Origin of the sequence: Sphingomonas sp. AX6 (assembly GCF_902506605.1) — a bacterium.
Taxonomy (GTDB): Bacteria; Pseudomonadota; Alphaproteobacteria; order Sphingomonadales; family Sphingomonadaceae; genus Sphingomonas.
Map to the genome: position 1 here is coordinate 1,352,207 of NZ_LR733979.1, position 57,200 is coordinate 1,409,406.

The 57,200-nt window shown below is 64.2% G+C and carries 47 protein-coding genes, 2 tRNA genes and 1 pseudogene (2 of these 50 running past the window's edge); 23 read left to right on the forward strand and 27 right to left on the reverse strand.

Annotation, left to right across the window (positions count from 1 at the left end; genetic code table 11):
* Window positions 1–778, forward strand: partial view of a histidine kinase famiy protein gene (locus ENHY17A_RS06595; RefSeq protein WP_159711207.1) — the end only. It extends 830 nt beyond the left edge of the window; 778 of the gene's 1,608 nt are visible here — the last part of the coding sequence; its start codon lies off the left edge, out of view; the stop codon is at window positions 776–778.
* Window positions 779–817: 39 nt separating this feature from the next.
* Complete coding sequence (locus ENHY17A_RS06600) at window positions 818–3,496, forward strand: valine--tRNA ligase (RefSeq protein ID WP_159711209.1); 2,679 nt, start codon at window positions 818–820, stop codon at window positions 3,494–3,496.
* A 129-nt stretch (window positions 3,497–3,625) separates the two neighbouring features.
* Here the strand turns inward: ENHY17A_RS06600 and rplS are convergent, their stop codons facing one another.
* Together rplS and trmD are read right to left on the reverse strand one after the other, a co-directional pair.
* Window positions 3,626–4,027, reverse strand: coding sequence for a 50S ribosomal protein L19 (gene rplS / locus ENHY17A_RS06605; protein WP_159711211.1), 402 nt, complete (start codon window positions 4,025–4,027; stop codon window positions 3,626–3,628).
* Between the two features lies 1 nt (window position 4,028).
* Window positions 4,029–4,760, reverse strand: coding sequence for a tRNA (guanosine(37)-N1)-methyltransferase TrmD (gene trmD, locus ENHY17A_RS06610; RefSeq protein ID WP_159711213.1), 732 nt, complete (start codon window positions 4,758–4,760; stop codon window positions 4,029–4,031).
* Between the two features lie 93 nt (window positions 4,761–4,853).
* Here trmD and ENHY17A_RS06615 point away from each other — a divergent pair, with 93 nt between their 5' ends.
* The gene (locus ENHY17A_RS06615; protein WP_201296350.1) at window positions 4,854–5,771 is read left to right on the forward strand and encodes an NAD(P)/FAD-dependent oxidoreductase; all 918 of its coding nucleotides are present in this window, start codon (window positions 4,854–4,856) and stop codon (window positions 5,769–5,771) included.
* A 51-nt stretch (window positions 5,772–5,822) separates the two neighbouring features.
* On the opposite strand, the gene ENHY17A_RS06620 is transcribed toward ENHY17A_RS06615, so the two are convergent.
* Window positions 5,823–5,899: transfer RNA gene (locus tag ENHY17A_RS06620), tRNA-Arg, on the reverse strand.
* An 84-nt stretch (window positions 5,900–5,983) separates the two neighbouring features.
* Between ENHY17A_RS06620 and ENHY17A_RS06625 the strand changes: the two genes are divergently transcribed.
* Window positions 5,984–6,487 (forward strand): hypothetical protein, encoded by a 504-nt coding sequence (locus ENHY17A_RS06625; protein ID WP_159711215.1) that lies wholly within the window; start codon window positions 5,984–5,986, stop codon window positions 6,485–6,487.
* On the opposite strand, the gene ENHY17A_RS06630 is transcribed toward ENHY17A_RS06625, so the two are convergent.
* A complete protein-coding gene (locus ENHY17A_RS06630; protein ID WP_201296351.1) occupies window positions 6,488–8,782 on the reverse strand; it encodes a fused MFS/spermidine synthase in 2,295 nt (764 codons plus the stop codon).
* Between the two features lie 22 nt (window positions 8,783–8,804).
* Window positions 8,805–9,797, reverse strand: a complete 993-nt coding sequence (gene hemB / locus ENHY17A_RS06635) for a porphobilinogen synthase (protein ID WP_159711217.1) — start codon at window positions 9,795–9,797, stop codon at window positions 8,805–8,807.
* A gap of 77 nt (window positions 9,798–9,874) precedes the next feature.
* Between hemB and ENHY17A_RS06640 the strand changes: the two genes are divergently transcribed.
* The gene (locus ENHY17A_RS06640; protein WP_159711219.1) at window positions 9,875–10,759 is read left to right on the forward strand and encodes a diacylglycerol/lipid kinase family protein; all 885 of its coding nucleotides are present in this window, start codon (window positions 9,875–9,877) and stop codon (window positions 10,757–10,759) included.
* Between the two features lie 14 nt (window positions 10,760–10,773).
* Window positions 10,774–11,604, forward strand: a complete 831-nt coding sequence (locus ENHY17A_RS06645) for an SAM-dependent methyltransferase (protein ID WP_159711221.1) — start codon at window positions 10,774–10,776, stop codon at window positions 11,602–11,604.
* Here ENHY17A_RS06645 and ENHY17A_RS06650 read toward each other — a convergent pair.
* Window positions 11,601–12,698 (reverse strand): alpha/beta fold hydrolase, encoded by a 1,098-nt coding sequence (locus ENHY17A_RS06650; RefSeq protein WP_236547786.1) that lies wholly within the window; start codon window positions 12,696–12,698, stop codon window positions 11,601–11,603. The two genes, ENHY17A_RS06645 and ENHY17A_RS06650, sit on opposite strands and share 4 nt — an antisense overlap.
* A 193-nt stretch (window positions 12,699–12,891) precedes the next feature.
* Between ENHY17A_RS06650 and ENHY17A_RS06655 the strand changes: the two genes are divergently transcribed.
* On the forward strand, window positions 12,892–15,087 hold the full coding sequence (locus ENHY17A_RS06655; RefSeq protein ID WP_236548028.1) for a S9 family peptidase: 2,196 nt from the start codon (window positions 12,892–12,894) through the stop codon (window positions 15,085–15,087).
* A gap of 15 nt (window positions 15,088–15,102) precedes the next feature.
* Here the strand turns inward: ENHY17A_RS06655 and ENHY17A_RS06660 are convergent, their stop codons facing one another.
* Window positions 15,103–16,356 (reverse strand): Nramp family divalent metal transporter, encoded by a 1,254-nt coding sequence (locus ENHY17A_RS06660; RefSeq protein WP_159711225.1) that lies wholly within the window; start codon window positions 16,354–16,356, stop codon window positions 15,103–15,105.
* A 225-nt stretch (window positions 16,357–16,581) separates the two neighbouring features.
* On the opposite strand from ENHY17A_RS06660, the gene ENHY17A_RS06665 reads away from it, so the two are divergent.
* Window positions 16,582–17,358: an alpha/beta fold hydrolase gene (locus ENHY17A_RS06665; protein ID WP_159711227.1), complete on the forward strand. Its 777-nt coding sequence runs from the start codon at window positions 16,582–16,584 to the stop codon at window positions 17,356–17,358.
* Window positions 17,359–17,421: 63 nt separating this feature from the next.
* A complete protein-coding gene (locus ENHY17A_RS06670) occupies window positions 17,422–19,278 on the forward strand; it encodes a M2 family metallopeptidase (RefSeq protein ID WP_159711229.1) in 1,857 nt (618 codons plus the stop codon).
* Between the two features lie 187 nt (window positions 19,279–19,465).
* Here the strand turns inward: ENHY17A_RS06670 and ENHY17A_RS06675 are convergent, their stop codons facing one another.
* The 4 genes from ENHY17A_RS06675 to ENHY17A_RS06690 form a co-directional block, all read right to left on the reverse strand.
* Window positions 19,466–20,014 (reverse strand): hypothetical protein, encoded by a 549-nt coding sequence (locus ENHY17A_RS06675; protein ID WP_201296352.1) that lies wholly within the window; start codon window positions 20,012–20,014, stop codon window positions 19,466–19,468.
* A 68-nt stretch (window positions 20,015–20,082) separates the two neighbouring features.
* Window positions 20,083–21,519, reverse strand: coding sequence for an AMP nucleosidase (locus tag ENHY17A_RS06680; protein WP_159711231.1), 1,437 nt, complete (start codon window positions 21,517–21,519; stop codon window positions 20,083–20,085).
* Between the two features lie 247 nt (window positions 21,520–21,766).
* Entirely contained in the window at window positions 21,767–22,132 is a 366-nt protein-coding gene (locus tag ENHY17A_RS06685; RefSeq protein WP_201296353.1) for a hypothetical protein, read from the reverse strand.
* Between the two features lie 94 nt (window positions 22,133–22,226).
* On the reverse strand, window positions 22,227–22,709 hold the full coding sequence (locus ENHY17A_RS06690) for a peroxiredoxin (protein ID WP_159711233.1): 483 nt from the start codon (window positions 22,707–22,709) through the stop codon (window positions 22,227–22,229).
* 114 nt (window positions 22,710–22,823) lie between these two features.
* Here ENHY17A_RS06690 and ENHY17A_RS06695 point away from each other — a divergent pair, with 114 nt between their 5' ends.
* A complete protein-coding gene (locus ENHY17A_RS06695; protein WP_159711235.1) occupies window positions 22,824–23,381 on the forward strand; it encodes a YqgE/AlgH family protein in 558 nt (185 codons plus the stop codon).
* Between the two features lie 144 nt (window positions 23,382–23,525).
* Here ENHY17A_RS06695 and ENHY17A_RS06700 read toward each other — a convergent pair whose 3' ends face one another.
* Window positions 23,526–24,425, reverse strand: coding sequence for a pirin family protein (locus ENHY17A_RS06700; RefSeq protein ID WP_443018305.1), 900 nt, complete (start codon window positions 24,423–24,425; stop codon window positions 23,526–23,528).
* Between the two features lie 11 nt (window positions 24,426–24,436).
* Entirely contained in the window at window positions 24,437–24,727 is a 291-nt protein-coding gene (locus ENHY17A_RS06705; protein ID WP_159711239.1) for a BolA family protein, read from the reverse strand.
* A 35-nt stretch (window positions 24,728–24,762) separates the two neighbouring features.
* On the opposite strand from ENHY17A_RS06705, the gene ENHY17A_RS06710 reads away from it, so the two are divergent.
* Entirely contained in the window at window positions 24,763–25,377 is a 615-nt protein-coding gene (locus ENHY17A_RS06710) for a J domain-containing protein (protein ID WP_236547787.1), read from the forward strand.
* 133 nt (window positions 25,378–25,510) lie between these two features.
* On the opposite strand, the gene ENHY17A_RS06715 is transcribed toward ENHY17A_RS06710, so the two are convergent.
* The 7 genes from ENHY17A_RS06715 to ENHY17A_RS06745 form a co-directional block, all read right to left on the reverse strand.
* Entirely contained in the window at window positions 25,511–26,170 is a 660-nt protein-coding gene (locus ENHY17A_RS06715; protein WP_159711241.1) for a glutathione S-transferase family protein, read from the reverse strand.
* Window positions 26,167–26,625, reverse strand: coding sequence for an SRPBCC family protein (locus tag ENHY17A_RS06720; protein WP_159711243.1), 459 nt, complete (start codon window positions 26,623–26,625; stop codon window positions 26,167–26,169). The genes ENHY17A_RS06715 and ENHY17A_RS06720 overlap by 4 nt, the downstream gene beginning before the upstream one ends.
* The gene (locus ENHY17A_RS06725) at window positions 26,622–27,110 is read right to left on the reverse strand and encodes a VOC family protein (RefSeq protein WP_159711245.1); all 489 of its coding nucleotides are present in this window, start codon (window positions 27,108–27,110) and stop codon (window positions 26,622–26,624) included. Before ENHY17A_RS06725 ends, ENHY17A_RS06720 begins: the two co-directional genes overlap by 4 nt.
* A gap of 11 nt (window positions 27,111–27,121) precedes the next feature.
* The gene (locus ENHY17A_RS06730) at window positions 27,122–27,892 is read right to left on the reverse strand and encodes a VOC family protein (protein WP_159711247.1); all 771 of its coding nucleotides are present in this window, start codon (window positions 27,890–27,892) and stop codon (window positions 27,122–27,124) included.
* A 118-nt stretch (window positions 27,893–28,010) separates the two neighbouring features.
* Window positions 28,011–28,721, reverse strand: a complete 711-nt coding sequence (locus ENHY17A_RS14895) for a DUF1428 domain-containing protein (protein ID WP_159711249.1) — start codon at window positions 28,719–28,721, stop codon at window positions 28,011–28,013.
* Window positions 28,718–29,437 carry a glutathione S-transferase family protein gene (locus ENHY17A_RS06740; protein ID WP_159711251.1) on the reverse strand — a complete coding sequence of 240 codons (720 nt, stop codon included), beginning with the start codon at window positions 29,435–29,437 and terminating at the stop codon, window positions 28,718–28,720. The genes ENHY17A_RS14895 and ENHY17A_RS06740 overlap by 4 nt, the downstream gene beginning before the upstream one ends.
* Window positions 29,438–29,594: 157 nt before the next feature.
* The gene (locus ENHY17A_RS06745) at window positions 29,595–30,038 is read right to left on the reverse strand and encodes a VOC family protein (RefSeq protein WP_159711253.1); all 444 of its coding nucleotides are present in this window, start codon (window positions 30,036–30,038) and stop codon (window positions 29,595–29,597) included.
* Window positions 30,039–30,110: 72 nt separating this feature from the next.
* Here ENHY17A_RS06745 and ENHY17A_RS06750 point away from each other — a divergent pair, with 72 nt between their 5' ends.
* From ENHY17A_RS06750 to ENHY17A_RS06770, 5 genes are all read left to right on the forward strand, one after another.
* The gene (locus tag ENHY17A_RS06750) at window positions 30,111–30,824 is read left to right on the forward strand and encodes a winged helix-turn-helix transcriptional regulator (RefSeq protein WP_159711255.1); all 714 of its coding nucleotides are present in this window, start codon (window positions 30,111–30,113) and stop codon (window positions 30,822–30,824) included.
* Window positions 30,821–31,285 carry an SRPBCC domain-containing protein gene (locus ENHY17A_RS06755; protein WP_236547788.1) on the forward strand — a complete coding sequence of 155 codons (465 nt, stop codon included), beginning with the start codon at window positions 30,821–30,823 and terminating at the stop codon, window positions 31,283–31,285. Before ENHY17A_RS06750 ends, ENHY17A_RS06755 begins: the two co-directional genes overlap by 4 nt.
* A 76-nt stretch (window positions 31,286–31,361) precedes the next feature.
* Window positions 31,362–32,366, forward strand: coding sequence for a cobaltochelatase subunit CobS (gene cobS / locus ENHY17A_RS06760; RefSeq protein ID WP_159711257.1), 1,005 nt, complete (start codon window positions 31,362–31,364; stop codon window positions 32,364–32,366).
* Between the two features lie 31 nt (window positions 32,367–32,397).
* Window positions 32,398–34,230 (forward strand): cobaltochelatase subunit CobT, encoded by a 1,833-nt coding sequence (gene cobT / locus ENHY17A_RS06765; RefSeq protein ID WP_159711259.1) that lies wholly within the window; start codon window positions 32,398–32,400, stop codon window positions 34,228–34,230.
* Window positions 34,227–34,484: a ribbon-helix-helix domain-containing protein gene (locus ENHY17A_RS06770; protein WP_159711261.1), complete on the forward strand. Its 258-nt coding sequence runs from the start codon at window positions 34,227–34,229 to the stop codon at window positions 34,482–34,484. The genes cobT and ENHY17A_RS06770 overlap by 4 nt, the downstream gene beginning before the upstream one ends.
* A gap of 142 nt (window positions 34,485–34,626) precedes the next feature.
* Here the strand turns inward: ENHY17A_RS06770 and ENHY17A_RS06775 are convergent, their stop codons facing one another.
* Together ENHY17A_RS06775 and ENHY17A_RS06780 are read right to left on the reverse strand one after the other, a co-directional pair.
* Window positions 34,627–39,252 carry an NAD-glutamate dehydrogenase gene (locus tag ENHY17A_RS06775; protein ID WP_159711263.1) on the reverse strand — a complete coding sequence of 1,542 codons (4,626 nt, stop codon included), beginning with the start codon at window positions 39,250–39,252 and terminating at the stop codon, window positions 34,627–34,629.
* 112 nt (window positions 39,253–39,364) lie between these two features.
* A complete protein-coding gene (locus ENHY17A_RS06780; RefSeq protein WP_159711265.1) occupies window positions 39,365–40,648 on the reverse strand; it encodes a PAS domain-containing protein in 1,284 nt (427 codons plus the stop codon).
* A gap of 181 nt (window positions 40,649–40,829) precedes the next feature.
* On the opposite strand from ENHY17A_RS06780, the gene ENHY17A_RS06785 reads away from it, so the two are divergent.
* The 3 genes and pseudogenes from ENHY17A_RS06785 to ENHY17A_RS06795 all read left to right on the forward strand — a co-directional run bounded on the left by ENHY17A_RS06785 (window position 40,830) and on the right by ENHY17A_RS06795 (window position 42,485).
* Window positions 40,830–40,905, forward strand: a tRNA-Thr gene (locus ENHY17A_RS06785).
* A gap of 25 nt (window positions 40,906–40,930) precedes the next feature.
* Window positions 40,931–41,227: pseudogene (locus tag ENHY17A_RS06790) on the forward strand (acyl-CoA dehydrogenase family protein); the annotation flags it as partial.
* Window positions 41,228–41,261: 34 nt separating this feature from the next.
* Window positions 41,262–42,485, forward strand: a complete 1,224-nt coding sequence (locus ENHY17A_RS06795; protein WP_159711269.1) for an NAD(P)/FAD-dependent oxidoreductase — start codon at window positions 41,262–41,264, stop codon at window positions 42,483–42,485.
* Between the two features lie 227 nt (window positions 42,486–42,712).
* Here ENHY17A_RS06795 and ENHY17A_RS06800 read toward each other — a convergent pair whose 3' ends face one another.
* The 4 genes from ENHY17A_RS06800 to ENHY17A_RS06815 all read right to left on the reverse strand — a co-directional run bounded on the left by ENHY17A_RS06800 (window position 42,713) and on the right by ENHY17A_RS06815 (window position 53,303).
* The gene (locus ENHY17A_RS06800) at window positions 42,713–43,630 is read right to left on the reverse strand and encodes a DUF808 domain-containing protein (RefSeq protein WP_159711271.1); all 918 of its coding nucleotides are present in this window, start codon (window positions 43,628–43,630) and stop codon (window positions 42,713–42,715) included.
* 130 nt (window positions 43,631–43,760) lie between these two features.
* Window positions 43,761–45,839, reverse strand: a complete 2,079-nt coding sequence (locus ENHY17A_RS06805) for a prolyl oligopeptidase family serine peptidase (protein ID WP_268893990.1) — start codon at window positions 45,837–45,839, stop codon at window positions 43,761–43,763.
* A 263-nt stretch (window positions 45,840–46,102) separates the two neighbouring features.
* Window positions 46,103–47,176: a TIGR03032 family protein gene (locus ENHY17A_RS06810; protein WP_159711275.1), complete on the reverse strand. Its 1,074-nt coding sequence runs from the start codon at window positions 47,174–47,176 to the stop codon at window positions 46,103–46,105.
* A gap of 151 nt (window positions 47,177–47,327) precedes the next feature.
* Window positions 47,328–53,303, reverse strand: coding sequence for an autotransporter outer membrane beta-barrel domain-containing protein (locus tag ENHY17A_RS06815; RefSeq protein WP_236547790.1), 5,976 nt, complete (start codon window positions 53,301–53,303; stop codon window positions 47,328–47,330).
* 280 nt (window positions 53,304–53,583) lie between these two features.
* Between ENHY17A_RS06815 and ENHY17A_RS06820 the strand changes: the two genes are divergently transcribed.
* Complete coding sequence (locus ENHY17A_RS06820; RefSeq protein ID WP_159711279.1) at window positions 53,584–54,129, forward strand: LuxR C-terminal-related transcriptional regulator; 546 nt, start codon at window positions 53,584–53,586, stop codon at window positions 54,127–54,129.
* Between the two features lie 25 nt (window positions 54,130–54,154).
* Here ENHY17A_RS06820 and ENHY17A_RS06825 read toward each other — a convergent pair whose 3' ends face one another.
* Window positions 54,155–54,940 (reverse strand): Crp/Fnr family transcriptional regulator, encoded by a 786-nt coding sequence (locus ENHY17A_RS06825; RefSeq protein WP_159711281.1) that lies wholly within the window; start codon window positions 54,938–54,940, stop codon window positions 54,155–54,157.
* A gap of 328 nt (window positions 54,941–55,268) precedes the next feature.
* On the opposite strand from ENHY17A_RS06825, the gene ENHY17A_RS06830 reads away from it, so the two are divergent.
* The 3 genes from ENHY17A_RS06830 to ENHY17A_RS06840 form a co-directional block, all read left to right on the forward strand.
* On the forward strand, window positions 55,269–55,511 hold the full coding sequence (locus tag ENHY17A_RS06830; RefSeq protein WP_159711283.1) for a hypothetical protein: 243 nt from the start codon (window positions 55,269–55,271) through the stop codon (window positions 55,509–55,511).
* Window positions 55,512–55,692: 181 nt separating this feature from the next.
* The gene (locus ENHY17A_RS06835; RefSeq protein ID WP_159711285.1) at window positions 55,693–56,802 is read left to right on the forward strand and encodes a hypothetical protein; all 1,110 of its coding nucleotides are present in this window, start codon (window positions 55,693–55,695) and stop codon (window positions 56,800–56,802) included.
* Window positions 56,795–57,200: the start of a type I secretion system permease/ATPase gene (locus ENHY17A_RS06840; protein WP_159711287.1), read on the forward strand. It continues 1,385 nt past the right edge of the window; only the first 406 of its 1,791 coding nucleotides appear in the window; its start codon is at window positions 56,795–56,797; its stop codon lies beyond the right edge, outside the window. Before ENHY17A_RS06835 ends, ENHY17A_RS06840 begins: the two co-directional genes overlap by 8 nt.

Genomic DNA, 57,200 nt, shown 5'->3' on the forward strand with positions numbered 1-57,200 from the left:
TCAGGCCGAAATGGCGCTCCTCAACATCGTCACGAACGCGCGCGACGCGATGTCCGGGACGGGCGAAATAACAATCGCCACCGGCAATGTAGTGTCCACCGTCGAAGCGCCACTGGCAGCCGGACTGGATCCGGGAGAATATGTCTGCGTTTCGGTGTCGGACACGGGTCTGGGCATCGACGACCATGCAATGGCGCAGATCTTCGATCCCTTCTTTTCGACCAAGGAAGTCGGGAAGGGGACGGGACTGGGCCTTTCGATGGTGTATGGCTTCATGCGCCAGTCGGGCGGCGGTGTATCTGCCGAAAACCTGCCGGATCGCGGCGCGCGTTTTTCGCTATTGTTCCCCCGCGCGCGCGGTGTCGTGGACATCGACACGGTGCAAAGCCCGCAGACCAGGGGTGAGGGCGAGCGCCTGTTGATGGTCGAGGATCAGCCGCAGGTCGCGGAACTCGGAAAGACGATCCTGGAGGACCTGGGATATGACGTGACCCATGTCGACAGCGCGAAGAAGGCGCTCAAACTGCTCGAATCCGACAACAAGTTTGCGTTGCTGTTCACCGACATCGTCATGCCGGGCGAAATGAACGGCGTCGAACTGGCGACCAGCGTTCGCGGAGAATATCCCGATATCCAGATCCTGTTGACCACCGGCTATTCGGACCGTGCGCTCGATGCCGAAAGTCGGAATTTTCCGCTGGTCCGCAAACCCTGGCGCCGCGCCGAACTCGCCCAGCGCATCCGGACGCTGCTTGAGGGACCGAACGGGGTTAGCTGAACCCTTGCGCGGTGCGCTCGCGCGGCTAATGCGGGGGGCATGAGCGAGCTTCCAAAGACTTTCGACCCTGCGGCCATTGAGCAGCGCTGGTATCCCTATTGGGAGGAAAAGGGCCTGTTCCGCCCCGACCGTCCGGGTGCCGAGCCGTGGACGATCGTCAACCCGCCGCCCAACGTCACCGGCAGCCTGCACATTGGCCATGCACTCGACAATACGTTGCAGGACATCCTCGTCCGCCACGCAAGGTTGCAGGGCAAGGATGCGCTGTGGGTGGTCGGCACCGACCATGCTGGCATCGCGACGCAGATGGTGGTCGAACGCCAGATGGCGCTCAAACAGCAGAAGCGCACCGATTTCACCCGCAACGAGTTCGTTTCCAAGATCTGGGACTGGAAGGAAGAAAGCGGCGGAGAGATCACCGGCCAGCTTCGCCGTCTGGGCTGTTCGATGGACTGGGCCAACGAACGCTTCACCATGGACGACGGCTTTTCGAAAGCCGTACTCAAGGTGTTCGTGGAGCTTTACAATCAGGGGCTGCTCTACCGCGACAAACGACTGGTGAATTGGGATCCGGGCCTCGGCACCGCGATCAGTGACCTTGAGGTCGAGACGCGCGAGGTCAAGGGTTCGTTCTGGCAGCTTCGTTATCCGCTGGAGGATGGCAGCGGCTTCATTCACGTCGCGACGACGCGGCCGGAGACGATGCTCGCCGACATGGCGGTCGCGGTGAACCCGAGCGACGCGCGCTATACGGCGTTGGTCGGCAAGCAGGTGCGGCTGCCGATCACCGGGCGGCTGATCCCGATCGTGGCGGACGAGCATGCCGATCCCGAACTGGGGTCGGGCGCGGTGAAGATCACGCCGGGGCATGACTTCAACGATTTCGAAGTGGGCAAGCGTTCGGGCATCAAGGCCGCCGACATGCTGAACATGCTCGATGCCGAGGCGCGGGTTCAGCAGACCGCGGACGGGCTGATCCCGTTCGAGTTCATTGGCCTCGACCGTTTCGACGCCCGCGCGCTGGTGGTGGAGCGATTGAAAGACGGCGGTTTCCTCGTCCCGCACGCCGACAAGGAAGGGGTCGAACACGACGCCGAGCCGCGCACGATCCAGACCCCCTATGGCGACCGATCGAATGCGGTGATCGAGCCGTGGCTGACCGACCAATGGTATGTCGATGCCGCGACGCTGGCGAAGCCCGCGATCGAAGCGGTCCGATCCGGCGCCGTGCAGATCGTGCCGAAGTCGTGGGAAAAGACCTATTTTAACTGGATGGAGAATATCCAGCCCTGGTGCGTGTCGCGGCAACTCTGGTGGGGGCACCGGATCCCGGCATGGTTCGCCGAGGACGGCACGGTTTATGTGGCCGAGACCGCCGAGGAAGCTCAGGCACTGGCGGGCGAAAGCGTGGCGCTTCGTCAGGATGAGGACGTCCTCGACACCTGGTTCTCCTCCGCGCTGTGGCCGTTCGCGACGATGGGCTGGCCCGACGCCGACGTGAAGGCGCAGGGCCGCTATCCCAACGACGTGCTGATTTCCGGCTTCGACATCCTGTTCTTCTGGGACGCGCGGATGATGATGCAGGGGCTGCACTTCATGGGCGATGTGCCGTTCAAGACGCTGTATCTGCACGGGCTGGTCCGCGCCGCCGACGGTTCGAAAATGTCGAAGTCGAAGGGCAATACCGTCGATCCGCTCGGCCTGATCGACCATTATGGTGCCGACGCGCTGCGGTTCTTCATGGCGGCGATGGAAAGCCAGGGCCGCGACATCAAAATGGATGAAAAGCGGGTCGAGGGGTATCGCAATTTCGCGACCAAGCTGTGGAATGCCGCGCGCTTCTGCCAATCGAACGGCATCGGCGCATCGACAACGCTATCCCCGCCTGATGCAAAGCTTGCGGTCAATCGTTGGATCATCGCCGAGACGGTGTCGGCGGTGCAGGCAGTCGATCTGGCACTCGCCGAATACCGCTTCGACGGTGCGGCCAACGCGATCTATCAATTCGCGTGGAGCCGCTTCTGCGACTGGTATCTGGAACTCATCAAGCCGGTGTCCGTCGGCGATCAGCGCGGATCGATCGATGAGGAGTCGAAGGTCGTCGCGGGCTGGGTGCTCGACCAGATTCTGGTGCTGCTCCACCCGTTCATGCCCTTCATCACCGAAGAGCTGTGGCACGCGATGGGGGATCGGGATTATCCGATCATCACCGCGAAATGGCCGATGGTGGATGCAAAGTCGCTGGACGTTGCTGCGCAGAAGGAAATCGACTGGCTGATCCGGCTGGTGAGCGACATCCGATCCAGCCGTACCGAACTCAACGTGCCGCCGGGTGCGCGTCTGCCGCTGCATGTGCGCGACGCATCGGCGGAAACGCTGGCGCGGCTTGAGCGTCAGGGTGCGGCGCTTGCGCGGATGGCACGGGTCGATCTGAGCGATGGCGAAGCACCGGCAGGCGGCGCGGCGCAGGTGGTGGTGGACGAGGCGACGTTCGTCCTCCCGCTCGAAGGCGTCATCGACCTCGACGCCGAGCGCGCACGGCTGGCCAAGGCGATTGCAGCCGCGGAAAAGGAGCGCGATGCGCTGTCGGGTCGGCTGAATAACGCCAGTTTCGTCGAACGCGCCAAGCCCGAAGCGGTGGAAAAAGCGCGCGCCGACCATGCCGAGAAATCGGAAGAAGCCGCCCGGCTGCACGCCGCACTGGGACGATTGGGCTGAATCGCCATTTGCCGGGTGCGCTGGCCGCATCCGGCATCCTCGCCCAGGCCCAAACGAAAACGGGGCGCGGAAAGCCTTCGCTTTCTCACGCCCCGTCGGCAGTCCCCTCCAAGGGAGCCCGTTAATCGTTTACTCTGCGGTCGCCTTGTCGGCGGCCTTGTCCGACGGACGCGGATCGCGGCGTTCGGCGATACGCGCCGACTTGCCGGTGCGGCCACGCAGATAATAGAGCTTGGCGCGACGCACGACACCGCGGCGCACGACTTCGATCGAATCGAGGTTGGGCGAATAAAGCGGAAAAACGCGCTCGACACCTTCGCCGAACGACATTTTGCGAACCGTGAAGCTCGACCCCATGCCGCGGCTGGAGCGGGCGATGCAGACGCCTTCGAAATTCTGGACGCGGGTACGTTCGCCTTCGACGACGCGCACGCCGACGCGCAGCGTGTCACCGGCGCGGAATTCCGGGATCTGCTTCGATTCGTTGAATTTGGCGATCTGTTCTGCTTCGATCGTCTGGATGAGGTTCATCTCATTCGTTCCTGTTTCGTCGCCGCGCACCAGAGGGAGACTGGACCCGAGCGCCCTCATGGCGCTCCCAAAGATCCGGCCTCCTTAGCCGTGTATCGACCGCTGCCTGGGCTTTACGCCAAGCGTCGATCTTCGCATGATCCCCCGATCGCAGCACTTCGGGGATCGTGCGCCCTTCCCATTCATTAGGTCGGGTATATTGCGGATATTCGAGAAGGCCGCTTTCGAAGCTTTCCTCGACACCGCTGGAAGCCGCGCCCATTACGCCGGGAAGCAGGCGAATGCAAGCATCCAGCAGGACCAGCGCCCCCATCTCTCCACCCGACAGGACATAGTCGCCGATCGAAACCTGTTCGATCGCGCGCGCGTCGAACAGTCGCTCGTCGAACCCCTCGAACCGGCCGCACAGCACGACCACGCCCGGTCCCGTCGCCAGCGCGCGCACGCGCGGCTGAGTGAGGGGATTCCCGCGCGGAGTCATTGCCAGGATCGGGCGGTCATCGGCCACGCTGTCGATCGCAGCGGCCAATACGTCGGCGCGCAACACCATCCCTGCGCCACCACCCGCGGGCGTGTCGTCCACCGAACGATGCTTGTCCGTTGCGAAGTCCCGGATCTGTACCGCATCGAGCGAATATCTCCCCTCGCGCAGCCCCCGCCCGGCGAGCGATATGCCCAAGGGTCCGGGAAACATCTCGGGGTAGAGCGTCAGAACGGTCGCGGCAAAACTCATAGGCACACCCCATTGCTGTCGAAACCACGTATTGCAAGACACGGGAACATTCCGCCGCCCAAGCGTTGGGCATCCGAAACGAAAGGGTGGGGCATGGCACAGATCGACGACTGCATCATCATCGGCGCGGGGCCGGCCGGGCTGACCGCGGCGATCTATCTGGCGCGATATCACCTGTCGATCCGGCTATTCGACAACGGGTCGAGCCGCGCGGCCATGATTCCGCGAACGCATAATCACGCAGGCTATCCCGGTGGGGTGGAGGGCAAGGAGTTGCTGCGGCTGATGCGCGAACAGGCGCTGGAATTCGGTGCCATCCGTGAGGAAGCGGAGGTGACGCGACTGGTTGCCGACGACGAAGGCTTTTCGGTGTGCATCGGGCCAAGGGAATATCGCGCGCGTAGCGTCCTGCTGGCGACCGGAGTCGTCAATCACCGCCCCGATGGCATGGCCAATGACCTTCACGACGAAGCGCTGCAACGCGGGTTGCTGCGCTACTGCCCGGTTTGCGACGGGTATGAAGTCACCGACAAGCGCGTCGGGGTGATCGGGACGGGCGATCGCGGCCGTGCCGAGGCGCTGTTCCTGCGCGCCTATACCAGCGACCTGACGCTGATCGCCCCCGAGGCGGAACACGCGCTCGAAGATGACTGCATCGCTGCACTCGACGATGCGGGCGTGGTGCGTGTGGACGGGCCGTGCGGCGATTATGCCATCGACGGTGACCAACTCGTGGTTGCGACCGCGCGAGGAAGAATGGCGTTCGACAGCGTCTATCCCGCGCTCGGATCGCGAATCCGCTCGGACCTGGTGGTCGCGGCGGGTGCCCGCGCAAATGACGAGGGCTGTCTGGAAGTCGATTCGCACCAGCGCACCTCGATCCCCGGCCTGTTCGCGGCGGGGGACGTGGTGCTGGGGCTGGACCAGATATCGAATGCGATGGGGCAGGCCGGGGTGGCCGCGACGACGATCCGCAACGCGTTGAATGAAAGCCGTCCGATCAGGCGTTAAAGTCCAAAAAACAAAAACCCCGCCAAGCATTTGCTTTGGCGGGGTTTTCATTGGCGCGCCCGGAACGATTCGAACGTCCGACCCTCAGATTCGTAGTCTGATGCTCTATCCAGCTGAGCTACGGGCGCGCATTGGAGGGGGCGACATAGAAGCGGTTTCGGGGGATGGCAAGCCCGTTGCGTCCGCTTTTTCGCGCGCCTACACAGCCGGCCATGAACCGAGCCGGATTTTCGCTGCTGATCGCGGCGCTTTTAAGCGGATGCGCATCGATGCCGGATAGCGGACGGTTTCCATCGCTGCTTCCGCGCGCGATCGAATCGCGTAGCGATGCGATGGTGTTGCCCCCGGTCGCCGTGGCAACACCGGACCCGGCACTCGATGCGCGATTGGCTGAACTGGAGCGCAGATTGGTCGAAGCGACCGCCACATTCGATACGGGCTTTGCGCGGGCCGACCGGGTCGCGAATGCGGCGCGGGGCGTGCGGGCGGGGGGCGATGCGTGGCTCGATGCCCAGATTGCGCTGGCCGAACTTGATGTGCTGCGAACGGACACGCGGCTCGTGATCGCCGATCTGGAGCAATTGGCGGCCGATCGCGCGTTGGAACTGGCCCCCGATTATCCGGGGCTGGCGGCGCTCATCGAACAGGCGAAAACGCAGGAAACCCGCCAGAACGAGCGCATCGCCTCGATCGAGGCGCGGCTCGCCCCCGCCTGATCAATCCTCAACCGGCAGATCCTTGTTCAACGCGCGCACCAGCGGCACGATCGTCGCGAAATCGTCGGTCCAGGGCGTGAATCCCGAATAGGCGCGCAGCGTCCGCCAACGCAGGTCGGTTGCCGTCAACCGCGCGAGCGTCGCCCCATCCTTCGACATCACCACCCAGTCCGACGTGCTGCCGCCCAATATCCCGTTGTCGGTGGCATAGTCGGTCAGCAGCGCCGCGCTCCAGCCGCCCAGTCGCGCGGCTGCCTCGACCACCGGCTCCAGCGCGAGATAGCGGTTGGAGATGTGGACGACGAGCACCCCGTCGGGGGCGAGCGCACGCGCATAGGTGTCGAACGCCTCGCGCGTCATCAGATGCATCGGCACCGCGTCCGAGGAGAAGGCGTCGAGCACCAGCACATCCAGGCTCGCCGCGGGCTGGTCGGCAATCGTGATCCGCGCATCGCCGAGCGCGAGATCGACTCCCTGCGGCAGACATTGCTGGAGGAACGTGAATCGATTGCGCGCGATATCGAGCACCGCGGGGTCGATTTCGTAGAAGGTCCATTGCTGATTGGGTAGCGCGTAACAGGCGAGCGTTCCCGTCCCCAGTCCCACCACGCCGACTCGCGCGCCTTGCGGATAAAGCGCCGGCGCAGCCTGCATCACCTGGCCCACCGCGGAGCCGGGCAGATAATAGCTGGTCGGCGTCCGCTCCAGCTCAGGGGCGCCTTTCAACTGGACGCCGTGCAGCGTCGTGCCGTGCGCCAATGTCCGCATGTCGGCATATTCGCGAATGGTGTAGACGCCGAAATAGCTACGAGTGCGCGCATCGGTGGTCAGGCTGAGTTCGAGCGCGCGGTAGCCGCCGAACAGGAATAGCGACGCGACGAGCGCGAACACGTACAGCGGACGCTGGCCGATCACGAGCACGCCGATTACCGCCATGCCGAGGAACGCGTAGGCCTCTGCGCGCGCGCCGAGAATCTGGCCGGGATTGGCGATTCCCAGAACGATCAGAACGCCGATCGCCAGCACCGCTGCCACCCCGGCAATGTTGGCGCGGCGTTCAGACCCTTCCCAAAAGCGCTGGAATAACGGAAGCAAATAGGGTTGCGCGGCCAGAACGCCCGCCCCGACGATCAGGATCGGGAATTCATACGTCCAGTCGAAGATGACCGGCGCGATCACCGCAGCGAACACGCCGCCCAGCGCGCCGCCGACCGACATGGCGAGATAGAATCCGGTCAACCGGTCGGGGTCGGGACGCAGATCGTACATCCGCGCGTGCAGCGTGATCGCGACCACGAACAGCAGCAGCAGTGCCATCATCGCGCTCAAAAACGCTTCCGACTGTGCGCCCGCCATCAACGTGCCGCCGAACAGCAGGATGGTGACCGGCGCGAATTTCTGGATCAGGTTTGCGGCGGCTCTTTGAGTGGCGAAGGCAATCGTGAAACTCAAAAGATACAGGCCGAGCGGCAATACCCACAGCATCGGCACAGCGACGATGTCGGTGGTCAGGAAAGTGGTGGTCGCCAGCATCAGGCCCGACGGCACGGTTGCCAGTGCGATCCAGTGGAGCACGCGTCGCGTCGACGGTTTGGGGCTGGTCGGGTGATGCTCGGTCGGCGCAGCGACACTCGCTTTCGGAAGGCGGAAGGCACATGCCAGCACAGCCACGAACACCAGCGCATAACCGATGCTCCAAACGGTGCTCTGGTTGTGCAGTGCCAGCGTGGGTTCGACGATCAGCGGATAGGCGATGAGCCCGCCGAAACTGCCGATGTTCGACGCTGCATAGAGCGCATAGGGATCGCGTCCCCCCGATGCCGCGGCAAACCAGCGCTGAAGCAACGGCGCTTGCGCGGAGATCGCGAAGAAGAGCGGGCCGATCGATGCCGCCAGGAAGACGGGCACCCAGAATACCGCATCGAGCCCTGCGGGCTGGCGGATCGCGACCAACCCGATCGGCAGCCACAGCGCCGCAACCGCCAGCACACCCAGATGGATCATCGCCTGTCGCCGCAACGGCACGCGCCCCAGCCAATGGGCATAGGCATAACCGCCCAGCAGGAGCGCCTGATAGACGAGCATCGCCGAGTTCCACACCGCGGGCGCACCCCCGATACGGGGCAACGCCATCCGCGCGATCATCGGCTGGACCAGGAACAGCAGGAACGACCCCGACAGGATCGCGACGACGAACAGGATGCCGATGCCGCTTTTGGGCGCGGGATCGTCGGCATAGACGCCATCGACGGGCGGCTTGTCGGCGGGCAAGCCCGCTTCGCTGTCTGCGGTCATTTGGCGAATCCTTGGGAGGCTATCAGGCGGATAGAAGGCGCGCGGCGAGCGGGGCGTGATAGGTGAGTACACCCGAACATCCCGCGCGTTTGAACGCCATCAGCGTTTCGAGCACCAGTGCATCGCGGTCGCCCGCTCCGGCTGCGGCGGCGGCCTCGATCATTGCGTATTCGCCCGACACTTGATAGGCGAACACAGGGACTTCGAAGCGTTGTTTCACGTCACGTACGATGTCGAGATAGGGCAAACCGGGCTTCACCATCACGCTGTCCGCACCCTCGGCCAGATCGGCGGCGACTTCGCGCAGGGCTTCTTCACGGTTCGCCGGGTCCATCTGATAGGTCTTCTTGTCGCCCTTCAGCAGCCCTCGGCTGCCCACCGCATCGCGGAACGGACCGTAAAAGGCGCTCGCATATTTGGCGGCATAGGACATGATCTGGACATTGTGGTGCCCGCCGTCCTCCAGCGCGTCGCGGATCAGGCCGATGCGACCGTCCATCATGTCCGACGGTGCGACGATGTCCGCGCCCGCCGCCGCCTGCACCAGCGCCTGTTTGACCAATGCGTCGGCGGTGGCGTCGTTCAGGACATAGCCGGTGTCGTCGATCAGCCCGTCGTGCCCGTGGCTGGTATAGGGATCGAGCGCGACGTCGGTCAGCACCCCGACCTCCGGCACCGCATCCTTCAGCGCGCGGATCGCGCGGCACATCAGATTGTCGGGATTGTGCGCCTCTGCCCCATCATCGCTGCGCAGGTCGAGCGGCGTGTTTGGGAACAGCGCGATACAGGCGATGCCAAGCGCGCGCGCCTCTTTGGCACGTTCCACCAAGCGGTCGACCGACCAGCGCGATACGCCCGGCAGGCTGGCGATCGGTTGTTCCTCGCCAGCACCTTCGCAGACGAACAACGGCCAGATCAGGTCGGCGGGGGTCAGGACGGTTTCGGCATGAAGCCTGCGGCTCCACTCGGACGCGCGGGTGCGGCGCAGGCGGAGCGCGGGGTAACGGGCGGACATGGCGCGCTTTGTGCGGGATCGCCGGCAATCGCGCAAGTCATGCGACCTTAAGGCGCAGCGTGCGTTAAGCGGCGATCATGACAGAAATCCGCTCCGCCGCCCTGATCGTCAATGCGATGTCCCGCACCGGCGAAGCCATGTTCGAAGAAGCGGCAGAGGCGGTGAAGGGGCTGCCCTATCCGGTCGATGCCCATGCCGTCCATGACCCGCAGGAACTGGACGCGATGATGGCTGCGATCCTCGCCAAAAAACCCGATCTGGTCGTGCTGGGCGGTGGCGACGGCACGATCAGCGGGCTGGTCGATCATCTGGTCGGAAAGGGCGTGATGCTGGGCGTGCTGCCGCTGGGCACCGCAAACAGTTTTGCACGGACGCTGGGCATTCCGCTCGATGTCGAAGGCGCGGTCGACGTGCTGCGGACGGGCGAGCCGAAGCGGATCGACCTTGGCATGATTGATGGTGATTATTTCGCCAATTGCGCTGCGATCGGCCTGTCGCCGCAAATCGCGGAAACCGTGCCACATAAGCTGAAACGCTATTTCGGCCGCGCAGGCTACCTTGTCTGGGCAGCCGTGCAATATATGCGCTTCGAGCCGTTCACGCTGATCGTCAGCGACGGCAAACGCGAACGCCGCGTCCGTACGGTCGAGGTCCGCATTTCGAACGGGTCGTTCCACGGCGGCACCGAGTTGGTCGAGGAAGCAAGCCTCGATTCGGGCGAGATCGTCATTCAGGCGGTTACTGGCCGGGTTAAACGACGGCTGCTCCACAATTGGGGCGCGAACATCCTGCGCCTCGACTCGCGATTGAAGGGCACGGTGTCGTTCCGCGGCAAATCGCTGGAGGTGCGCACCGACCCGCCGATGCCGATTTCGATCGATGGAGAGGTGCTGGCAAAAACCCCGGTCACGGCAAAGGTGGCTGCGGGGGTAATTTACGTGATGGCACCGAGCGAACTATAGACTAACCGGACGGCATGTCAGTTCGCATCCGGATCGTCGCACTGCTGCTCACATTGCTTGTCGTCGGCAGCATCGGCGTCGGCGCGCGGTGCCTGTCGGCGACCAGCGCGCGTTGCACGCCATCGACGCTGTTCAGTGGTGGCCCTGCGCTCGACGTGCCCTATGCCGAGACGCGGACCGAAGCGGTTGAAAAGATGCTCGATATGGCGGCGGTCGGGCCGGGCGATCGAGTGATCGACCTGGGCACTGGCGACGGGCGGATGCTGCTTCAGGCGGCGGCACGCGGGGCGAGCGGGCTGGGTGTCGATATCGACGCCGTGCTGGTCGCCGACGCCAATGCCAGCGCGGATCGACAGGGCGTTGGCGACCGCGTGACGTTTCGCACGCAGGACTTGTTCGAAACGCCGATTGCCGATGCGGACGTGGTGACGATGTTCCTGCTGCCCGAGATCAACCTGAAGCTGCGTCCACGGCTGTTGAGCGAACTGCGTCCCGGTGCGCGGGTGGTCAGCCATGCCTTTACGATGGGGGACTGGAAGCCCGACCTGGCCGAGCGGGTCGGCGGATCGCGGCTGTATCTGTGGGTGATCCCGGCGGATGTTTCTGGCGTATGGCGACTGCGCGATGCGGATGGCCAGCGGGTGATGACGCTGGACCAGACATTCCAGACCTTCACCGGTGATTTGGGGCAGGGCGGTGCAGTGTTCGACGGACGGGTGGATGGCGAGTGGGTCGCCTTCACGGTTCGCGAGGGTGAGCGGTCGGTGCGCTATGAGGGGCGGGTTCAGGGGGATACAATCGTCGGTACGATCCCCTATCGCTGGGAAGCGACGCGCGGTTCCTAACGCGCGAACGGCAGCGCGTGATCGACGAGTGCGGTCAGCACGCGACCCGGTTCTTCGACCATCATCAGATGCGCGGAATGTTCGAGCCAGATCGTCTTCTTGTAAGGTGCGCGCAATCGCTTCATCCACGCATCGGCGATCGGCGCGGGCACGGTGTAATCGTGACGACCGAGCAGCAGGATCACCGGCACGCGAACGCGCGTTAAGCGAGTAAAGCTGACATCGGCCAGCCGCGGCCACAGCGTCGTCACCGTAAACGCCGAACCCGCACCCCAGGCTTTCAGATCGGCTTCGTCATATTCGGGTGATAGCCGCGGCGCGCGCGTGTAGAAATTTGCGTTGTCGCGATAGGCGGCGAGCGCGCCGTATTTGATCGACCATGCCCGCCAAGCATCGGCTTGGTCGATCGTAAATCGGTCGCCGTCGGGATACGGGCGAAGTGCCTCGATGGCGGCGACCGCTTTCGTATCGCCGCGCTTTTTTGCCTGGTCGAGCGTCCAGCCCATGCCGACCCGTTCATTCTCCCGAAAGTCGATCAACTGGCCCATGCCGATATAGGCGTGGAGCAAGTCGGGCCGCTTTTCGACGACCGCGAGGCCGAGCGCCGATCCCCAGCTATGCCCGACCAGGAAAATCTTGCGCTTGCCGTACCGCGCGCGGAGTTGATCGATCAGTTCGATCGCATCCTCGCGGTATCGGTCGATCGTCATGCCGTCGGCGATCGCGGCGGGATTACTCAGTCGATAGGTCTTGCCCGTCCCACGCTGGTCCCATTGGACGACGGTGAAATAATCTTCCCACCCGCGCTGGAATGTCCACGCGATCGGCATTTCGACGGCACCGGGGCCGCCATGGAGGAACAGCAACAAGGGATTGTCGCGATCCGCGCCGCGCACGTTGATCGCCTGTGGAATGCCGCCGATGGTCAGGACCAGGTCTTCCTGAACGCCACGCGGGGTCACGATCCGGCCAATATCGGCGACGATCGCGCGGCCCGGCGCATATGGGTTTGCCGCATCCTGTCCGTTTGCCGCCGCGGCAACCATCACTCCGGCGAGCATACACGCCAATCGCATCCACATCATACCGCTCATCCACCATGCCTCGCCATCGACGTATCGGACGGTTGCAGGGATCGCGAGCAGGAAAAGGCGGTGCCACCCTTTACCCCCGCGCATTCGCCCGCGATAACCCGCGCCATATCCCCGACCGGGCGAATGAAATGTGGAGAGTGACGGCATGTGGAATTGGGCGTGCGGGACCGCACTGGCGGCGGCGATGGTGGCGATGACGGCGCAGCCGATGACGGCCTATGCGCAGGCGACGCAAACCGCGCAGGCCAAGTCGGCTGACCTGACGATGGACCGGGTGTTCTCCGGTCCCGACCTTGCCGGATCGCCGCCGCGTGCGGCGCGCCTGTCCCCCGATGGCAGGTTGCTGACGCTGCTGCGCGGTCGCGCCGACGAGGGCAACCGCTTCGACCTGTGGGCGATGGATACGACCAGCGGCGAATGGCGGATGCTGGTCGATTCGAAGAAGATCGGCAGCGGCGCCGAACTGTCCGAGGCCGAAAAGATGCAGCGCGAGCGCGCGCGCATCGGCGGACTGACCGGCATCGTCACCTATGACTGGGCGGCGGACGGGCAGTCGATCCTGGTGCCGCTCGATGGCGACCTCTATCTTGCGACGCTCGACGGGCAGGTACGCCGGTTGACCGAAACCGAAGCGGGCGAGTTGAACCCCGTTATCTCTCCGGCTGGCAAGTTTGTCAGCTTCGTGCGCGACCAGAATCTCTACGTCCAGCCGCTGGCCGGTGGCGAGGCGCGGCGCGTGACAAAGGATGGCGCGGGCACCGTGTTCTGGGGCGAAGCGGAATTCGTCGCGCAGGAGGAAATGTCGCGATCGACCGGTTATTGGTGGTCGCCGAACGACCAGCGCGTTGCGGTCCAGCGCTTCGACGAAGCACCTGTCGGTGTGGTCACCCGCACCGCGATCGGCGCGGAGGACACGCGGGTATTCGAGCAACGCTATCCCAAGGCTGGGACGCCCAACGTGCTGGTCGAACTCCATGTGATGAACCCCGACGGGTCGAATTCGGTGAAGGTCGATCTGGGCGCGAACCCCGACATTTACCTCTCGCGCGTCAACTGGACTCCCGATGGCAAGACGTTGCTGGTCCAGCGCCAGAGCCGCGACCAAAAGACGCTCGACATGCTCAGCGTCGATCCTGCGACCGGGCGTTCGCGCATTCTGTTCACAGAGAGGTCGGGCGAGCGGTCCTGGGTCAATTTGCACGATGCGCTGCACCCGCTCGCCGATGGCGGCCTGATCTGGTGGTCGGAGCGCGACGGCCACGGCCACCTCTACCGCTTCCGGGACGGCAACTGGACGCAGCTGACCAGCGGGCCGTGGGAAGTATTTTCCACGGTCGCGGTCGATGAAAAGGCGCGGACGGTTACCTTCCTCGGCAACAAGGACGGGGTACTCGAACGGCATCTGTATCGCACGTCGATCGACCGGCCGGGGCCGGTTACGCGGCTATCCGAGCCTGGCTGGTTCCACGGCGCGAATGGTTCGGGCGGGCGACTGATCGTCACACGCTCCAACCCCGCGCAACCGCCACAGACCTATCTTGCCGATGCGAACGCCAAGCGCCTTCGCTGGGTGAACGAGAACAAGCTCGACGCCGAGCATCCCTACACGCCGTATCTTGCCAGCCATCAGGAGCGGACCTTCGGCACGCTGAAGAGCGAGGACGGCGCGACGCTGCATTGGGAAATGATCAAACCGCGAATCGAGCCGGGCAAGAAATACCCCGTCTTCTTCCAGCATTATGGCGGCCCGCACGTCCAGTCCGTCGCGCGGCAATGGGGCGGTGCGCTTCAGCAATATATCGTCGATCGCGGCTATATCTGGTTTCAGATCGACAATCGCGGCTCCGCCAATCGCGGCAAGGCGTTCGAAGATCCGATCTATCACGCGATGGGCGGGATCGAGGTACGCGACCAGATTGCGGGCGCGGAGTGGCTGAAGACGCAAGGCTTCGTCGATCCGAACCGCATCACCACCTATGGCTGGTCCTACGGCGGCTATATGACGCTGAAGATGCTGCAGGCCGCGCCGGGCATGTTTGCAGCCGGCGTATCGGGCGCGCCGGTGACCAAATGGGAGCTCTACGACACGCATTATACCGAGCGGTATATGGGTGACCCAAACAAAGTCGCGGATGCCTATACCACCGCCAACACGGTGGCGGACGCTGCGAAGATCGCCGATCCGCTGCTGCTGATCCACGGCATGGCGGACGACAATGTGGTGCTGGAACATTCGACGGTGATGATGTCGGAAATGCAGCGCAGCGCGACTCCGTTCGAGGTGATGCTCTATCCAGGCCAGACCCACCGCGTCGGCGGGGCAGGGGTCAGCAAGCATCTTTGGACGACGATCTTCGACTTCCTCGATCGGCACGCCGGGGAGGAATGAACGCTGTGGGGGCTGCTAGGTGAGCAGCCCCCAGAGTTGCTGTCCCGCCAGCGCCACGAACAACAGCGCAGACCCCGCCAGCGTGACGTTCGCGAGCCAGCCATTGCGTGCGCCCTCGGGCAAACCCTTGCGGTTCAGCAGCAGGAGCAAGGTGATCGCCAGGAAAGGCATGAACAGCGCGCCGAACGCGCCATAGATCACCGCAAGCAGGAACGGTTGTTGTGCGAACAGCAACAGCATCGGCGGGAAGGTGAGCCACGCTAGATAAGCACGGAACGGCAGGCTTTTTTCGGTTTCGGCGCCGACCTCTGCCTCGATCCCACGCACCTGATGATACCAGTCGGCGAAGAACAGGCTCATCCCGTGCCATACGCCGAACACCGACGACAGGGCAGTGGCGGCGAAGCCCACCAGGAACAGGGTTGCGATCGTTCGTCCGAACCGATCCTCCAATATGTCGGACAGGCCGAGCAATCCCCGGTCGCTCGATTGCAACGCGATCCCGGCGGAGAACAACAGCTCCGCCCCGACGATCAGCATCGCGACCACGAACACCCCGGTGATGGTATAGGCCAGGGCATTGTCGAGCCGCATCAACGGCAACCAGCCGATCCCACGCCAGCCCTTGGTCTGAACCCAATAGCCATAGGCCGCAGTAGTGATCGTACCACCGACGCCGCCGATCAGGCCCAGCGTGTAGAAGAGCGCCCCGTCCGGCAGCGCGAAGGTCAGGCCGGATGCCAGTTCCGGCAGGGTCGGCGCGACCAGGATGGCCAGGCCGACCATGATGACGAACATCACGCCCACCATGATCTTCATCACCAGCTCGAACGTCGAATAGCGGTTGAACCAGACGAACACGAAGCCGGTCAGCCCGGTGATGACCGCCCAGCCCCAGAGCGGCAGGATCGGAAACAAAGCGGTAAGCGGCAATGCCGTGGCGCTCATCGCGGTCGCGCCGTAGATGAAGCCCCAGATCAGGACGTAGATGCCGAAATACCAGCTCGTCCACGCCCCCAGCGACCGCCATCCGGCGAGGATCGTGGAGCCGGTGGCGAGGTGATAGCGCGCCGATCCTTCGGACAGCGCGATCTTGACCACGCAACCGATGATCGCCGCCCACAGCAGCGCATAGCCATAGCGTGATCCAGCGATCAGCGTCGCGACCAGATCGCCCGCACCGACCCCTGTGGCCGCAACGACGATGCCGGGGCCGAGTTGCCGCCAGCGGTTCTTGGTCGGTGGCGTCGTGTCGGTCGTTTCGTTCACCCGGCGCGGCCCCTTTGATGGTTTTCGGCACCTTGGGCGAGGGAGCCGGGGGGCGCAACCATCCCCTCGTCATTCCCGCGAAGGCAGGAATCCATATTCTCCGACATGGGTTATGGATTCCCGCCTTCGCGGGAATGACGAGGTTAGTGAGCGCGTTGCGCACGGGCGTTTCTCGACTTCGCTCGAAACGAACGGCATGGACGGGTTAGTAAGGAGAACGCCCAGATGCCCGACGACCCGTCCGCCGATTTCATCACCCATCGCTTCACCGGCTTCGACGGTGCCGATCTGGCCTGGCACGAACTGGGTGAGGGTCGGGACGTCGTACTGATCCACGGCTATTTTTCGGACGCCGACACGAACTGGATCAAGTTTGGTCATGCCGCCGCCATTGCGGCCAAGGGGTTTCGCGTGATCATGCCCGATCTGCGCGCGCACGGGCAGAGCGCAAAGCCGCATGATGCTGCCGCCTTTCCGCTCGACGCGCTGGCGATGGACGGCGAGGCGCTGATCGAACAGCTCGGGCTAACCGATTACGACCTTGGCGGATATTCGCTCGGCGCGCGGACGACGGTGCGGATGCTGGTACGCGGGAAAATCCCCGCGCCCGGCAAAGTGGTCATTTCCGGGATGGGCTATGAAGGGTTGACCGACACCGGCAAGCGCGCCGGGCATTTCCGGCGCATCCTGACCAATCTCGGCAATTTCGAGCGCGGATCGCCGGAATGGATGGCGGAGGCGTTCCTCAAGACCACCAAGGGCGATCCGAAGGCCTTGCTGCGCATCCTCGACACCTTCGTCGACACGGCGCGCGAGGAAATTGCGGCGATCGCTCAGCCCGTGCTGGTGCTGGCGGGCGAAGAGGATGATGACAATGGCAGCCATGAAGCGCTGGCCGAATTGTTGCCCAATGCGACGTTGGTCGAGACGCCCGGCGGACATATGAGCGCGGTGACCAAGCCCGAACTGGGGGAAGCGCTCGCGGATTTTCTCGCCGCTTGACCTTGCGCCGGTCGTGGGCGCAAACTTGTAACAAATGTGATCAATTTTTCCGGGGACGCATCCATGAACCGTTTTGCCGTATCCAGCCTGGCGCTGGCCTGTGCGCTGTCCGTTGCCGGTTGCGCTGCCTCCAATGCGACCGCCGCCGCACCGCAAGCGGCTGCGCCCGCACCGGCACAGGCGATGACGCCCGCCGCTGCCGACGCCTTCGTCAAATCGGCCGAGGACCGGCTGTACGCGCACAACCTTACCGCCGCACGGGTCGATTGGGTCAACGCGACCTACATCACCACCGATACCGATGCGCTGTCCGCCGAATATGCCGAACGCGGCACCAAGCTGCGCGTAGAGCTCGCACTGGAAGCCGCGAAATATGCCGAAGTGCCCGGACTGTCGGCTGACACCGCGCGCAAGCTCGACATCATGCGTCAGGGCATCACGCTCCCTGCGCCGACGCGTGAGGGTGCGGCGGGTGAACTCGCACAACTCTCCACCAGCATGGCGTCGGCATATGGCCGCGGACGCGGCACGCTGAATGGCAAGCCGATCAGCGGCAGCGACATCGAAGCGGCGATGGGGACCAACCGCAACCCCAAGGAATTACTGGAGATGTGGACCAGCTGGCACGACAATGTCGGCGCACCGATGCGCGGCGATTATGCCAAGGCGGTGACCATCGCCAATGAAGGGTCGAAGGAGCTGGGCTTTACCGATGTCGGCGCGATGTGGCGGTCGGGCTACGACATGCCCGCGGACGAATTCGCTGCGGAAACCGACAAGCTCTGGAAGGAAGTGGAGCCGCTCTACATCGCGCTCCACACTTACATGCGGACCAAGCTGAACGAGGAATATGGCACCGCGGTCCAGCCCGCGACCGGCCCGATCAACTCGCATCTGCTCGGCAATATGTGGGCGCAGGGGTGGAGCGGCATCTATGACATCGCCGCACCCGCGGGCGTAGGCGATGTCGGATATGACGTCGGTGATCTGCTCAAGGCGCAGAATTACGACGCCAACCGCATGACCAAGAGCGGCGAGCAATTCTTCTCGTCACTCGGCTTCGCGCCGCTGCCGGAGACCTTCTGGGAACGGTCGCTGTTCACCAAGCCCGCCGACCGCGAGGTGCAATGCCATGCGTCGGCGTGGAATCTGGACGACAAGGACGATCTGCGGATCAAGATGTGCATTCAGGTGAATGCCGACGATTTCATCACCATCCATCACGAACTCGGCCACAATTATTACCAGCGGGCGTACAAGGCGCAGCCCCTGCTGTATCGCGATGGTGCCAATGACGGCTTCCACGAAGCGATCGGCGATATGGTCGCGTTGGCGATTACGCCGGATTATCTTGTCCAGATCGGGCTATTGCCCAAGAACCGCGTGCCGAGCGCCGACAAGGATATCGGCCTGCTGCTGCGGCAAGCGATGGACAAGGTTGCGTTCCTGCCGTTCGGGTTGATGGTCGATCGCTGGCGCTGGGGCGTCTATTCGGGCGAGATCGCGCCGGGCGCCTATCAGAAGGGCTGGGACGATCTGCGCCTGCGGTATCAGGGCGTGAAGCCGCCGGTCGCGCGCGACGAGAGCAAGTTCGATCCGGGCGCGAAGTATCATATCCCCGGCAATGTCCCTTATACCCGCTATTTCCTGGCGCACATCCTGCAATTCCAGTTCTACGAAGCGGCGTGCAAGCAGGCCGGATGGACGGGGCCGCTGCACCGCTGTTCGTTCGCGGGCAATGAGGAAGTCGGCACGCGGTTCAATGCAATGTTGGAAATGGGCCGGTCGAAGCCGTGGCCCGATGCGCTGGAGGCATTCACGGGTGAGCGGGAGATGTCGGGCCGCGCGCTGGTCGAATATTTCGCGCCGCTGAAGGCGTGGCTGGACGAACAGAACAAGGGCAAGCCAACCGGCTGGTGAGCGGTCCGCTTCGGACTTGCACAACATGGACCCCGGCGAAGGCCGGGGTCCAGTGGGAGTTGTCGGGCAATTTGGGGAGCGGCGCGGCCGCAATGTCCGCTGGTGGTGACTGCGGAAGTATCTGACGTCCCGCGACTGGACCCTGGCCTTCGCCGGGGTACGGTCTTCTAGGTGCCGCCCGCGCTTATCATTTGATGTCGGGAATCGTCCCTTCGTCGGCGATTCCCGCTTCGAACGACGCGCTCGAATCGGTGCCGTCCGCCTGATGCGCGCTCGGCTTCGTTGGCGCATCCTGCTTGCGGAATTTCAGGAATCCGAAGGTCATGCCCGCCAATGCGGTCGCGGCCATCGCGACGATGCCGCCGTTGCGAAAGCCCTTGCCGACAGCAGTGCCGCCAGCGGGTTTGGCATCAGGGCCGCGTTTCGTCGCGCCCGGCTTTGCAGGGGCGGCGGGCTTCGGTTTTGCCGATTTACGCGCGGGTGCGACGCGTGGCTTTGGCGGGGCTGGCGGTTTGGGTTTCGCCGTGGGTGTCTTGGCAGTGGTGGTACCGGTGCTGCTTGCGGCCTTCGCCGGCGCTTTGCGCGTTGCGCCGGTTTTGCGGGGGGCGGCTGGCTTGCGCGTCGCCGAGGGATTTCGAGTCGACCCTGCGCCGCGCCGTGCCGGCGTCTTGGGCGGCGGCGGCGTTGCGCTGCTGGGTGGGGGTGGCGGTGCTGGCGGCGTGGTTTCGTCGGTCATATCGGCCCCGTGATGTTTCTTTCCGCATCAAGCGCGGGCGGCGGCAAAGGTTCCGCCACCCGCGCCGATCACCGGAACGGCGGTTCGTTGAACGCGCGCAATTTGCGGCTGTGGAGCTTCGGTCCTTCGCGGCGCAGTTCCTCGACGGTCTCGATCCCGATCCGCATATGTTCGTTGATCGCGCGTTCGTAGAAGCGGTTGGCCTGGCCCGGTAGCTTGAGTTCGCCATGCAAGGGTTTGTCCGACACGCACAGCAGCGTTCCGTAGGGGACGCGGAACCGGTAGCCTTGTGCGGCGATGGTCGCCGATTCCATGTCGATCCCGACTGCGCGCGATAGCGAGAATCGCAGCGCGCTTTGCGAAAACCGGAGTTCCCAGTTGCGGTCGTCGGTGGTGACGATCGTGCCGGTGCGCAGGCGTCGCTTTAATTCTTCGCCCGATTGGCCCGATACGGTTTCCGCCGCACGCGCCATAGCCACTTGGATCTCCGCAATCGCGGGGATCGGAATTTCGGGGGGTAGCACGTCGTCGAGGATATGGTCGTCGCGCAGATAGGCGTGCGCAAGCACATAGTCGCCGATCCGCTGGCTGGGGCGCAGGCCACCGCAATGGCCGATCATCAGCCACGCCTCTGGCCGGGTAACTGCCAGATGGTCGCAGATCGTCTTCGCGTTCGACGGACCGACACCGATGTTGACCAACGTGATCCCGGTCCGGTCATCAGCCATCAAGTGATAGGCAGGCATCTGGTGCCGCCGCCACGCGCTGTCGGTGACCAGCTTGTCGGGATCGTCCCCCGCCTTGATGACGATGCCGCCTGCGCCCGACAACGCGGTGAAGCGGTTGTCCTCGCCCAGCATCTGGATGCCCCAGCGGACGAATTCGTCGACATAGCGGTGGTAATTAGTGAACAGCACATATTGCTGGCAATGCTCGGGCGGTGTGCCGGTGTAGTGCCGAAGCCGCGCCAGGCTGAAATCGGTGCGCAGCCCGTCGAATAGAGCAAGCGGACGCGTGCCGTCGGGATCGACGAAGGTGCCGTCGGCGATCTCGTCGCCGATATGCGCGAGTTCGGTCGCGGGAAAGAACCGCGCGAGTTCGAGCGCGGACACTTCGTCCAGGCTGAGCGCGTGGCCGGGATCGAGGACATAGGGGAAGGGGATTTCCTGCCGCCCCGCGACGGCCTCAACCTCGACCTCATAATCCTCGATCAGGAAGGTCAGTTGTTCGGTCAGGTAATCGGCGAAGATCGCGGGCTTGGTGACGCTGATCCGGTATTCGCCGGGCGTGACCAGTCGTCCGAACGACCGCAGCGGCGCGGCCTTTTCGTCGCCGCCGCGATAACGGACGCGGATTTCGGGATAAGCGAACGAACCGTCGTGCCGCGCTTCGGGCGGGGGTGGGCCGTTGCCCGACAGATAGGTGGTGAGGGCTGCCTTCAGCCGATCGACCGATCCGGTGTAGAGACGGTCGAGTTCGGCGACGATTTCCTGTGCTCTTGTCATCTGCTGTCGCTAACGAGCGCAGGTGACGCTGGCAAGACAGGGCGCGCGAAACGAGGATCGCGCCGGAGCAGAGGCTCCGACGCGATCATGTTCCGTCTGTTCACACCGTTTGTCCCGAGTAGCCTTCGAGCTTGTCGAGAAGGCGTATCGAGGGAGGGGTGAGCCCCAGCACCACTTGTCTCGATACGGGTTCTCGACGTCGCTCGAACCCTACTCGACACCAACGGTTTGGAGGTCAGGTCCGGGGTTACTTCTTCGCGGGCGTCGATTTCGCCGCGGTGGTCTTCGCAGCAGGCTTGCGCGCTGCTGGCTTACGCGCGGTGGCGGGCTTCTTGGTCGTTCCCTTCGACAGCTTCGTCGCGGCAACTGCGGCACCGGCAATCGCTGCGGCGGCACCGGCGGCAATCGCTGCCGTGGTCTTTGGGTTCTTCTTTGCCGCATCGACTGCGGTCTTGGTCGCGGCCGACGTCTTCTTCGACGCCGAATCGAGCGTGGCCTTGGCCGATTTGGTCAGGTCCGATGCCTGCTTCTTGATCGCGTCGGTCGTGCTCTGGGTAGAGCTTGGCTTCGCGGTCTTGGCGGGGGTGGGGGCTGCGGTCTTGATCTCGGCCATGTAATAAACTCCCTTTCACGGATATTGCGTTGCGGTGACAACGCCAGCCCCAAGGGGTGGTTCCGCCCGCGTTACATCCGCGGGCGGAAACCGATTACATGGTGTCGAGCAGATGTTCGGCAGAGCTGACCTTGAACTCGCCGGGGCCCTCCACGTTCAACGCTTCCACGACGCCGTCATTCACGACCATCGAGTAACGCTGACTGCGCGTGCCCATGCCGAATTTGGAGCCGTCCATTTCCAGACCCAGTTCCTTGGCGAACTGGCCGTTGCCGTCGGCGAGCAACGTCACCTTGTCGCCGGCGTTCGATGCCTTGCCCCATGCGTCCATCACGAACGCATCATTGACGGAAACGCAGGCGATCTCATCCACGCCCTTTGCTTTCAGCGCTTCTGCGTTGTCGACATAGCCTGGCATGTGCTTGGCCGAGCAGGTCGGGGTGAAGGCGCCGGGGACCGCGAACAGCGCGACCTTTCGGCCCGCGAAGAAGTCGTCGGTAGAAACCTGGTCGGGGCCGTTTTCGGTCGCCTTGACGAGCGTCGCGCTCGGCAGCTTGTCGCCTACCTTGATCGTCATGCCTATTGTCTCCCTTGCTGGCGCCGGGGTGGCGCGGGTCGCTGTGCAACTTGGACGCTCGACCTTGCTTTTCAAGCATGGCGCGCGCCGAAATCGCTCCCTATGCTGAAGGCAATGGAGCCGAATTTTCTCACCGGACAATTCCTGCTGGCGATGCCCGGCATCGGCGACCCGCGTTTTGAACGCGCGGTGATCGCGATCTGCGCGCACGATGTCGAAGGGGCGCTGGGGATCGGCATCGGTAAGACGTTCGATGGACTGACGTTTCACGACCTGCTCGGTCAGCTCGAGATCGAGCCCGGCGTCGCAGCAGACGTGGCGATCCATATCGGCGGGCCGGTCGAGCCGCAGCGGGGGTTCGTGCTCCACTCGCTTGACTGGAGCGGCCAGGACACGGTCGAGGTCGCCGATCGATGGGCGCTGTCGGGCACGCTTGATGTATTGAAGGCGATTGCCGACGGCAGCGGCCCGAGCCGATGGCTGGTCGCGCTCGGCTATACCGGCTGGGGAGAGGCGCAGCTCGATGAGGAAATGACCCGGCATGGCTGGTTCAATGTGCACGGTGCGGAGAGCCTGATATTCGATATTGCCGTGGCGGCGCGGTGGGAAGCCGGGTTCGAAGGCGCAGGAATCGATCCGAGGTTGCTGGCGGTAAGCGCGGGCACGGCCTAAATTCCTCCTCCCACCGGGGGAGGTGGCAGCGCGCAGCGCTGACGGAGGGGGCCCGCCGCGAGCGCTATCTTGCGTGGCACCCCCTCCGTCAGCCGCTTCGCGACTGCCACCTCCCCCGAGGGGNGGGGTGGGTGGGGCAGGCCCTCACGGATAACTGACGGTTTTCGGCACCTCCGGAATTGGAATCCATTCCTTCTCGTCCCCTGGTACCCGCGGAAACTCCCCCGCAGTCCACGCCCGCTTCGCCTCGTTGATGCGATCGCGTGACGAGCTGACGAAATTCCACCAGACGTGGCGCGGGGTGGCGAAGGCTTCGCCGCCTGCCAGCATCACGCGGCCCCCGTTTCGTGACCGCAGCGTCGCCGCAATGCCGGGTTTCAGCACGTATAGTTTCTGCGGCTCCAGCGTCATGCCCTCAAGCTCGGCCTCACCCATCGCCAGATAGACACAGCGTTCGTCGGTCGAATCGTCGATCGGCACCGACCCGCCGGGCTCCAGCAATATGTCGGCATAGATGGTCTCCGCATGAGTGGTGGTCGGCGCGGTCGATCCCCACAGCGTTCCCATGATGACGCGGGCGCTCGCCTCCTTGCACTGGACGACGGGCAATTCACCGCTTGCGACATGCTCGAACGCGGGGTCTGTTTCCTCATGCCGCTCGGGGAGCGCGAGCCAGGTCTGGATACCCGACAATGCTGGTCCCTTCGTCCGCTCGCCGCCGGGCGAGCGCTCCGAATGGACGATGCCGTGGCCCGCCGTCATCAGGTTTACTGCACCCGGCTCGATCGTGGCCAAGGTGCCCAGCGAATCGCGGTGGTCGATCGCGCCCTCGAACAGATAGGTGACGGTGGACAGGTTGATGTGCGGATGCGGACGCACGTCGATGCCGTCGCCGACCGGCAGATGCGCCGGTCCCATCTGATCGAAGAAGATGAACGGCCCGACCATCGTCCGCGGGCGGCTGGGAAGCGTGCGGTGCACCTTGAACCCGCCCAGATCGTGCGTGGTCGGTTCGATCGTCTGGAGGATGAAGTCTTCGGGCATCGGTCCATCGGTCATGCGGCTTCTCCCGGCGCGCGGGCCTTGATGCTCATTGCGTGGACGCGTTCGACCATCAGATCGCCGAGCGCCTGGTTGACTAGCCGCTGGCGAGCGACGCGCGACTGGCCGGTAAAGGCGTCGGCGACGATGTGGACGGTGAAATGCGATTCCCCCGATCCGTCATCGCCCATATGGCCGCGGTGCTGGGCGCTGTCGTTGATGACGTCTAGGGTGGTGGGGGCAAGCGCGGCGGTCAGGCGTGCGGCGATTTCGGTGGCGACGGGGCCGGTGGTTTCGGTCTGCATCGAACCTATATAGGCCGTTTTTTGCCTGGAGTCGCGTGCCCGACCGTAAGCCTGACCGTGATCGACCCCGTACCCGCTTTCACGGTCGCGTGGAGGCGAACGGGCGTGCGTGCGCGCATCCGGGTTGCGACGAACCGGGCGAATTCCGCGCGCCTGCCGGGCCGCGCAGCGGTTTTTCGGGCGACGGGCCACCGCAATTCCGCTTCCTGTGCCTGGATCATGTCCGCGCATTCAATTCGGGTTATAACTTCTTCACCGGCATGAGCGCGGACGAAATTCACGACGCGCAGCGCCCGTTCGCAGGCTGGGAACGCGAAACGCGCGCCTTTGCCACCAATGGCGCGGATCGGCCGCCGAAATGGTCCGATTTCAACGATCCGCTCGACGCCATCGGCGCGCGGTTCCGGGACCGGATGAAGGCGGAGCGTCCGCGCGCGGACGGCAAGCCCCTATCGGGCGCCGATCGATCGGCGCTGGGCGTGCTGGGGCTAGGGACGGATGCCGATCGCAAGGCGCTGCGCCAGCGCTACAGCGATCTGGTGCGGCAGTTTCACCCCGATCGCAACGGCGGCGACCGGAGGCATGAGGCGGCGTTGCAGCAGGTGATCGAGGCGTATCAGCAATTGCGAAAGTCGCCAGCGTTCGCGTGACCTAAGTCCTCCCCCTTTGGGGGAGGGGGACCGCCGCAGGCGGTGGAGGGGGCTGGCCTCAAGCGCTGCGCTGTCCGGCGGTCACCCTCCTTCAGCACTTCGTGCTGCCACCTCCCCAATGGGGGAGGAATTGTCAGTCGCGATCCGGTGCCCCTAGTGGGAAGAACGCCCGGTACGGCCGTCCGCCATCGACCGCGCGCGCGATGCTTGGGCGGGCAAGCAGCCGCTGGCGATAGGCGGTCACCGCGGGAAAGCGGTCGCCAAACGGATAGGTCCAGTCGGCGTAGAACAACGCAGGCGCGGCTGCGCAGTCCGCCATCGAAAATGCCTCTCCCGTCGCCCACTCCCGTCCGGCGATATGCCCCTCCAGCCAGCCATAGCTGCGCTCCAGCATAGCACCGCCTTCTTGCTCGGCCAGCGGGTCGCGCTGGTCGGCGGGCCGGATCGCATTGAACACGAAACGCGCCTGCGGGTCCGACACATAATGGTCGAAGAAGCGGTCGAGCATTCGCACGATAACCGCCGCATCGCCATCGTCGGGGATCAGCGGATCGCCGACGCTGCGATGATGGACGTGCAGATACTCGATGATCGCGCTTGCCTCCGCCACCACCCGCTCGCCGTCGCGCAGCACCGGAAAGCGTTTGATCGGCCACAGCTTTTCCCACACTGGCGTCCATTCGCTACCCGGCTCGATCACTCGCCAGGTCCAATCCGCGCCCATCTCGTCGAGCGCGATCGCCGCCTTCCAGCAATAGGAGGAAAACGGGTGGCCGAAGAGTTCGAGGGTCATCGTCCGGCAATCCGCCGTGCGACAGCTTCCCATTGCTCGGCGACCGTGCCCCAGCCCGCCGCGAACCCCATCGCCTCGTGCTGCGCCTTGGCTTCTTCGGTCCAGTGACGTGCCCAGCCGCGATAGCGCGTCTGGTTGCCCTCAGGCTCGAACTCGAAGCCGCCGACCATGAACGGACCTGCCGGATTCCAACCATGTTTGAACGCATCGGTGAAGACGATCCGGCGTTCTGGGATCACCTCCAGATAGACGCCCTCGTTCGGCATCACTTCGCCGTCGGGGCCGTACATCGTCACCGCCGATCGCCCGCCTGCGCGCAGGTCCATCTCGACCAGTTCGGCGCGCCACGGCGGCGGGCAGAACCACTCGTTCAGATGGTCGGTATAGGCGCGCCATACGGCCGCGACGGGGGCGTCCATCAGGCGTTCGACGCTCAGTTCGTGGGCGGCGGTCATGCAGGCACGCCTTTCCGAGCGGCCTCGATCGCAGCGATATCGATCTTTCGCATCGTCATCATCGCCTCCATTGCGCGTTTGGCGGCGGCGCGGTCGGGGTCGGTGGTCGCTTCCAGCAGCACGCGCGGGGTGATCTGCCACGAAAATCCCCAGCGGTCCTTGCACCAGCCGCACTGGCTTTCCTGCCCGCCGCCGCCCACGATCGCATCCCAATAGCGGTCGGTTTCCGCCTGATCCTCGGTCAGGATCATGAAACTGACCGCCTCGGTTGGCTTGAACAGGTTGCCACCGTTCAGCCCGACAAACTTGCGCCCCAGCACGGTGAAGTCGACGGTCAACTCGCCGCCTTCCTTCATGCTGGGATTGTCTGCCGGAGAGGCGTGGCTGTCCCCGACATGGCTGTCGGGGAAGTTCGCAGCGTAGAATTCCGCAGCTTCACGCGCCTCGCCGTGATCGAACCACAGACAGGTCACCATCTCGGTCATCGAATCGCTCCTTATTTGCGGGGGCCGACCAGGCCGAAGCCCGCGCCCTGCGGGTCGCGCGCGACGAGCGCATGGTCGCCGCCGGGGATTTCCATCGGCTCCTGAATGATCGTCCCGCCGCCCGATCGGATCGCATCGGCACCGGCGTCGATGTCGGGAACGTGGAAATAGAATTGCCAGCCCGGCGCGCCGCCCGGCATCACGCCCATCAGCGCGCCGAAGCCGACATCGCCAGCTTGCAGGAAGCGATAGTCGCCCAATTCGCCCATCGGCATCCCGCCTTCCTGGCCCCAGTGGAAGGCGTTCTGGTAGAATTCGAGCGCCTTGTCGGGATCGGGTGCCGACAGTTCGCACCAGACGACATGGCCGACCGAGCCCTCGCCCGATTGCTTGAACGCGGTGCTGGGCTGATCGCTTTTGCCGCGCATGACATAGAAAGCGACGCCTTGCGGGTCGGTCAGCATCGCCATGCGGCCGATGCCGGGCAAGGTCGTCGCGGGCATATGCGTGGTGCCGCCCGCCTCCTCGATCGCCTTCACGCTCGCATCGACGTCATCGACACCGATATAGCCGAGCCATGCCGGGCCATCGCCCATGCCGTCCGGTTGCTTCATCAATCCGGCCACTTCGCCGTCGTCGGCGCTGAGCAGGCGGTAATCCATGTCCGGCGTTCCGCTCGACTTCGCGCTCCATCCGACGACATCGGCGTAGAAGGACTGGGCCGCTTCGGGATCGGTGGTGATAAATTCGAACCACACCCATTCGCCATGTTTGTTGGTCATCGGGGGTCTCCTCTCTCCAAGAATGAAGCTGGGTTCCCGCGCAGGCGGGAACCCAGAGTCGCAAAGCGATACGCTCATGGCTCTGGGCTCCCGCCTGCGCGGGAGCACGGGGGCTCAGTCACGCATCCACGATCGGCTGAAACCCGCCGAACATCATCCGCTTGCCGTCGAACGGGCGGTCATGGCTCGACAGGCGCTCGTCCTTCATCAGTTTTTCCCAGCCCGCGTCGCGCGTTGCCTTGTCGGGCCATTCGATCCACGAGAAGACGACGTTCTCGTCATCCTTGCGGTGCGCGGCGCGGTGGAAATCGGTTTGTTTGCCGACCATCAGGTCGTCGCCCCAGGTATCGACCACGCGGGTTGCGCCCGCTTCCATCATCGCCGCGTCCGCCGTCTTGCAGAAGTCGCGATACGCCTCCTTCTTGGCGGTCGGCACCGGCAGCACGACGCCATCGATATAGCCGGGCTTCCCGCCTGTGCCCTCCTCATGCAGCAATTCGAACCCGGAATAGACCATGCGTTTGCCGTCGAACGGCATTTCCGGCATGTCCTTCATCGCCGGATCGGCTTCCATCTGCTGGTAGGCCGCGTCGCGGGTCGCCTTGTCGGGATATTCGATCCAGCTGAACAACACCGTCTCGTCGTCCTTGGCCTGGACCGCGCCGTACAGGTCGTTGACCTCGCCGCGTGGCACATCATCGCCCCAGCCCTCGACCATGCGGGTCGCGCCGTACCCCTTGAACATCGGCAGCGCGCCTTCGGCATGTTCGCGGTACACGTCCTTGTTGGCGGTCGGCACCGCGACCAGGAATCCGTCGACATAGGTCATTGCAGCTCTCCTTGTTTTTCCTTCATGGCTTTTTCCCATTCGATGAACTGGGGCGGCGTTGCGCCCGTGAACCCGGCCATCTGATCGGCGAGGGCTTGCCTGAACGCAGGCCGCGCTTCGCCCCGCTCAACATAGGTTTTGAGATTGGGGAAAGCGTCCAGCAAGCCCGTATCTTTCACGATGCGCAGCACCGCGATCATCAACAGATCTCCGGCTGAAAAGTCGCCATCGAGCCAATCGGATTCGCCAAGCCGCGAGGAAAGTTCGCCGAAGCGCTCGTCGATGCGCTTTTCGACCGCGGGCAGGCGGGGCTTGGACCAGGGCTTATCGGCCTCGAACAGCGTTGCGATCGCGTGATCCATGATCGGCGGCTCGACCGTGTTCAACGCCGCGAACGCCCATTCGATCGCGCGCGATTTCCCCGCGCGGTCGGTGGGAAGCAGTTTCCCGTGCGTCTCGGCGATGTGCAACACGATCGCGCCCGATTCGAACAGCGTTAGATCGCCTTCCTCATAGGTCGGCACCTGGCCGAAAGGTTGCAGCGCACGGTGCGGCGGTGCCTTCTGGCTGCCCTGAGGCAGGTAACGCACTGCATAGGGCTGGCCCACTTCTTCGAGCGCCCAGCGGACGCGCAGGTCGCGGACCTGACCCTTTGCGAAATCGGGCACCCAGTCGAATGCGGTAATGCGGATGGGGGCGGTGTCGTCGATCGGCATCGTCTCTCTTCCTGTCAGATGAATGGGTCAGGCGAAGGTCGCGCTGCCCCCGGTCCAGGCATGGCCCAGAATTACGACGATCGTGAGCGCGAAGGACGCGACGCCGATCAACAGGCTGCGGGTGGCGGACATGGGTTGATCCTCGGTCGGATGGTTTTCAGGCGGCAGGGTGCTCGCCCGCCATCGCGGTGGCGGCGGCATCCATGTCCATGAACATCGGCTCATAGATATGGCCATCGAGATCCTCGAACGCGCGACCGTACATAAACCCCATGTCCTGCTTGTCGCGCACATCGGCCTTGCCGCCCGCGCGCGCCGCGGCTTCGGTCACTGCGTCCACCGCTTCGCGGCTGTCGAACGACAAGCAGATCATCGCCTCGGTCGTGCTGCGCGTGTCGGCGATCGTTTTTGCGGACGGCAGGAAGCCACTGAAGAAATCATGGCTCAGCAGCATGATGACGATCGTGTCCGACCATACCATCGATGCGGCCTGTCCGGCTTGGCTGAACTGCATATTCTGCTCGAACCCCAGCGCTTTGTAGAACACGACCGATTTTTCGACATCGGCGACGGGCAGGTTCACGAAGATCATCTTGGCCATTTCAAACGCTCCCTTGGTCCGGCGAATCACTTTCGTTGACGTTGATGCGCGCATCGGTTACAAAAAACAACCATGAAGTTAGATAAAGTGACTAAGGCGAAATCCCAGCGCGACGAAGCGAATACGAAGCGTTGGTACGACGATGCGTGCGGTACCGCGCTGGCGCTCGAATTCATCGGTGAACGCTGGGCGCTGCTGGTGATGCGCGAACTGATGTTCGGCCCGCGCCGCTTCGGAGAGATCAGAGCGAACCTGCCCGGCATCAGCGCCAACGTGCTGACTCAGCGGCTCGAAGGACTGGAGGCCGCGGACATCCTGCGGCGGCGGCGGCTGGCTTCCCCCGCCAATGTGCAGGTCTATGAACTCACCGCCTGGGGCCTGGAAGCAGGACCGCTGATTCGCGATCTCGGAGGTTGGGCCGCACGCTCGCCGCGTCACAATCCAATGTTGTTCATGTCACCCGCCTCCGCGATGATGTCGCTGCAGACCTTGGTCGATCACGCGCGCGTCATGGAGACCCATTTGACCGTCGCGTTCCGCTTTCCCGCCGACCAGTTCATCGCACGCACCGGTGCGGCGGGCGTGACGATCGCCCGCGGCGAAACCGACGATGCCGCCGTCACCTTCACCGGGGACACGATGGCGATGCGCCACACGATCTACGGCAAAGCACCGCTCACCCGCGATGGCGAAGGCGGCACCCTGGCCGTCGCCGGAGACCTCTCCGCCGCCCGGGCGTTCATCGGTCTGTTCGCGCTACCTGAAAAATTGCAACCGACGTCGTGAGCGCGCGAGTCGATACGGCCTCACGGATCATCGCGGCACCCGCGCAGGCGATCTACGACGCGTTCATCGACCCCGACCGCCAGGCACGCTGGTTGCCGCCCACCGGCATGACCGCTCGGTTCGAGCGGTTCGAACCGCATCCGGGCGGGCGTTACCGGAAGGTCCTTACCTATGCCGATGGCGGGGCGGCGCATCCGGGCAAGTCTGCTGCCGATACCGACATCGCCCAGGGCCGCTTTCTGGTGCTCGAACCGGCATCGCGGATCGTCCAGACCGCCGATTTCGTCGCTGACGACTCGGCCTTTGCAGGCACGATGACGATCGAATGGACGCTCGCTCCCGTCGCGGATGGCACCCGGGTCACCGTGACCGCCCGCGACGTGCCGACGGGCATTTCGGCGGAGGACCATGTCGCGGGCCTGACCTCTACCCTCGCCAATCTGGCGGAATTCGTCGAATAGCGGGGCACTGCGCTCGACTTTGCGGGGTCTCGCGCGTTAGGAGAACCCGACTCTGCCTCCCGAAAGCGCGAATGCCATGACCGACATCCCCAACACCCAGCCCGACAGCCGCGAGACGACGATCCTCGACGCGCCGGACAAGATGGTGAAGGTGCGCGAGTTGTTCGGGATCGACAGCGACATGGAATGCCCCGCGTTCAGCGAGGTGGACGAACGCGTCCCCGACCTCGACCCCGCTTATGTGTTCGATCCCGACACCACGCTCGCGGTGCTGGCCGGGTTCGCGCATAATCGCCGTGTGATGGTCCAGGGCTATCACGGCACCGGCAAATCGACGCATATCGAACAGGTCGCCGCCCGCCTAAAATGGCCGTGCATCCGCATCAACCTCGACGCGCATATCAGCCGCATCGACTTGATCGGTCGCGACGCGATCGTGCTGCGCGAGGGCCAGCAGGTGACCGAGTTCCGCGAAGGCCTGCTTCCCTGGGCGCTTCAGACGCCGACGGCTTTGGTGTTCGACGAATATGACGCGGGCCGACCCGACGTGATGTTCGTGATCCAGCGCGTGCTGGAGACCGAGGGCAAGCTGACACTGCTCGATCAGAATCGCGTGATCCGTCCGAACCCTCATTTCCGGCTTTTCGCGACGGCCAACACCGTCGGTCTGGGCGATACCAGCGGGCTGTATCATGGCACGCAGCAGATCAACCAGGGCCAGATGGACCGCTGGAACATCGTCGTCACGCTCAACTATTTGCCTGCCGCCACCGAAGCGCAGATCGTGCTCGCCAAATCGGGTGAATACGACAAGCCCGGCGGCAAGGAGACGGTCGACAACATGGTTCGCGTCGCCGACCTGACGCGAAAGGGCTTCGTCAACGGCGACATCTCCACCGTGATGAGCCCGCGCACCGTCATCACCTGGGCGCAGAACGCGCTGATCTTCGGCGATGTCGGCTTCGCCTTCCGCCTGTCGTTCCTGAACAAGTGTGACGAAGCCGAACGCGCTCTGGTCGCCGAATACTACCAGCGCGTGTTCGGCAAGGACTTGCCCGAAAGCGTGGTGGGGAAGGCGTGACCTTTCGCCCCAATCCTGCTGGGGCACGCTGATGGCAGCCGAAACGCCCCTCGACCGGTTCAAATCCGTCTTGGGCGGCACCGCGCGTGCGTTGTCTCTGGAGGCCGAGGTCGAGCTTGCCTTCACCGCCGACGCGCCGGTGCAGTCGGGCAAGCATATCAAGGTGCCGATGCCCGCGCGGACGTTGCCTGCGGATCAGGTGGCGGAAGCGCGGGGGTTTGCCGATGGCTTCGCGCTGCGGCTGCGGCATCACAATGTCGCGCTCCACGCCAAGAATGCGCCCAAGGAGGCGGTCGCGCGGTCCGTCTTCGATGCGGTCGAGACAGCACGGGTCGAGGCGCTTGGATCGCGCGGCTATGCCGGGATCGCCGATAATCTCGACCGATCTTTGGCGCTCAAGCTGCGCTCCGATCCGATCGCGCGGGCGCGCACGCGCGACGAGGTGCCGCTGGCGACCGCCGTCCAGTTGATGGTGCGTGAGCGGCTGACGGGCAAGCCGATCCCCGACAGCGCTGCCGACGCACTGGCGATGGTCGCGCCGTGGATCGAGGAAAAGGCGGGGGCCGAACTCGACGCGCTGGCGCTGACGATCGACGATCAGGCGAGTTTCGCGAAGCTGGTCACCACGCTCCTCGAAGACCTCGAACTCGTCGAAGGCGACCAGATACCCGACGAAGCCGACGAAGGCGGGGCCGAGGATGAAGGCACCGACGATGCCGAGGACGATGCGGGCGACGATGAGGACGACGGCGAGCAGGGACAGGGCGAGATCGACGCGCGCGGCGAGGACCGCGAGAGCGACGAGCAGGGAGAAGACGGCGAAGAAAATCCCGACGACTCGATGGACGATGGCGACGGCGCGGAGGGCGATGCCGAGGGACAGGAGGGGATGCTGCCCGTCCGCCCGAACCGCCCCTGGTCGGACCTGACGCCGCAGTTCGATTACGGTGCCTACACCACCAAGTTCGACGAGGTGATCGCCGCGACCGAACTCTGCGATGCCGACGAACTCGACCGGTTGCGCGCCTATCTCGACCAACAGCTCGTGCAGTTGCAGGGCGTGGTGACCAAGCTTGCCAACCGCCTGCAACGCCGGTTGATGGCGCAGCAGAACCGCGCCTGGGACTTCGATCAGGAAGAAGGGCTGCTCGACGCCGCGCGGCTGGCGCGGGTAATCGTCGCGCCGGGGCAATCGCTCAGCTACAAGGTCGAGCGCGACACCGATTTCCGCGACACCGTCGTCACGCTGTTGATCGACAATTCCGGGTCGATGCGCGGCCGCCCGATTTCGATCGCAGCGATCAGCGCCGATATCCTTGCGCGTACCCTGGAGCGGGTCGGGGTCAAGACCGAGATCCTGGGCTTCACCACCCGCGCGTGGAAGGGCGGGCAGGCGCGCGAGGCGTGGCTGGCCGATGGCAGGCCACCCCAGCCGGGTCGGCTGAACGACGTGCGCCACATCGTCTATAAACAGGCCGACGAGCCGTGGCGGCGCGCCAAGAAGGCGCTCGGGCTGATGATGCGCGAAGGGCTGCTCAAGGAGAATATCGACGGCGAGGCGCTGGTCTGGGCGCACGACCGGCTGATGCACCGGCCCGAGGATCGCAAGATCCTGATGGTGATTTCGGACGGCGCGCCGGTCGACGATTCCACGCTCAGCGTCAATTCGGGCAGCTATCTCGAACGCCATCTTCGACAAGTGATCGGCTGGATCGAAAGCCGGTCGCCGGTGCAGCTCGTCGCGATTGGCATCGGGCACGACGTGACGCGTTACTATTCGCGCGCGGTGACGATCATGGATGCCGAGCAACTGGCGGGGACGATGATCGAACAGCTCGCCGGGCTGTTCGACGACGCCAAGTGAGCGATGTGACGCCGCCGCCTGGCGGGTTCGTGGGGCCGGTGAAACGATCGGTGACGATCGCCGGGCACCAGACTTCAATCAGTCTCGAACCGGGGTTTTGGGCGGCGCTGGAGGCAGAGGCGGCGGTGCGCGAACTGCCGCTCAATGCTCTGATCGCACGGATCGACGTGGCGCGGATCGCCGCCGACGAACCGCCCAATCTGGCGAGCGCGATACGGTCATGGCTGTTCGCGCAGGTTGGGTCGGGTGACTGACCCCCGCTCTTAATCCGTCACCCCAGCAAAAGCTGGGGTATCAGGCGGCGGGGATGCAAGCGTTGTGCAAGATCTGCCTGATATGCCAGCCTTCGCTGGCATGACGAAGGGGGCAAGTGAGCTGGACGCCCATCTGCCCCCCTTACCGTCCCAGCAGCACTCTTGCCTGCCCGGCAATCTGCGCCAGCATTGCCGCGTTCGGCGCAGGGGCTTTTCGCGCCCGTGCGATCAGCCCGGCAAATTGCTCCACCCGCGCGCGATTCTTGTCGAGCCATGCCTCGACCGCCGCCTGCGGGTCTTTCTTTCCCACGCGCGACAGGAATTCGAAGCGCAGTTGCTGGAAATCGCGCGCAAGGCCTGCGATCAACAGCCGCTCCCATGGGTCGCCCGCGGTCACCCGCGCGGCGTTGGCCTGCGCCCAGTCGAGCCCCAATGCGTGACCCAGATGGGTGAACGCCCGTGTCAGCACCGCTTCGTCCAGCCCCATCCGCTGACCCAGATCGGCTAGCCCGACCGCGCCGTCGAGTTCGAACACGCGCACCACTTTGCGCACCAGTGCCTTGGGGGCGCCTGCACCTTCCAGCCGTTCGGAGATGCGCGCCGATTGCGCCTTGGCTTCCTCAAGCAGCAATGCACGCGTTTGCTTGTCGAGGCTAGCGATGCCCGGCTCCAGCCGCGCGACCACTTCACCCGGCCCGGTGCCCGGCGGGCAGACCCGTAACAGGTCCGCCATTTGCGAGCGCGTCGCCACGGCCACTTCCTCGAACAGCGCGATCCGCGCCGCTTCCGGAATATCCGCAGTCTCGATTTCTTCCCACAGTGCGGGCAGTCCGAACAGTCGCTCGGCGACGACGAACATCGCCGCGCTGTCGCTCATCGCAGCACCTTCTTCTTCCGCCAGCTCGAACGGATGAAGCACGCCCAGCCGATTGATGATCCGGTTGGCGAGCTTGGTCGCGACGATCTCTCCGCGCAGGCGGTGGTCGCGGATCGCATCCGCGAACTTCTTCTGCATCGGCTTGGGAAAGGCCGCCATCAGATCGGGTTCGAGATCGGGGTCGCGGCACAAGTCCGCATTCTCGATCGCGTCCTGAAGCGCGAGTTTCGCCGACGCCAGAAGTACCGCCAGTTCGGGCCGCGTCAGCCCGTTGCCGTCCTGCGCGCGCCGCAGGAAATCCTCGTTGGATGCGAGGCCCTCGACCGCCCGGTCCAGCCGCCCGGCGCTTTCCATGATCTCGATCACGCGGACATAGCTTGGCACCGCGACCGCGCCGTCATTCTCCATGAACGACAGGCCCAGCGTCTGGAGGCGGTTATCCTCTAGTACGAGATGCGAGACATCGTCGGTCATCGTCTCAAGGAAACTGTCGCGCTTGGCCTGCGCCAGCCGCCCTTCCTTGACCTCGCGGTTGAGCGCGATCTTGATGTTGACCTCATTGTCCGAGCAATCGACCCCGGCCGAATTGTCGATGAAATCGGTGTTGATCCGCCCGCCATTCATTGCAAACGCGATGCGCGCGGCCTGGGTTACGCCCAAATTCGCGCCTTCGCCGATCGCCTTGGCGCGGAGTTGTTCGGCGTTGACGCGGGTGCGATCGTTTGCGGGATCGCCGACATCGACATGGCCCTCGGACGCTGCCTTTACATAAGTGCCGATGCCCCCGAACCAGATCAGGTCGACCGGCGCCTTGAGGATGGCGGAGATAACCTGCGCGGGCTCCAGCGCATCGTCTTCGACGCCCAGCAATTCCTTGACCTGCTTCGACAGCTTGATGCTCTTTTCCGACCGCGCGAACACGCCGCCGCCCTTGGAAATCAGCTTCTTGTCGTAATCCTCCCAGCTCGATCGCGGCAGCTCGAACATCCGCGCGCGCTCGTCCCAGCTTGCCGCCGGGTCGGGATCGGGATCGAAGAAGATGTGGCGATGGTCGAATGCCGCCTTCAGCCGGATCGCCTTCGACAGCAGCATCCCGTTGCCGAACACGTCGCCCGACATGTCACCGCATCCGACGACATCGATCGGGTCGGTCTGAACATCGACGCCCTGCTCAAGGAAGTGGCGCTGAACGGAAACCCACGCGCCCTTGGCGGTGATGCCCATAGCTTTGTGATCGTAGCCATTGGAGCCGCCGCTGGCGAAGGCATCGCCCAGCCAGAAGCCGCGTTCCTCGGCAATGGCATTGGCCACGTCGGAGAAGGTCGCGGTGCCCTTGTCGGCGGCAACCACGAAATAGGGGTCTTGGCCGTCATGGATGACGACAACGTCGGGATGCACCACCGCGCCATCGACGATGTTGTCGGTGATCGACAGCAGCGAGCGGATGAAGATGCGGTAGCTTTCCTTGCCTTCCTCGAACCAGGCATCGCGGTTGGTGGCCGGACTGGGGAGCTGTTTGGGATAGAAGCCGCCCTTGGCACCCGTCGGCACGATCACGGCGTTCTTGACCCGCTGCGCCTTCATCAGGCCCAGGATTTCGGTGCGGAAATCGTCGCGCCGGTCCGACCAGCGCAGGCCCCCACGCGCGACAGGTCCGGCACGCAGGTGGATGCCCTCGACCCGCGGCGAATAGACGAAGATTTCGCGCCACGGCAGCGGCTGGGGAAGATAGGGGACGCGCGCCGAATCGAACTTGAACGCCAGCGCCTCGCGCGCGGCGGGCGCAAACGCGTTGGTGCGCAGCGTCGCCATCACCACCCCGCGCATTGAGCGCAGGATGCGGTCGTCGTCGATCGCCGATACGCCTTCCAGGCCGGTGTCGATCGCCCGCGTCGCAGCGTCGATCGCGGCGTCGTCCTGACCTCGCGCCGGATCGTGATAGGCGCGGAACCGCTCGATCAGCGCGTTTGCTACTTTGGGCGCACGCCGCAGCGCCTCGACCACCGTGCCCAGCCCGTAGGCAAGGCCGGTCTGGCGCAGATAGCGGAACCAGGCGCGGAACAGCACGACGGCGTCGGGGGTCATCCCCGCTTCGACGATCAGCCGGTTGAACGCGTCGTTTTCCGCGCGACCCTCAAGCACCGCGTCGATCGCTTCCTCGGCAACGGAGATATCGACGTTCGGCACGTCGCCGCCCATTTCCATCGCGACCTTGAAATCATGGATATAGGCGTCGTGGTCGCCGCCCAGATGAGTCGGGATCTCCTCGATCACGTGAAAGCCGAAATTCTCGAACACCGGCACTGCTTCGGACAGCGGGATGGGTTCGCCCAGCCGGTAGAGCTTGATCCGCAAGCTGTCGTCGCCCTTGGCGTGCGGGATGATCCGGACCGCGCGCGGGTTGTCGTCGCCCAGATCGGCGATCTTGACGATGTCGAGCGCCGCTTCGTCCGCGCCGTGGCTGTTGCGGTAATTGGCCGGAAAGGCGTTGGCATAGGTCAGCGCAAGCCGACCGGCGCGATTGCCCACATGGTCGAACAACGCGGCCTCGACCGCGGGCAGCCAGCCGCGCATCATCCGCACCAGCCGCTGATCCAGTTCCTTCGGGTCGGGCATCCGCCCGGCACCGCGCAGATCGAGCGTGTAGCGCAACTGCGCGACCTCGCCGTCGCCCAGATAGATCGACCAGCTCAACTGATTGGCGTTGGCCGCCTCCGCCAGCATGTCGCCGATCGCCATGCGGCGTCCGGTCGATACCTCGTCGCGTGGCAGCCAAACGAAGGCGAACAAATGCCGCCCCAGGGGGCTGCGGATCAGCACCAGTTTGGAACGCGGCCGATCGGTGATCGACATGGTGGTCAGCGCCAGCGATTCGACCGCATCGGGCTGAAACCCGGTGGTCAAATCGTGGGGCAGGGCGGTCAGCGCGTGCGCCAGCGCCTTGCCGGTATGGCCCTTGGGATCGAAGCCGAATTTCTTCTGCAGCGCGGCCAGCCGGGTGCGCAGCAACGGCACATCCTGCGGCGACGCGTTGAGCGCCGCGCTGGTCCACAAACCGGCATGGATCGAAATCGCGGTGACCTTCTTGCCCGTCCGCACCGGCACCAGCACCAGATCGAGCGGGGCGCGGCGATGCACGGTCGAAATGCAGTTCGACTTGAGCAGCAGGACATCTTCCTTGGGATGCCGGTCGAACCAGTCCGCCGCCATTTCGCGCGACGCTTCCGCAAGCAGCGGCACGTCGAGCGCCTCGCGCGCCAGCCCCAGCTCGTTTGATGCCTTGCCGCTCGCGCGGTCCCAGTGTTCGTGTCCGATCAGCGTCAGGTTGCGGTCGAGGAACCAGCGCAGCAGATCGGTTTGTTCCTCATCGGCGACGCGGTCGGCATCGGCGCGAAGGGCGGCCTGGAGCGCAGGCCAGTCGTTCACCGCATGGCGCACATGCGTCAGGTTGCGGGCGATCTGGGCTTCGAGTTCGCGACGCTCCTTGGCGTCGACCCTGTCCATTTCGATATAGACGAAGGATTCAGGGCTGCCCTTGCCGATCGCGGTCAGCTTGCCCTTTGCATCGCGGGTCGTGGCGATGACGGGGTGGATGATCCGGTCGATCGCGATGCCGTGCGCGCCGATGGTGGCCGCGATCGAATCGACCAGGAACGGCATGTCGTCGTTGACGACCGCCAGCCGCATCCGGCGCATCTCGTCATCGGAGGACACCGATTCGAGCGCGAGCACCGGCGTATCGGCCTTGCGCTGTTGTCCGGTTGCCGCGACGAACGCGGCAGCCTCTGCCTGCCGGGCCTTGTCGAACCCCTCCAATTCCTGCGGAAGTGCGCCCTCGACGAAGCGATCCTCAAAGGCGAATTCCAGCGACTTGTTCTTTTGTGTCGTCATGTCACGCGCCTACGCCCGCCCGCGAGAAGCCTCAAGACTTCTCGCACCTGCGAAGGCACTTAGGCCGCGTGTTTGCAGCTTTCGGTCAAGCCATGCCGTGTCCCGCGCACGCTTATTTCACGACGCGGCGGACCACCTGTTCGGTCAGCTTGTCGGCATCGTCCACACGCGCGACGATGTCGAGCATCCCGTTCAGTCCGGCGCGTGCCACCAGCAGCACGAATTCGGCATCGCCCGCGTCGATTGCGACCTGTGCCATCGATGCCGCCCCGCGCAAACGGATCGCGGCGGTTTCATAGCTGTCGGGGCGCTTGGCCGGACGTTTGGCATCGCGCTCGGCCTTGACCACCGCCTTGATCCCGCCGTCCTGGCGTTCGAGAAAGTCGGCGAGTTCGCCGCTGCCTACGTCGTGGCGGCGGGCATGGGCCAGCACCGCGGCGAATTCGGTCACGCGAGTCTTGTCATAGTCGAGGCCGAAGACGAGTTTGACCACCGGCGTCGTCTGCGCGCGCGGCTGAACCTTCAGCCCTGCATCGAGCAGCAATGTCGCATAGCCCAATGGATCGGCCTCGGCCGCGAGCCCAAAGTCATGCGCTCGTCCCAGCGCCCGGTACAAAGCGGCGCGCGAACGCACGTCGCTGGCGCGAACGGCAGCGGCGCTTTCGCGGGCCATCATCAGGCTGTCGGCAAGGTTCGCCGCGACCGATGCATCGATCGGCGCCACGCGCTCGACCGAAGGTTCGGGGACCGGCGGCGCTTCGAAACCGCCGCTGGGACCATCGGCCCATACCGGCGCCGTCTGGGTGCGCGGCGGCGCGGTGCGGCGTGCGGCATCCAGTTCGGCGTTCAGCTTTGCCTGAGTCTCGGCATCGACCATCTCTTTCCAGTTGATGACGCCATAGATGAAATCGATTTCCTCGCCCGAGGACGAGAACGGCATCAGGATGCCGCGATAAAAGGTGTTGTGCCCGCGCTGGCTGACGAATTCGGCCTCGAACCCGATTGGCGCGCGGTTGGCGATGATCTGCAGATAATGATCGGTCAGTCGCGACAACAACGACCGCGGCGGTACGTCGGCGATACCCGCGATCGACTGGTCGATTCCGCACTCGCCGCGTAGCGCTGCCCCTAGAAAGCGGATGCCGGGATTTTCAACGCCTTCGGAGAAATCGAGCAAAACCGAATTTGGGCCAAAATCGGCCAAGCTGGACGGATCGAGATCCTGGATCGCCGGATAAGGCCGGTCGCCGAGCAGCGACACCCAATAATTATAGGCGCGAACATGCATCCGCCGCTCGTCGGTGCCGATATTCAGCCCGTCGTCGCTCACCGCGCCATCGGTCGCATGATCGTCATCCCCATCGATTCGCTCGTCGAGCCCGCGCGCGGTATCCATAGTCACTCCTCGGGCGACGGCACATGAATTGCCGTCGGTCAGACCCGACTTGTGCCCCCAATTTGGTAAACACCGCGTAAAGCACCGGTTCGTCTCGGCGCGAACACGCAAAGCCGCTTGCAGCCGCCCGGCCGCGCTGCTAATCGCCGCGTCCTCGATTGCTCCCCTTTGCGGGAGCCGGGCCGCTTTAGCTCAGTTGGTAGAGCATCGCATTCGTAATGCGGGGGTCACAGGTTCGAGTCCTGTAAGCGGCACCACTCCCGAGCAGAAGTACGGCTTCATCGGTGCAATCTGCTCTGGATGGCCGCCCGGCGGCGCGCGGGCGAACGGCGTTTGCTATTGGATTGGGCGATCGGGCGGCATGTAGCGGGCGAGCTGACCGTGCAGGAGGCGGCCTCGACCAAATTGTGGCATACCGAAACCCAGTGGCGGGTGTGCGACGCTGCCATGCAATTGCACGGCGGTGCGAGCTATATGAATGAATATCCCATCGCCCGCATCTGGCGTGACGCCCGCGTCCGCCGCATCTATGGCGGGACGTCCGAAATCATGAAGGAATTGATCGGGCGTTCACTATAACCGGAAGGTTGAGCAAGGAAGGGGCGTATCGGTGATGAACCAGTACGACGTGGTGATCGTCGGTGCCGGGCATGGCGGGGCGCAAGCCGCAATCGCGTTGCGCCAACTGGGCTTCGAAGGGTCGATTGCAATCGTTGGTGACGAACCCGACCTGCCCTATGAACGCCCGCCATTGTCAAAGGACTATCTGGCCGGGGATAAGGTTTTCGATCGCCTGCTGATCCGTCCGGAAAGCTTCTGGAGGGAACGCGGTGTCGAAATGCTGCTGGGTCGCCGCGTCGTCGCGATCGATCCGGAAGCTCATGAGATCGCTACGGCCGACAACATCTCGATTGGGTATGGTCACCTGATCTGGGCGGCAGGCGGAACCGCAAGGCGCTTGGGCTGCGCGGGCAACGATCTGCGTGGTGTCCACACGGTTCGCACGCGAGCAGACGTTGATCGCATGATGGACGAGTTGACGCAGGTCGAACGCGTCGTGGTGATCGGCGGCGGCTATATCGGCCTGGAGGCTGCCGCGGTTCTCACCAGATTGGGTAAGTCGGTGACGTTATTGGAAGCGCAGGATCGCGTGCTGGCACGCGTAGCGGGTGAGCCACTGTCACGTTTCTACGAAGTCGAACACCGTGCGCACGGGGTGGATCTCCGCCTCGGCGTCGCGGTCGATTGCATCGAGGGCGATGACCGGGTCACCGGAGTCCGTTTGATCAATGGCAGCGTCCTCGCCGCCGACATGGTCATCGTCGGTATCGGAATCGTACCGGCGGTGGAGCCATTGATCGCGGTAGGAGCGATTGGCGGCAACGGCATTGCGGTGGATGCGCAGTGCCGGACTTCGCTGCCCGATATTTTCGCGATCGGCGACTGCGCGCTTCATGCCAACGCCTTCGCAGGCGGAATGTCAGTCCGGGTCGAATCGGTGCAGAACGCACATGATCAGGCGGCAGTAGCCGCCAAGACGATCGCTGGGCACGACGCAAAATACGATGCCGTACCTTGGTTCTGGTCGAACCAGTATGATTTGAAATTGCAGACCGTTGGCCTGTCTGCCGGGTATGACGCGGTAGTGCTGCGGGGAAATCCAGCTCGCCGCAGCTTTTCGGTAATCTATCTAAAGCAGGGAAGGGTAATTGCGCTCGACTGCGTCAATGCCACCCGGGATTATGTGCAGGGCCGAAGACTGGTAGTCGATGCGCTTTCGCCTTCGCTTGACCAATTGCGCGACGAAAATCTGCCGCTCAAAGCGTTGACGGCGTAACATTTATCAGTTGATTTCCAGATCGACGCAGCAGTCACGGCGCAACGCAACCAAGACTGTCTTCGCGGGCACATGAAGCCCGTCGATCGTCCGGTCCAGCGGCGGACAAACGGATTCCGCGTCAAGGTGTGAGGATTTGATCCAGCGGGAACGTCTTCCGATCCACCATTGCTCGATCCTGCTTTCCATACCAGCGGTCTTGGCCGTTTCAACACAGCTTCGCCGTGTCAGTGCTTTGCGCCGGGTTTGAGGTGAAGGAGCCCTGCCACGATCATGCCCGCGATAACCCCGACAATGCCTGCGCCGATCGCGGTGACGACCCACTCCACAGCACCGATGCCGCTGCCGATCGCTACGGCCGCATGATGCACGGCGACCTCGGGCAAAGCCAGACCGAACTCAGCGAAACCGTGGATCAGGATTCCTCCGCCGACCCAAAGCATCGCGGCCGTACCGATTAGCGCCAGCGCCTTCAGCAACACCGGCATGGTGCGCACCAGCCCGCGACCGAACGTCGCTGCTCCGCCGCCCGACTTCATCATGCGCAGCCCGACATCGTCCATTTTCACGAGGACCGCGACCAGTCCGTACACCGCGATCGTGACGACGACGCCGACCAGCGCCAGAACCGCTGCCTGGGTCGCGAATCCGTTGTCGGTCAACTCGTTCAGGGTAATCACCATGATTTCTGCCGACAGGATGAAGTCGGTGCGGATCGCGCCGCTGACCTGTCGCGCCTCCAGCGCGGCTGGATCGGTGATCGTCGCGACTTCATCGACCGCCTTTTCGCCCTTCAGCGATTTCAGGATCTTTTCCGCGCCCTCGAAGCAGAGATAGAGGCCGCCAACCATCAGGATCGGCGTCAACGCCCATGGCGCAAATGCGCTAAGCAGCAACGCGACGGGCAGGATGAAGATCAATTTGTTGCGGAGCGAGCCGAGTGCGATCTTGGCAATGATCGGCAATTCGCGTTCGGGCGGCAGGCCGACGACATAGCCTGGCGTGACTGCCGCGTCATCGATCACGACGCCGACCGTCTTGCCTCCAGCCCTGCCTGCTGCGGCAGCAACATCGTCGGCCGACGCTGCCGCCAACCGCGCCAATGCCGCCACATCATCGAGTAGCGCTACCAGACCACCAGCCATGCAATTTCTTTCTACGAACGCCGCGCCGTTCGATCAGGACCGCGTTTCTTCGGTTGTTGACGAGGCAATCCGCGAGCCCAACAGCAGACGTAATAGTGGTTTCAAGTTGGAGAACGTGTTCCGCGCTTTCCTAGTCCATCAGACGCTGCATGAGATAGACATATTGCAGCGCCTGCAATTTGGCGCGCTGGGCATTGTCGACGCCGCCCGAATGGCCGCCGGTCATGTCTTCGTAATAGTAATAGGGCTGGCCATTGGCGCTCATCCGCGCCGCCGCCTTTCGCGCATGGCTCGGGTGGGTGCGATCGTCTGCGGTGCTTGCCCAGAAGAACGGCATCGGGAATTCGACGCCCTTCACCAGCTTCTGGTAAGGCGAATAGGCCTCGATCCAAGCGCGCTGTTCGGGAATGCGCGGGTCGCCATATTCGCCGACCCACGATGCGCCGCGACCGATGAAAGGCAGGCGCAGCATGTCGAACAGCGGGATCTGGACCACCGCGGCGTTGAACAGGTCCGGACGTTGGGTGAAGGCGGTGCCGACGAGCAGGCCGCCCTGGCTGCCGCCCATGATGCCCAGCCGCCTGGGGCTGGTCAGGCCGCGCTCGACCACATCCTCGCCGATGGCGATGAAATCGTCCCAGGTGCGTTGCTTGTTCGCACCCATCGCACTCTGGTGCCACTGCGGCCCGAACTCACCGCCGCCGCGCATGTTGCCGAGCACATAGGCGCCGCCCTTCTCGAGCCAGAGCTTGCCGATCGTGCCCGAATAGACGGGCAGGCTCGAGCTCTGGAAACCGCCATAGCCGTAGAGCAAGGTCGGCGTGCCGCCGTCGAGCGTGACGCCCTTTTTCGACACGACGAAATAGGGAATCCTGGCCCCGTCCTTGCTGGTCGCCTCGAATTGCGAGATCGCCAGCCCCTCTGCGTCGAAGCGCGCCGGGCTCGTCTTGATGACGGTCGGCGCGGATTCCCCGTCCGAGAAATAAAGCTGCGACGGCGTCAGGAAATCGGTCGAGGTGAACATCACCCGGCCGCTATCGTCATCGGCCGCCGCGATGCCGACGGTGGCGTTCTGCGGAAGGGCAATCGGCTTCGATGCCCATTTGCCGTTATCGAAGTCGAACCGCAGCACCCGGCCCCGCACATTGTCGAGCAGGCTGACGTAGAGCGCATCGCCGGTGATCGCGGTGCCCCGCTTCGTCTGCCGCGCTTCGGGCTTCCAGACGAGCGTCTTGGGCGCACCATTGGGATCGGCCTTGAATGCTGCGAGATCGGCCGAGACGATCGAATCCGCCGGGAAGGTCTGATCCCCGTTCTTCCATTCGACATCGGTCGAAAACAGGATACGTCCGTCGACGATACCGCCGAGACTGGCCTTCAGCGGCATTTCGAGCCTGGTCCACTTGTCGGCGTGCCACAGATAGGTTTCGCTCTCGAAGAACGACACGCCGCGGCGCGCCACCCGGCCATGGATCGTGCCCGCGGCATCGCGCAGCAGACCGGCACCGGACGACACGTCCTTCGCATCGCCGCGATAGATTTCGCGCGCTTCCTCGATTGGGGTGCCGCGCTTCCATTCGCGGGTGGTGAAGGGATATTGGCTCTCGGTGATCGTGCCGTCACCGAAGTCGCGGCTGACGAGCAGCGTGTTTTCATCGACCCACTGCGCGCCGCCCTGGCTTTCGGGAAGGACGAAGCCGCCCTTCACGAAGCTGCGCGTAGTGATATCGAACTCGCGCAGTTCGGTCGCGTCCTTGCCGCCGTCCGACAGCGCGACCATGCACCGCGTTCCTGCAGGCGGCAGGCACGACATGCCCTGATAGACCCATTCGCGCCCTTCGGCCTTGGCCAGCGCGTCGATGTCGAGGATGGTCTGCCATGTGGGGGCGTCGGTGCGATAGCTCTCAAGCGTCGTCACACGCACCAGGCCGCGCGGGTTGGCCGCGTCCTGCCAGAAATTAACCAGGCCGTAGGGGGTGAAGCCGACCCCCGGAATGCGATCCTTGGCGTCCAGGATCGTCAGCGCCTCTGCCTGAAGCTGGGCGAAGCGAGGATCGTCCGCAAGCGTCCGGTCGACCCGCGCGTTTTCCGCGCGAACCCAGGCCAGCGCTCGATCGCTGCGCGTCTCCTCAAGCCAGATGAAGGGATCGTCGGTGGACAAGGAAGCGTTCTCGGAAGTGCTGTTCTGTGCTTTGCCGATGGTGGGCACCGAGGACAACGATAAGACGGATACGACGGCGAATAGGGCTACACGCTTCAAAATGGGTCTCCATCATCAGAACGTCGATCGTAGAGCGCTGATCTGGAGAAAGAAAGTCGCCGTGCGCAGGGCGGTAGCCTAGTTGAGAAAATTGCGAACCGAAGGCACCGCTGCTCCCAATCTGATTAGGTCGGGAGATCAACGGCGTCCGGCCGTCTCGAGAGAATTCCTATAGATTGTTGCCGCATTCAACAGGGCGGTCGTCGCCAAGTCTATGCTATCGGCGGAAAGCTGATCGTCGATTTGGCTTCGATCGTGTCGATGCCGATCGACATCGGGCAACGGACGCCAGGGATGACCGCGACGTCGAACATTTCTTCGATCCCGCCGTCCAGGCGAATCCATTCGACGATATCGCCACTCACCAGGTTGACGATCACGATGCCGCACCAGGCTTCGGCATCGCGCTTTTCCAGTTCGCCCTGGAGCGCCAGTTCCTTGAACGATCCGTCGCGCGGTTTGGACAGGGTGGCGATCGCGTGGCCGCGGTGGATCGACAGGCCGCGCAGGAAACCGGGGCAGAATGCGATGTCGGTCTTCGCGCCGCTGTCGCGATCGACGCGCACGATCTGGCCGCGCCCCGAATCGAGCGCCCATAGACTGCCGTCCTCGGCGATGCACGGACTGTGCGGCATCGACAGGCGGTCGGTGACGATCTCTCCTGACGGGACATCGATGATGACGCCGCCTTCGTGCCGCCTTTCGCGCCAGCCATTCACCACATCGCTGCGACTGACCGCGGTGACATAGCGCGGCACCCCGTCCTCCATCGCCAGCCCGTTCAGGTGGCACCGGTCCTCGGCCGCCAGTTTTGAGATGAAAGGCGGTTTCCAGATGGGTTTGAAGCTATGGGTCAGGTCCAGTGTCGCCAGGCAGCTATATTTGGTGTTCACGAAGATCACGCGGCCGTCCTTGTCGATGCCAAGCTCGTGGATATCGACATCGCCCGTCGTCTGCGCATTGCGTGGGACATAGACCGCGTCGAACGCGCCATTGCCCAACTGGCCGGGCGCCAGCATGTTTTCCAGCCGCCAGACCTGATGCAGCGCACCCAGATAGAGCCGCCCGGCCTGAACGCATACGCCCATCGCGCGCGCGTAATTCTGTTGGTTGACCGAAATCTTGCCGTCGGAAAGCACGCCGACGGTGAATAACTGACCGGTCTGGTAGGATGTGAACGCCAGACTGACGCCGTTCGAGATCAGCCAATCGGCCAGGCCACGCGACGCGCTGACCTGATTGGCGTCTGGCGCACCGGCTCCGGGTGCTGCCTGGGGTGCCGACATGCGAACTCCTTGAGGAAATGAACCGACCGGGCGGGATGGTGGCGCAGGCGGCGAGCGATTGCCAGCATCCCCCACAAAAGGGAGGGCCGCATCCATAGTACCGGATGCGGCCCTTTGAAGTGTTTTGCACGTGCGCAGGGGAGAGATGTTTTTAGAAGCGGAAGCGTAACCCTGCGCGGCCGCCATAGCCTTCGTAATCGCCGCCATTGGCATAACGACCTTCGATGAAGCCGCTGATCGTGCCGCTCTGCGAGCCCACGTTCACGCCCACCGTCGCTTCGCCATAATCGTCGATGCGATCATTTTCGAAGCTGACCGTCTGACCACCGCTGACGAAGTCGACCCGGTCACGACCCATGAATTCATGGACGTAGTTGCCGCCGGCATAGGCCTGAACCCGCGTTCCCGGTGCCGAGTCGAAGGTATAGCCGACCCGTGCGCCCGCCTTGCCGCGCAGACCCTCGTCCGCATCGAAGCGGAAATTGCCCTGCACGGTGTCGAAGTCGTCCATATCGACCTTGGTATAGGCGATGCTTGCTGCCGGTTCGACCCAGAAGGCCCCACCGATGCGCGCGCCCGCCTCTACCTTACCGCCATAGATCGACCCGTTCATGTCGGTCGTAAAGCGGCCCGAGGCGCTGTTCACGTCACCCCAGTAATAGTCGTATTTGCCCAATGCGTTCAGGAAGAACACGCCAGAGGTGTAGCTGGCATAGGCACCGACGTTGACCACGTCGAAGTTGATCCGATCCGCCGTCCCGTCGAACCCGAGCGTCGAGTTCAGGTAACCGCCGGTGACCCCGAAGGCGAAGCCGCCTTCACCCGCCGGTGCACCCAGGTCGAGGCCCAACTGACCCCCGAAATAATCCTGGTCGGTGCCGATATTTTCAACCGTGGTGACCCCGGCAACGGTGATTGCCCGCGTCGCGTCCAGTTCTTCCTTCTGGCCGTACATTTGCGCCCACAGGCGTCCGCCCGAAGCGCCCGGACCATTCGCCGCGATGTTGTCGCGAAGCCCGCGCATGTGCGCGCCCCACGCATCCGCCGATTGCAGCCAGAGGTTGCGGGCCGCGCCGGCGAATGCGCCGGTACGGAATACCGCAGCACCCGGTGCCGCCTGGATGTTGAAGGTCGAATTGGACGGATCGAACACGATCCCCAACTGAACCAGGCCCTGGTCGATCTGGGTCGGATCGAGGGTGAAGGCACCTGCCTGCGATCCCGCGCCGGTCTGGACGATCGTGGTGTTCGTCCCCAGCGTGATCGGTCCGGTATCGAGCCGGTTGACGAACACCGCGGTGTTGCCCGTGGCGCTGCCACCGATCACCAGACGATCGGCAAGGTTGGTGGTCAGATTGGCATCGACCCCCAGACGTCCGTTCGACCCGACATAATTGCCCGATGTGGACAGGATGTCGCCGGTACGCCCGTTGCGCAGGTCGATCAGCCCGCTGTTGGTCAGCGTCTCCAGACCCAGCAGGCGTACCGTGCCCGCCGTCGTCAGCCCGGTGGTGATCGTGCCGGTATTGGTCAGGCTGTCGGTGCCAGCACCAAAGTCCGAATCACCGGTCAGGACGAACCGCCCGCTATTGGCGAGCGTGTCGTTACCGCCGGTCAACTGGACGCGTCCGGTCAGCGTGCCGCTGTTGGTGACCGTTGCGGGTCCGCCATTAGCGACGATCGCAAGGTTGGCCGCCGACAGGGTGCCTGCATTGACGATGGTCGATCCGGTGCCCGAGGTCGCGACGATACCGTTGCTTCCCACACCCGTCGCAGAAATCGTTCCGCGATTGGTGACGTTCACCGCCTGGTTCGACGTGGCGACGACCGCGTTGGTCGCGGCCCCCGTGGTGGAGACCGTACCGTTCACCGTCGCATTGGCCGCGCCACCGGTTGCGGTGACGACCACGGCGCGCGCACCATTACCGCCCGTACCCGTAGTGCTGACATTGTTGACGTTGGCGGTGGCCGATCCGGCCGTGCCGGTCACCTGAACCCCGGTGCCGGTGCCGCCATATTGGCCGTTGCCAGCGGTCGATACCGTACCGCTGACGTTGACGACGGCACTGGCACCGGTGGCGATGATCCCGGCGCGGCTGGTTTGACGGTCGGCTGGCAGCGTCGATACGGTGGTCACGTTATTCGCGTTCACGGTTGCGATGCCGGTGCCCGAATTGGCCACGATGCCCGAACCGCCACGCCCGGTCGCCGCGACGTTACCGGTGGTGGTCACCGTCACATTGCCGCTGTTGCTGCTGGCGTTGACCGCCGTTGCCGACGTGCCCGATGCGGTTACGTTCGCGCCGTTCACGACGACATTGCCGCCGTTGGAGGTGGCATTGACGCCGTTCGAGAAGCCACCCGAAGTCGTAACCGAGGTGAAGCCGACATCGGCACCACCCGCACCGCTGATGACGTTGATCCCGCGCGAATTGAAGCCGGCGGTCGTGATCGCGCCATTGGCATCGACCGTCACCGCGCCGTTACGCGCAACGCCATAGATACCTGCTGATGTATCGCCAGTCGTCGATACCGTGCCGGTCGAAACCACGACGTCGCCGCCATAGCTGGTCGCCGATACGCCATTGGCATTTGCCCCGGTGGTCGAGACATTGCCCGCAGCGACACTGACATCGCCGGTTGCCTGAGCGTCGATGCCGCGCGCACCGCCTGCCACTGTCGATACGTTGCCGGTGGTAATGTCGATGTTGCCGCTGCCGGCGCGTGCGAATACCCCGGTCGAGTTGGGCAGGAAGAAGAAGCTGGCGGGCGCGGTGCCCGTCGTGCTGACATTCCCCACATCGATGGTAACATCGCCTGCGCCGCCTGCGATCGCCCGCACGGCTTGCGAACGGTCGCCTGCGGTGGAGACATCGCCCTGGGTGATGCTGACCGAGCCGTCGGTGGTCGCCACGTCGATCGCATTGGCGTCGTCGCCGGTCGTTGAGACCGATCCCGAACCCGTGATCGTCGCATCGGTTGCCGCACGGGCAAATATGCCGCGGCTATTGGCACCCGAAGTGGTGATCGCGCCATTCGCATCGACGGTCACCATGCCGGTGGCCGAGGTCGAATTGACGGCATCGGCATTGTCACCGCTTGTCGATACGTCGTTGACGCTGACTACGGTGTCCCCGGCATAGGCCTGCGCGAAGATGCCGCGGGCATTGTCACCACTGGTGGTCACCGTGCCCGTCGTCGTCACATCGACATTGTCGTCGAACGAGATCGCGGTGATCCCGTCCGAACCCATGCCGGTGGTGGTCACATCGCCACCGCTGATCGCCACCGGCCCGGCCGTGATTGCCGAAACTGCGGTCGAATAATTGCCCGCCGTCGAGGCACTGGCAAACGTGACATCGACGCCTTGGCCGCCGCGCGCCAGGATGGCGTTGCCGCTGCCGCTGGTCGAGACATCTCCTGCGTCGATGGTCGTGAAACCACCTGCCGAGCTGGCATAGATGCCGGGTGCGCCCAACCCTGCGGTCGAAACGTTACCCGTGGTGATCGAGATATCCCCGTCGCCCGCAAGAACGCTAACGCCGCGCGAACCGAAGCCCGTGTCGGTGGTCGTCACGTCGCCGGTCACCACGGTCGCGTCGAACACGCCGGTCGTGCGCACCGATACGCCGTCCGAATTGCCGCCTGCGGTCGATACGTCGCCGACGGTCACATCGACGGGTCCGCCGGTGCTGTTCGCGGTTACGGCGAAAGCGTTGTCACCGGTGGTGGACACGTCGCCGCCACCGGTGATGGTGGTGCCAAGTCCGCTGTTGATGACGATGCCGCGGCTATTGTTGCCGGTGGTCGAAATCGTGCCCGTTGCATCGAGCGTCGCAATGCCCGCAACCGCGCTGACATCGACCGCATCGGCGTTGGTGCCGGTGGTCGATACATCGACGACGCTGACGTTCGCGTCACCGGTGGTCGCAACCACGGTCACTGCGTCCGCCGAGCCGCCGTACAGCGCGCTGCCGGTGGTCGAAACCGTGCCGGTCACGACGACATCGGCGTTGGTACCCTGTGCGAAGATCGCGCCCCTCGTCGTGTCGGTATCGGCAGGGTCCGCCGCATCGACGGTCACGTTGTTGGCGTTGACCGACACGTCGCCGGTGCCCGAGCGAGCGAAGATGCCCGTGCTCCCGCGCCCGGTCGACGAAACGTCACCCGTGGTCGTCACATCGACGTTGCCGACATCCGAAGCGGCATAGAGCGCATAATTGCTGGTGCCCGTCGTGGTGATGTCCGCACCCGAGACGACGACATCGCCGCCGGTCGAGATCGCAGAAATCCCCGAGGAGAAGGTGCCACCCACATCCACCGAAGTGAACCCGACGTCGACGCCGCCTGCGCCACCGATCGCGTTGATCCCGCGGGCGTTGAAGCCTTCGGTGGTGATCGCATCCGCATCGATGGTCACGCCGCCACCCCGCGCGACGGCATAGACGCCCGCCGAGTTGGTCCCGACCGTCGAGATCGTGCCGGTAGTGACGGCAACATCGCCACCCGAACTTTGCGCGGTCACGCCATTGGCGCGGTCGCCAAGCGTGCTGACATTGCCGGTCGTGACCGACGCATTGCCGAGCGCGGCGGTCGCATTGACGCCTGCAGCGCCGAGACCCACGGTTGAAACGTCGCCCGCATCTACGGTGACGTTACCCGTTCCCTGCGCCGTCGCGACGATCGCCGTCGAATTGGGGAGGAACGCATAGTTGCTGCCCGCCGTGTTGGTGGTGGTGACGTTGCCAGTGGTCACCGACACATCCGAATCGGTGCCGCCGATCGCACGCACGCCGCCGGATAGGGTGCCCGAGGTCGTGACGTTGCCGACCGTCAGGTCGATCGGACCCGCGGTGCTCGACACATCGACACCATTGGCGTTGTTGCCGCTCGTCGTGACGTTGGCATTGCCGGTAATCGTGATGCCGTTGGGCGCGGTGGCGAAGATGCCGCGCGCGCCGTTGCCCGACGTCGTGATGTCGCCGGTAAGGTCGAACGTCGCCGTATCGGTCGCAAAGGCGCGGATGCCGTCGGCATTGACGCCCGACGTGGTAATGTCGCCGCCGTTGATGACGACTGTCGGTGTCGCGCGGATGCCCTGGAACGGTGCCGCCGCGGGAACCAGCACGCCAACCGCATTTGCGCCCGTCGTGGTGATCGCATCGAACGTGAGGTCGACGCCGCCCAGTCCCGTCGCGACGATGCCGTGCGCGGTCGCGCCGCCGGTCGTGATCGTGCCCGCATCGACCACGCCCATGCCCGTTACGCCGGTCGCATTGACGCTGATGCCGCTGGCGTTCGCGCCGCTGGTGGTCACGGTGTCGGCGGTGACGCTGGCCGTGCCGCTGAAGGTCTGGGCGCGGATGCCGATCGCGCCCGTGCCGATGGTCGTGATCGACCCCGCATCGACGGTGACGTCGCCCGCCCCACCCGTGGTGGCGAGGATGCCGTTCGCGCCGGGATCGAGGAAACCGCTCGCGTTGCCGCTGGTGCTGATGCTGTCGACGGTGACCGTCACATCGGCGGCATCGCTGCGCGCGCGGATGCCTTTTGCCCCGTTGCCGGTGGTCGTGATCGTACCCGCATCGACGACGATCGCGCCGCTGTTGGTGCTTGCCGAAATGCCGTCGGCGTTGACGCCGGTGGTCGATACGGTGTTGGCGTTGACAGTGGTAAGGCCGGTAGCGGAACTGGCGAAGACGCCGCTTGCGCTGGCACCCGTCGTCGTGACCCGATCCGCGGTCAACGTCAGAGCGCCGTCCGTCGTCGCGCTCAAAATGCCGTTTGCGCCCGATGCACTGGTCGTGATCGAGGTATTGGTTCCCCCCGAAACGGTGATCGCGTTCGCGCCGGTGCCAAGCGCCAGCACGCCGCTGTTCAGTCCGCCTGTCGTGTCGATGACCACGCCGTCTTCCAGAACGATCGTCAGATCGCTGGGCGGTGCCACATAGCTGACGCCGTCAGGATAAGGATTGCCGTCGGGACTGCACGTAACCGTGCCGTTTGCGGGTGCGCCACAGGCATCCTGTGCCAGGGCGGCGCTTGGGAACAAGGCACCCAGCGCCAGCGCGCCTGCAACGGCGGTGCCCATGCGAAGATTGGTCTTGGCAGCGTGCGAACGCGCCATGCTCGCGCTGACGCGAACCCCCTTTTGGGTCGAACTCATAACTGGCCGGTCTCCTGGAAGTGTCCCCCCGGCTTGATGTGGAGACCTACGTGCATCCGCTGGCCGATCCTATTCGTATAACTACCTGAACACGGACTCAGCGAATTCGGTGCACTACCGGAATTATTTCATGGGTCGGACTGGTTGGGAGAGCATGATGTCAGCGAAGCGCCATCTCGATATTCGTCCATCGTGCGGGCATCGTGGGCAACCTGTACTTCAGGCTGACACGCTTTACTTGATGGCCGAACAATCCTCGCAGGCAATGGCGATTTTCGGATCCGATCTAAAGCCGATTTACCTTAACCCTACCGCGCGCCAGCATCTCGGCCTTGCGATGGGCGGATCGCCGGCCGAGCAACTTGCTCCATTTCGAGCGCAGTTCCGTTCGGCAAGCGTCCCCAATTTCCCGACCCCGCTGGTTCTGTTGCGCGATGGCGAATGGGCAGGCGAGATGCTGGTTCTACGCGACGATGTGGCCGGCTGGTCTATCCTGCTCGATGCAAGGGTCATGCCCGTGCGCGAGAAAGAGAAAACAGTCGGTTTCGCAGTCATCGCGCACAAGAAATTCGCGGTCGTCAGCCACAATGTCCGACCGCGCTTGACCCGCCGCGAGGCCGAAGTGCTCGACGCCTTGCTGGCTGGCGGCACGAGCAAGGTCATTGGCCAGAAATTGAAGATCAGCCACCGCACGGTCGAAGCGCACCGCGCGAGCATCATGCGCAAATGCGGCGTCAAAACGCTGCCCGACCTGTTTCGCATGACGATGCAGCGCGACGGACGCTGATCGGTCGTTGAGTCTGGCTGGCGGCCTACACCGCGCTGGCGAGCACCAACGATACGTCCTCTGTCGGGGCCGCATCGCGCTTGACCGCAAAGAACAGATCGCCGTTGGCGCAGTGCAGATGAGCGGGAGAGAAGTCCGCGATGGCCGCCAGTCGTTCCGGCTCGGGCAAATGGATGACGCCCGGTCGTATTTCGACCATCCCGCTTGCGCGCAGGCCGCGCAGTGTCCGGTTCAGATGCTCTTGAGTCAGACCGCAGGCGTTGGCCAGATCGCCCTGGGTCAGTGGGCAGGCCATGGCATTCCCCTCGACCCCGCCCACCAGCATCATCCGAGCGAACAAATTGCAAAGTAGATTGGCGATCCGCGGTTCGGCGCGGCGCGCGGCGATGTTGGCGCTCCATTCGCGCTGGGTCGATGCACCGACCATCGTCTCCCACCATAAGGCCTGGCCGACGCGTGAGCTTTCCTGGTTCAACCTGCTGAGTGCGGTGCGATCGATGTTGGCGACGCTGGCCCGGCCGACGGTCCGTACGTCCATGTCGGCCCTTTCCATCATGAAGGCGTTGAAATCGACGACGTCCCCCGCGACCAGGATCGAGACGATCTGCCGCCGTCCGGCCGCCACCGCCACTTCGCGAACCGCCCAACCATCCAACAGGACGTGGATCGCGCGCGGCTTCTCTCCCGCCTCGATGATCGGCATCCGGTCGTCGAGCAGCCGCACGTCGCGACTGAACGCGCGCTCGATCGCGTCGATGTCGCCACGCTCCAGCGCGACGTGATTGGAAAGTTTGGCGACCAATTTATCCATCGATCGCGATTTGGTGGAAGGGTCGGGCGCTGATCGCATGACGGAGATACGCGTCGGACATCGAAAGGATTGCGCTCGACGATCCGTTCGTCGGCGCAACCCAACCGTCCGCCGCGAAATCCTATGATGAACGTCATAACCGTTTGCCGAGCGTCGCATCGTGGCGGTGTCGAGCGCCCCAGCAGCGTGGCGCAACCTCATGACATAGATCACTTTATCGTCGCGTCGGCGATTTGTGCGAGAGGCAACCGATGGACCGCTCGGCGGGTTCTATCACCGTGACTTCCACAGCGTCACACGATGCACGAAAGAGCAAAGGAGACGAACAATGGCTATTCTTTCGAACCTGCTTGGTAGCGGCGACAGCGAGAACAACAGCGATCTGCTGGGTGCCCTGACGGGTGTTGCGGGCCTCGACGTATCGGCCCAGAACTTCAATCAGGAAGTCGATGATGACGGGTCGAGCGAAACGTCGTTTCAGTCGCTCGACATCGGGGGTGACCTCGACATTGGCGGCATCCTGTCGAGCATGACCGACAGCATGAACGAGGGCGACGGCCTGTTCGGCTAAGCCACGCAAAAAAAGGCCCCGCATCGTTGGCGCGATGCGGGGCCTGATGGCTTTTGAGGGCCGATGCACGTTTCACCAGCGATCTGCACAACCGCCAGGAGACGAACGGACAACCCGCAACGGGCGGCGAAGTTCCCGCCGCAGGAGGGTAAGCTGTTGAGATTGATCAAGGAGCCGCAGCATGGCCGATCCTGAACCGCTTCGCGATGCTGCGAAGGGCGGTCGGGGTCCGGCCGTGCAGTCTGGCGCAAGCGATCTGGGAATGTTCGCACCGACGCCGCTCGGCGTGGCTGCGGTCGGTGGTGCGCTCGCGCTTGGCGCGACGGGTGCCAATGCGACGGCCGGTCCCGTGTCGCCTGATGTCGGATCGCCGAGCGTCTCGATGGCGACCGGCGCGGAAAACGCGTTCGACTTGCCCGCAGGGGTGCAGGGGCCGCCAACCGGTGTAATCCTGTCCGAGACCCCGACACCGACCGGATTGCTCTCGGTTGCACGGCCCGTTGCCGATGAGGGCGCGGTGCCCCCATCCCCGACCCCCGGTGCCGAGCCGCTTGCTATGGCACCTTCCGCGGCGGAGCTATCAACCGGCGATGCGCCGATCGAGGCCAGCGTATCGCCCGTGGCTGAAGTCGCGCCCCCATCGGGTGCGGCGGCGAGCCCCCAAATCATTGAAACCATTGCCGCCATCCGCGCGACCGCGGATCAGTTGAATGAACAACTGAACGGCGCGATCGATGCGCTGGTGGGGCAGGTTGGATCGAATCTGGCCGATGCCGCAACGGCCGCTACCGAGGCGATCGGCGAACTGGGTTCGCGGGTCGAGGCCATTACCGGGCGAATCGGCGAAGCGAGCGATCTGGTGGACAACGCCGTCGGCGGCGTTGCCCAGATCATCGCCGATCTTTCGGGGACCACCGATGCGCTGCTCGGCACCGCGCAGGCAAGTGTCGCGGACCTGACGGGTGCGGCGTCGGCACGGTTGAATGACGCGACGGATGCGATTTCCGGCACCATCGACAGCACGCTCGACCTGACCAATCTGGGCGGCAGCAACCCCGCGGGCGGGATCGCAACGCTGACCGCGCTGCTTTCGAATACCGATGGCTTCGAACTCGGCGAGCCCGATATGCCCGAGCCGGTGTTCGCCAGCGTCGGCGATGCCGCCTCGGTGCTCGAAGGGATCGGGGATACGGTCGGCGATCTATCGGCACCCGACCTCCCCGGATTGCTCGGCAATCAGGGGGGCGTGCTTGGCGGCCTGTTCGACGATGATGGAGACGGACATGGTTGAGCCGACATCCACGCCATCCCCGAATGAGGCCACCGAACCCGGCATCCCCGCGGCGCTCGATCCCGGCCATCCGGATTACAACGCCCGCGACGAATTCGCCGCAGCGATCCGCCAGATCAAGGGATTGCTGTGGACCGCCGCGGCGTTCAGCGGTGCGGTCAATCTGCTGTTCCTCGCATCACCCATCTACCTCATCCAAATCTACAACCGCGTGCTGCCATCGGGCAGCGTGGCGACGCTGATCGGGTTGAGCTTTGCACTGTTGCTGGCGCTGACGACGATGGCGGTGCTCGACGCGGCGCGCGCCCGCATCCTGATCCGAGCGGCGGCGCGGATCGACCGGTTGCTCAGCCGCCGCGTGTTCCAGGCGGTGATCGACGTCGGGGCAAAGGTCGGCG

What these genes read in the sequence shown, in the direction of transcription:
- ENHY17A_RS06600 (WP_159711209.1), top strand. Translation starts at nt 818, where the DNA reads ATGAGCGAGCTTCCAAAGACTTTCGACCCTGCGGCCATTGAGCAGCGC.
- rplS (WP_159711211.1), bottom strand. Translation starts at nt 4,027, where the DNA reads ATGAACCTCATCCAGACGATCGAAGCAGAACAGATCGCCAAATTCAAC.
- trmD (WP_159711213.1), bottom strand. Translation starts at nt 4,760, where the DNA reads ATGAGTTTTGCCGCGACCGTTCTGACGCTCTACCCCGAGATGTTTCCC.
- ENHY17A_RS06615 (WP_201296350.1), top strand. Translation starts at nt 4,854, where the DNA reads ATGGCACAGATCGACGACTGCATCATCATCGGCGCGGGGCCGGCCGGG.
- ENHY17A_RS06625 (WP_159711215.1), top strand. Translation starts at nt 5,984, where the DNA reads ATGAACCGAGCCGGATTTTCGCTGCTGATCGCGGCGCTTTTAAGCGGA.
- ENHY17A_RS06630 (WP_201296351.1), bottom strand. Translation starts at nt 8,782, where the DNA reads ATGACCGCAGACAGCGAAGCGGGCTTGCCCGCCGACAAGCCGCCCGTC.
- hemB (WP_159711217.1), bottom strand. Translation starts at nt 9,797, where the DNA reads ATGTCCGCCCGTTACCCCGCGCTCCGCCTGCGCCGCACCCGCGCGTCC.
- ENHY17A_RS06640 (WP_159711219.1), top strand. Translation starts at nt 9,875, where the DNA reads ATGACAGAAATCCGCTCCGCCGCCCTGATCGTCAATGCGATGTCCCGC.
- ENHY17A_RS06645 (WP_159711221.1), top strand. Translation starts at nt 10,774, where the DNA reads ATGTCAGTTCGCATCCGGATCGTCGCACTGCTGCTCACATTGCTTGTC.
- ENHY17A_RS06650 (WP_236547786.1), bottom strand. Translation starts at nt 12,698, where the DNA reads ATGAGCGGTATGATGTGGATGCGATTGGCGTGTATGCTCGCCGGAGTG.
- ENHY17A_RS06655 (WP_236548028.1), top strand. Translation starts at nt 12,892, where the DNA reads ATGACGGCGCAGCCGATGACGGCCTATGCGCAGGCGACGCAAACCGCG.
- ENHY17A_RS06665 (WP_159711227.1), top strand. Translation starts at nt 16,582, where the DNA reads ATGCCCGACGACCCGTCCGCCGATTTCATCACCCATCGCTTCACCGGC.
- ENHY17A_RS06670 (WP_159711229.1), top strand. Translation starts at nt 17,422, where the DNA reads ATGAACCGTTTTGCCGTATCCAGCCTGGCGCTGGCCTGTGCGCTGTCC.
- ENHY17A_RS06675 (WP_201296352.1), bottom strand. Translation starts at nt 20,014, where the DNA reads ATGACCGACGAAACCACGCCGCCAGCACCGCCACCCCCACCCAGCAGC.
- ENHY17A_RS06680 (WP_159711231.1), bottom strand. Translation starts at nt 21,519, where the DNA reads ATGACAAGAGCACAGGAAATCGTCGCCGAACTCGACCGTCTCTACACC.
- ENHY17A_RS06685 (WP_201296353.1), bottom strand. Translation starts at nt 22,132, where the DNA reads ATGGCCGAGATCAAGACCGCAGCCCCCACCCCCGCCAAGACCGCGAAG.
- ENHY17A_RS06690 (WP_159711233.1), bottom strand. Translation starts at nt 22,709, where the DNA reads ATGACGATCAAGGTAGGCGACAAGCTGCCGAGCGCGACGCTCGTCAAG.
- ENHY17A_RS06695 (WP_159711235.1), top strand. Translation starts at nt 22,824, where the DNA reads ATGGAGCCGAATTTTCTCACCGGACAATTCCTGCTGGCGATGCCCGGC.
- ENHY17A_RS06700 (WP_443018305.1), bottom strand. Translation starts at nt 24,425, where the DNA reads ATGCCCGAAGACTTCATCCTCCAGACGATCGAACCGACCACGCACGAT.
- ENHY17A_RS06705 (WP_159711239.1), bottom strand. Translation starts at nt 24,727, where the DNA reads ATGCAGACCGAAACCACCGGCCCCGTCGCCACCGAAATCGCCGCACGC.
- ENHY17A_RS06715 (WP_159711241.1), bottom strand. Translation starts at nt 26,170, where the DNA reads ATGACCCTCGAACTCTTCGGCCACCCGTTTTCCTCCTATTGCTGGAAG.
- ENHY17A_RS06720 (WP_159711243.1), bottom strand. Translation starts at nt 26,625, where the DNA reads ATGACCGCCGCCCACGAACTGAGCGTCGAACGCCTGATGGACGCCCCC.
- ENHY17A_RS06725 (WP_159711245.1), bottom strand. Translation starts at nt 27,110, where the DNA reads ATGACCGAGATGGTGACCTGTCTGTGGTTCGATCACGGCGAGGCGCGT.
- ENHY17A_RS06730 (WP_159711247.1), bottom strand. Translation starts at nt 27,892, where the DNA reads ATGACCAACAAACATGGCGAATGGGTGTGGTTCGAATTTATCACCACC.
- ENHY17A_RS14895 (WP_159711249.1), bottom strand. Translation starts at nt 28,721, where the DNA reads ATGACCTATGTCGACGGATTCCTGGTCGCGGTGCCGACCGCCAACAAG.
- ENHY17A_RS06740 (WP_159711251.1), bottom strand. Translation starts at nt 29,437, where the DNA reads ATGCCGATCGACGACACCGCCCCCATCCGCATTACCGCATTCGACTGG.
- ENHY17A_RS06745 (WP_159711253.1), bottom strand. Translation starts at nt 30,038, where the DNA reads ATGGCCAAGATGATCTTCGTGAACCTGCCCGTCGCCGATGTCGAAAAA.
- ENHY17A_RS06750 (WP_159711255.1), top strand. Translation starts at nt 30,111, where the DNA reads ATGAAGTTAGATAAAGTGACTAAGGCGAAATCCCAGCGCGACGAAGCG.
- cobS (WP_159711257.1), top strand. Translation starts at nt 31,362, where the DNA reads ATGACCGACATCCCCAACACCCAGCCCGACAGCCGCGAGACGACGATC.
- cobT (WP_159711259.1), top strand. Translation starts at nt 32,398, where the DNA reads ATGGCAGCCGAAACGCCCCTCGACCGGTTCAAATCCGTCTTGGGCGGC.
- ENHY17A_RS06775 (WP_159711263.1), bottom strand. Translation starts at nt 39,252, where the DNA reads ATGACGACACAAAAGAACAAGTCGCTGGAATTCGCCTTTGAGGATCGC.
- ENHY17A_RS06780 (WP_159711265.1), bottom strand. Translation starts at nt 40,648, where the DNA reads ATGGATACCGCGCGCGGGCTCGACGAGCGAATCGATGGGGATGACGAT.
- ENHY17A_RS06795 (WP_159711269.1), top strand. Translation starts at nt 41,262, where the DNA reads ATGAACCAGTACGACGTGGTGATCGTCGGTGCCGGGCATGGCGGGGCG.
- ENHY17A_RS06800 (WP_159711271.1), bottom strand. Translation starts at nt 43,630, where the DNA reads ATGGCTGGTGGTCTGGTAGCGCTACTCGATGATGTGGCGGCATTGGCG.
- ENHY17A_RS06810 (WP_159711275.1), bottom strand. Translation starts at nt 47,176, where the DNA reads ATGTCGGCACCCCAGGCAGCACCCGGAGCCGGTGCGCCAGACGCCAAT.
- ENHY17A_RS06815 (WP_236547790.1), bottom strand. Translation starts at nt 53,303, where the DNA reads ATGGCGCGTTCGCACGCTGCCAAGACCAATCTTCGCATGGGCACCGCC.
- ENHY17A_RS06820 (WP_159711279.1), top strand. Translation starts at nt 53,584, where the DNA reads ATGGCCGAACAATCCTCGCAGGCAATGGCGATTTTCGGATCCGATCTA.
- ENHY17A_RS06825 (WP_159711281.1), bottom strand. Translation starts at nt 54,940, where the DNA reads ATGGATAAATTGGTCGCCAAACTTTCCAATCACGTCGCGCTGGAGCGT.
- ENHY17A_RS06830 (WP_159711283.1), top strand. Translation starts at nt 55,269, where the DNA reads ATGGCTATTCTTTCGAACCTGCTTGGTAGCGGCGACAGCGAGAACAAC.
- ENHY17A_RS06835 (WP_159711285.1), top strand. Translation starts at nt 55,693, where the DNA reads ATGGCCGATCCTGAACCGCTTCGCGATGCTGCGAAGGGCGGTCGGGGT.